50 protein-coding genes and 1 pseudogene (1 of these 51 only partly in view) are annotated in these 57,473 nt (G+C 63.8%); 19 read left to right on the forward strand and 32 right to left on the reverse strand.

From position 1 onward, the window contains the following. Positions 1–19: 19 nt before the first annotated feature. Positions 20–802: a type IV pili methyl-accepting chemotaxis transducer N-terminal domain-containing protein gene (locus R3355_RS06500; protein ID WP_318960544.1), complete on the forward strand. Its 783-nt coding sequence runs from the start codon at positions 20–22 to the stop codon at positions 800–802. A 157-nt stretch (positions 803–959) separates the two neighbouring features. On the opposite strand, the gene glpK is transcribed toward R3355_RS06500, so the two are convergent. Together glpK and ybaK are read right to left on the reverse strand one after the other, a co-directional pair. Next, a complete protein-coding gene (glpK, locus tag R3355_RS06505; protein ID WP_318960545.1) occupies positions 960–2,447 on the reverse strand; it encodes a glycerol kinase GlpK in 1,488 nt (495 codons plus the stop codon). A gap of 46 nt (positions 2,448–2,493) precedes the next feature. After that, a complete protein-coding gene (ybaK, locus tag R3355_RS06510; RefSeq protein WP_318960546.1) occupies positions 2,494–2,964 on the reverse strand; it encodes a Cys-tRNA(Pro) deacylase in 471 nt (156 codons plus the stop codon). A gap of 169 nt (positions 2,965–3,133) precedes the next feature. On the opposite strand from ybaK, the gene R3355_RS06515 reads away from it, so the two are divergent. Together R3355_RS06515 and glpD are read left to right on the forward strand one after the other, a co-directional pair. Beyond that, the gene (locus R3355_RS06515) at positions 3,134–3,892 is read left to right on the forward strand and encodes a DeoR/GlpR family DNA-binding transcription regulator (RefSeq protein WP_318960547.1); all 759 of its coding nucleotides are present in this window, start codon (positions 3,134–3,136) and stop codon (positions 3,890–3,892) included. A gap of 246 nt (positions 3,893–4,138) precedes the next feature. Next, the gene (glpD, locus tag R3355_RS06520) at positions 4,139–5,680 is read left to right on the forward strand and encodes a glycerol-3-phosphate dehydrogenase (protein WP_318960548.1); all 1,542 of its coding nucleotides are present in this window, start codon (positions 4,139–4,141) and stop codon (positions 5,678–5,680) included. Positions 5,681–5,873: 193 nt separating this feature from the next. Here the strand turns inward: glpD and R3355_RS06525 are convergent, their stop codons facing one another. Both R3355_RS06525 and metE read right to left on the reverse strand, forming a co-directional pair. Next, a complete protein-coding gene (locus tag R3355_RS06525; protein WP_318960549.1) occupies positions 5,874–6,863 on the reverse strand; it encodes an alpha/beta hydrolase in 990 nt (329 codons plus the stop codon). Positions 6,864–7,166: 303 nt separating this feature from the next. Next, positions 7,167–9,485, reverse strand: a complete 2,319-nt coding sequence (gene metE, locus R3355_RS06530; RefSeq protein WP_318960550.1) for a 5-methyltetrahydropteroyltriglutamate--homocysteine S-methyltransferase — start codon at positions 9,483–9,485, stop codon at positions 7,167–7,169. Positions 9,486–9,636: 151 nt separating this feature from the next. Between metE and metR the strand changes: the two genes are divergently transcribed. The 5 genes from metR to R3355_RS06555 all read left to right on the forward strand — a co-directional run bounded on the left by metR (position 9,637) and on the right by R3355_RS06555 (position 14,284). Next, positions 9,637–10,554 (forward strand): transcriptional regulator MetR, encoded by a 918-nt coding sequence (metR, locus tag R3355_RS06535; protein WP_318950698.1) that lies wholly within the window; start codon positions 9,637–9,639, stop codon positions 10,552–10,554. 241 nt (positions 10,555–10,795) lie between these two features. Next, on the forward strand, positions 10,796–11,194 hold the full coding sequence (locus R3355_RS06540; RefSeq protein ID WP_318960551.1) for a hypothetical protein: 399 nt from the start codon (positions 10,796–10,798) through the stop codon (positions 11,192–11,194). A 92-nt stretch (positions 11,195–11,286) separates the two neighbouring features. Continuing rightward, complete coding sequence (locus R3355_RS06545) at positions 11,287–11,538, forward strand: DUF2933 domain-containing protein (protein WP_318960552.1); 252 nt, start codon at positions 11,287–11,289, stop codon at positions 11,536–11,538. Continuing rightward, the gene (locus tag R3355_RS06550; RefSeq protein WP_318960553.1) at positions 11,535–13,817 is read left to right on the forward strand and encodes a heavy metal translocating P-type ATPase; all 2,283 of its coding nucleotides are present in this window, start codon (positions 11,535–11,537) and stop codon (positions 13,815–13,817) included. Before R3355_RS06545 ends, R3355_RS06550 begins: the two co-directional genes overlap by 4 nt. Positions 13,818–13,837: 20 nt before the next feature. Beyond that, the gene (locus R3355_RS06555; protein ID WP_318960554.1) at positions 13,838–14,284 is read left to right on the forward strand and encodes a hypothetical protein; all 447 of its coding nucleotides are present in this window, start codon (positions 13,838–13,840) and stop codon (positions 14,282–14,284) included. A gap of 221 nt (positions 14,285–14,505) precedes the next feature. Here the strand turns inward: R3355_RS06555 and R3355_RS06560 are convergent, their stop codons facing one another. The 4 genes from R3355_RS06560 to R3355_RS06575 all read right to left on the reverse strand — a co-directional run bounded on the left by R3355_RS06560 (position 14,506) and on the right by R3355_RS06575 (position 20,862). Next, positions 14,506–17,664, reverse strand: a complete 3,159-nt coding sequence (locus R3355_RS06560; RefSeq protein WP_318960555.1) for an efflux RND transporter permease subunit — start codon at positions 17,662–17,664, stop codon at positions 14,506–14,508. Next, complete coding sequence (locus R3355_RS06565; RefSeq protein ID WP_318960556.1) at positions 17,661–19,193, reverse strand: efflux RND transporter periplasmic adaptor subunit; 1,533 nt, start codon at positions 19,191–19,193, stop codon at positions 17,661–17,663. Before R3355_RS06565 ends, R3355_RS06560 begins: the two co-directional genes overlap by 4 nt. Further along, entirely contained in the window at positions 19,190–20,440 is a 1,251-nt protein-coding gene (locus R3355_RS06570) for a TolC family protein (RefSeq protein WP_318960557.1), read from the reverse strand. Before R3355_RS06570 ends, R3355_RS06565 begins: the two co-directional genes overlap by 4 nt. 92 nt (positions 20,441–20,532) lie before the next feature. After that, a complete protein-coding gene (locus tag R3355_RS06575; protein WP_318960558.1) occupies positions 20,533–20,862 on the reverse strand; it encodes a hypothetical protein in 330 nt (109 codons plus the stop codon). 216 nt (positions 20,863–21,078) lie between these two features. Between R3355_RS06575 and R3355_RS06580 the strand changes: the two genes are divergently transcribed. Further along, on the forward strand, positions 21,079–21,732 hold the full coding sequence (locus tag R3355_RS06580) for a peroxiredoxin (protein WP_318960559.1): 654 nt from the start codon (positions 21,079–21,081) through the stop codon (positions 21,730–21,732). A 120-nt stretch (positions 21,733–21,852) separates the two neighbouring features. Here R3355_RS06580 and R3355_RS06585 read toward each other — a convergent pair whose 3' ends face one another. Next, positions 21,853–22,743: an acyl-CoA dehydrogenase gene (locus R3355_RS06585; protein ID WP_318960560.1), complete on the reverse strand. Its 891-nt coding sequence runs from the start codon at positions 22,741–22,743 to the stop codon at positions 21,853–21,855. Between the two features lie 153 nt (positions 22,744–22,896). On the opposite strand from R3355_RS06585, the gene olsB reads away from it, so the two are divergent. Next, positions 22,897–23,655: an L-ornithine N(alpha)-acyltransferase gene (olsB, locus tag R3355_RS06590; protein ID WP_318960561.1), complete on the forward strand. Its 759-nt coding sequence runs from the start codon at positions 22,897–22,899 to the stop codon at positions 23,653–23,655. A 73-nt stretch (positions 23,656–23,728) separates the two neighbouring features. Next, the gene (locus R3355_RS06595; RefSeq protein WP_318949060.1) at positions 23,729–24,499 is read left to right on the forward strand and encodes a lysophospholipid acyltransferase family protein; all 771 of its coding nucleotides are present in this window, start codon (positions 23,729–23,731) and stop codon (positions 24,497–24,499) included. A gap of 21 nt (positions 24,500–24,520) precedes the next feature. Here the strand turns inward: R3355_RS06595 and R3355_RS06600 are convergent, their stop codons facing one another. Then, positions 24,521–25,369 (reverse strand): universal stress protein, encoded by an 849-nt coding sequence (locus tag R3355_RS06600; protein WP_318960562.1) that lies wholly within the window; start codon positions 25,367–25,369, stop codon positions 24,521–24,523. 132 nt (positions 25,370–25,501) lie between these two features. Here R3355_RS06600 and R3355_RS06605 point away from each other — a divergent pair, with 132 nt between their 5' ends. Continuing rightward, the gene (locus R3355_RS06605; RefSeq protein ID WP_318960563.1) at positions 25,502–28,219 is read left to right on the forward strand and encodes an HAD-IC family P-type ATPase; all 2,718 of its coding nucleotides are present in this window, start codon (positions 25,502–25,504) and stop codon (positions 28,217–28,219) included. A gap of 96 nt (positions 28,220–28,315) precedes the next feature. Here R3355_RS06605 and R3355_RS06610 read toward each other — a convergent pair whose 3' ends face one another. Continuing rightward, the gene (locus R3355_RS06610; protein WP_318960564.1) at positions 28,316–28,888 is read right to left on the reverse strand and encodes an ACP phosphodiesterase; all 573 of its coding nucleotides are present in this window, start codon (positions 28,886–28,888) and stop codon (positions 28,316–28,318) included. A 129-nt stretch (positions 28,889–29,017) separates the two neighbouring features. Between R3355_RS06610 and R3355_RS06615 the strand changes: the two genes are divergently transcribed. Next, positions 29,018–29,320 (forward strand): metalloregulator ArsR/SmtB family transcription factor, encoded by a 303-nt coding sequence (locus tag R3355_RS06615; RefSeq protein WP_318949064.1) that lies wholly within the window; start codon positions 29,018–29,020, stop codon positions 29,318–29,320. Between the two features lie 62 nt (positions 29,321–29,382). Next, on the forward strand, positions 29,383–30,432 hold the full coding sequence (locus R3355_RS06620) for an alkene reductase (protein WP_318960565.1): 1,050 nt from the start codon (positions 29,383–29,385) through the stop codon (positions 30,430–30,432). A gap of 78 nt (positions 30,433–30,510) precedes the next feature. On the opposite strand, the gene R3355_RS06625 is transcribed toward R3355_RS06620, so the two are convergent. From R3355_RS06625 to R3355_RS06640, 4 genes are all read right to left on the reverse strand, one after another. Next, positions 30,511–31,272, reverse strand: coding sequence for an amino acid ABC transporter ATP-binding protein (locus R3355_RS06625; protein WP_305255832.1), 762 nt, complete (start codon positions 31,270–31,272; stop codon positions 30,511–30,513). 11 nt (positions 31,273–31,283) lie between these two features. Continuing rightward, positions 31,284–32,381, reverse strand: coding sequence for an amino acid ABC transporter permease (locus R3355_RS06630; protein WP_318960566.1), 1,098 nt, complete (start codon positions 32,379–32,381; stop codon positions 31,284–31,286). Between the two features lie 10 nt (positions 32,382–32,391). Continuing rightward, a complete protein-coding gene (locus tag R3355_RS06635) occupies positions 32,392–33,576 on the reverse strand; it encodes an amino acid ABC transporter permease (protein WP_318960567.1) in 1,185 nt (394 codons plus the stop codon). Between the two features lie 100 nt (positions 33,577–33,676). Further along, entirely contained in the window at positions 33,677–34,705 is a 1,029-nt protein-coding gene (locus tag R3355_RS06640) for an amino acid ABC transporter substrate-binding protein (RefSeq protein WP_318960568.1), read from the reverse strand. Between the two features lie 482 nt (positions 34,706–35,187). On the opposite strand from R3355_RS06640, the gene R3355_RS06645 reads away from it, so the two are divergent. From R3355_RS06645 to rhlB, 4 genes are all read left to right on the forward strand, one after another. Further along, on the forward strand, positions 35,188–35,874 hold the full coding sequence (locus R3355_RS06645; protein ID WP_318960569.1) for an alpha/beta hydrolase: 687 nt from the start codon (positions 35,188–35,190) through the stop codon (positions 35,872–35,874). Continuing rightward, positions 35,871–37,772, forward strand: coding sequence for an acyl-CoA synthetase (locus R3355_RS06650; RefSeq protein ID WP_318960570.1), 1,902 nt, complete (start codon positions 35,871–35,873; stop codon positions 37,770–37,772). The genes R3355_RS06645 and R3355_RS06650 overlap by 4 nt, the downstream gene beginning before the upstream one ends. A 520-nt stretch (positions 37,773–38,292) precedes the next feature. Next, positions 38,293–39,228, forward strand: a complete 936-nt coding sequence (locus tag R3355_RS06655) for a GGDEF domain-containing protein (protein ID WP_318960571.1) — start codon at positions 38,293–38,295, stop codon at positions 39,226–39,228. A gap of 213 nt (positions 39,229–39,441) precedes the next feature. Then, complete coding sequence (gene rhlB, locus R3355_RS06660) at positions 39,442–40,905, forward strand: ATP-dependent RNA helicase RhlB (protein WP_318960572.1); 1,464 nt, start codon at positions 39,442–39,444, stop codon at positions 40,903–40,905. Positions 40,906–40,992: 87 nt separating this feature from the next. Here rhlB and R3355_RS06665 read toward each other — a convergent pair whose 3' ends face one another. From R3355_RS06665 to R3355_RS06690, 6 genes are all read right to left on the reverse strand, one after another. Next, a complete protein-coding gene (locus tag R3355_RS06665) occupies positions 40,993–41,946 on the reverse strand; it encodes a LysR family transcriptional regulator (RefSeq protein ID WP_318960573.1) in 954 nt (317 codons plus the stop codon). A gap of 165 nt (positions 41,947–42,111) precedes the next feature. After that, positions 42,112–43,563, reverse strand: coding sequence for a diaminopimelate decarboxylase (gene lysA / locus R3355_RS06670; RefSeq protein WP_318960574.1), 1,452 nt, complete (start codon positions 43,561–43,563; stop codon positions 42,112–42,114). Positions 43,564–43,658: 95 nt separating this feature from the next. After that, positions 43,659–44,435, reverse strand: a complete 777-nt coding sequence (locus R3355_RS06675) for an ATP-binding cassette domain-containing protein (RefSeq protein ID WP_318960575.1) — start codon at positions 44,433–44,435, stop codon at positions 43,659–43,661. Continuing rightward, complete coding sequence (locus R3355_RS06680) at positions 44,432–45,175, reverse strand: ABC transporter permease subunit (protein WP_318960576.1); 744 nt, start codon at positions 45,173–45,175, stop codon at positions 44,432–44,434. The genes R3355_RS06675 and R3355_RS06680 overlap by 4 nt, the downstream gene beginning before the upstream one ends. Continuing rightward, a complete protein-coding gene (locus R3355_RS06685) occupies positions 45,172–45,897 on the reverse strand; it encodes an ABC transporter permease subunit (RefSeq protein WP_318960577.1) in 726 nt (241 codons plus the stop codon). The genes R3355_RS06680 and R3355_RS06685 overlap by 4 nt, the downstream gene beginning before the upstream one ends. A gap of 40 nt (positions 45,898–45,937) precedes the next feature. After that, positions 45,938–46,729: an ABC transporter substrate-binding protein gene (locus tag R3355_RS06690; protein WP_318960578.1), complete on the reverse strand. Its 792-nt coding sequence runs from the start codon at positions 46,727–46,729 to the stop codon at positions 45,938–45,940. A 321-nt stretch (positions 46,730–47,050) separates the two neighbouring features. Here R3355_RS06690 and R3355_RS06695 point away from each other — a divergent pair. After that, positions 47,051–47,521, forward strand: a pseudogene (locus tag R3355_RS06695) (helix-turn-helix domain-containing protein); the annotation flags it as partial. Between the two features lie 237 nt (positions 47,522–47,758). On the opposite strand, the gene pdxJ reads toward R3355_RS06695, so the two are convergent. From pdxJ to R3355_RS06750, 11 genes are all read right to left on the reverse strand, one after another. Continuing rightward, complete coding sequence (gene pdxJ, locus R3355_RS06700; RefSeq protein WP_318960579.1) at positions 47,759–48,502, reverse strand: pyridoxine 5'-phosphate synthase; 744 nt, start codon at positions 48,500–48,502, stop codon at positions 47,759–47,761. Beyond that, a complete protein-coding gene (gene recO, locus R3355_RS06705; protein WP_318960580.1) occupies positions 48,495–49,187 on the reverse strand; it encodes a DNA repair protein RecO in 693 nt (230 codons plus the stop codon). Before recO ends, pdxJ begins: the two co-directional genes overlap by 8 nt. Before the next feature lie 232 nt (positions 49,188–49,419). Then, positions 49,420–50,322, reverse strand: a complete 903-nt coding sequence (gene era, locus R3355_RS06710; protein WP_318951384.1) for a GTPase Era — start codon at positions 50,320–50,322, stop codon at positions 49,420–49,422. Further along, positions 50,315–51,004: a ribonuclease III gene (gene rnc, locus R3355_RS06715; protein WP_318951385.1), complete on the reverse strand. Its 690-nt coding sequence runs from the start codon at positions 51,002–51,004 to the stop codon at positions 50,315–50,317. Before rnc ends, era begins: the two co-directional genes overlap by 8 nt. Beyond that, positions 51,001–51,378, reverse strand: a complete 378-nt coding sequence (locus R3355_RS06720) for a DUF4845 domain-containing protein (RefSeq protein WP_318951386.1) — start codon at positions 51,376–51,378, stop codon at positions 51,001–51,003. Before R3355_RS06720 ends, rnc begins: the two co-directional genes overlap by 4 nt. 98 nt (positions 51,379–51,476) lie before the next feature. Next, the gene (gene lepB / locus R3355_RS06725) at positions 51,477–52,331 is read right to left on the reverse strand and encodes a signal peptidase I (RefSeq protein WP_318951387.1); all 855 of its coding nucleotides are present in this window, start codon (positions 52,329–52,331) and stop codon (positions 51,477–51,479) included. Positions 52,332–52,336: 5 nt separating this feature from the next. Continuing rightward, the gene (lepA, locus tag R3355_RS06730) at positions 52,337–54,136 is read right to left on the reverse strand and encodes a translation elongation factor 4 (RefSeq protein ID WP_318960581.1); all 1,800 of its coding nucleotides are present in this window, start codon (positions 54,134–54,136) and stop codon (positions 52,337–52,339) included. Positions 54,137–54,357: 221 nt separating this feature from the next. Then, positions 54,358–55,785 carry a DegQ family serine endoprotease gene (locus R3355_RS06735; protein WP_318960582.1) on the reverse strand — a complete coding sequence of 476 codons (1,428 nt, stop codon included), beginning with the start codon at positions 55,783–55,785 and terminating at the stop codon, positions 54,358–54,360. Positions 55,786–55,821: 36 nt separating this feature from the next. Further along, the gene (locus R3355_RS06740) at positions 55,822–56,277 is read right to left on the reverse strand and encodes a SoxR reducing system RseC family protein (protein WP_318960583.1); all 456 of its coding nucleotides are present in this window, start codon (positions 56,275–56,277) and stop codon (positions 55,822–55,824) included. Then, positions 56,274–57,227 (reverse strand): MucB/RseB C-terminal domain-containing protein, encoded by a 954-nt coding sequence (locus tag R3355_RS06745; RefSeq protein ID WP_318960584.1) that lies wholly within the window; start codon positions 57,225–57,227, stop codon positions 56,274–56,276. The genes R3355_RS06740 and R3355_RS06745 overlap by 4 nt, the downstream gene beginning before the upstream one ends. Positions 57,228–57,235: 8 nt before the next feature. Then, positions 57,236–57,473, reverse strand: partial view of a sigma-E factor negative regulatory protein gene (locus tag R3355_RS06750; protein WP_318946660.1) — the final stretch only. The gene runs 353 nt beyond the window's last position; only the last 238 of its 591 coding nucleotides appear in the window; its start codon lies off the right edge, out of view — the gene reads right to left on this strand; the stop codon is at positions 57,236–57,238.

Below are 57,473 nucleotides of genomic sequence, written 5' to 3' on the forward strand. Positions count from 1 at the left end.
TCCTCTAGGAGACTTGCCCATGCTCAAACCGATTATTGCCGGCCTGCTGTTCGGCCTTGCCCTGCTCAGCCCGCCCAGTTGGGCGGCCATCAATGCCGCCGAAGCGATGAACCTGTCCGGCATGCAGCGCATGCTCAGCCAGCGCATCGCCAAGACCTACCTGATGATCGGCGCCGAGATTCGTCCGGATCAGGCCGAACAGCAGCTCGACCAGAGCATCGCCAAATTCGAGAGCAACTACCTGGCTCTCGGCGAATACGCACCCACCGCACAGATTCGCACCGCCCTGACCGACGTAGGCCAAACCTGGCAACGCTACCGCGAACTGGCACTGTCACGCCCGGACAAACAGCAGGCGCTGGTCATCTTGGAACTCAGCGACCGACTGCTCGCGCAGAGCGAGCAGGTGGTGCAACTGCTCGAACGCCACAGCGGCGGGCAAAGCGCCCGCCTGGTCAACCGCAGCGGCCGCCAGCGCATGCTCAGCCAGCGCATCGCCAAACTCTACCTGGCCATGAGCTGGCGCCTGCCGGTCGCCGGCCTGGAGCAGGCTTTCAATCAGGCGGTGGATGAATTCGACCAGGCCCTGCAGGAACTGCAGCAGGCCCGGCAGAACACCCCGGCCATCGTCAAGGGCCTGCAGCAAGCCGAGGCCCAGTGGCGTTTCACCCGCGCCGGCTTCAACCTCTCCGCCGACTCGCGCTTCGTACCCACGGTGATCGCCACCACCAGCGAGACCCTGCTGTGGCAGATGAATGAGCTGACCAGCCAGTATGAAGGGGTGATGCTGGCGGGTTCCTGAGGCGTACCCGCTCAACCCGGTAGGGTGCGCCATGCGCACCACCTTCGACCAACGGAGCCTACCTATTGCTGCGCGCGGCGCACCCTGCAGTGGCGCCCGGCTCTGACGTTATATCGCTGGTTGGCGGCCGCAGCAGACGAGAGTTTTTTCACCGCATCTAACCCTCGCTGCGCACCCGCTGCACGGCATCCAGCCAGCCGTGGTACAGCTTGCTGCGGTGCTCCGCACTCATCCGCGGATCGAAGCGCTGCTGGCGCTGCCAATGTCCGGCGATCTCGTCGAGGTCGCGATAGACGCCCGCCCTGAGCCCGGCCAGGTAGGCCACGCCGAGGGCGGTGGTTTCGGTGACCTCGGGGCGTTCGACAGGCACGCCGAGAATGTCGGCGAGAAACTGCATGACCCAGTTGTTCTCCACCATGCCGCCATCCACCCGCAGCGCACTGGGCTCGGCGGCGCCGTCCTGGCGCATGGCCTCGAGCAGGTCACGGGTCTGGTAGCAGACCGACTGCAGACCGGCGGTGACGATCTCCTTGATCCCGGTATCGCGGGTCAGGCCAAAGATCGCGCCGCGCGCCTTCGGATCCCAGTAAGGCGCGCCCAGACCGGTAAACGCCGGCACCAGGTAGACCCCGCAGGCATCACCGGTCTGTTCGGCCAGAGCCTCGCTATCGCGCGCATGGCTGATCAGCTTGATGCCGTCGCGCAACCACTGCACCGCCGCACCGGCGACGAAGATGCTGCCCTCCACCGCATAGGTGACCTTGCCGTCCAGGCGGTAACCAACGGTGGTGAGCAAGCGGTTTTTCGAGGCCACCGGAGTGGCACCGGTGTTCTGGATCATGAAGCAGCCGGTACCGTAGGTGCTCTTGACCATGCCCGGCTGGAAACAGGCCTGGCCGATCAGCGCGGCCTGCTGGTCACCGGCCATGCCCAGCACCGGAATCGGCGCGCCGAGCAGCTCGGCCTCGATGACGCCGAAGTCGGCAGCGCAGTCCAGCACCTCGGGCAGCATGCTGGCCGGAATCTCCAGCAACGCCAGCATTTCTGCATCCCACTGCTGGGTATGGATATTGAACAGCAGGGTGCGCGAGGCATTGGTCGCATCGGTCTTGTGCGACTTGCCGCCGGTCAGGCGCCACAGCAGGAAGCTGTCCACGGTGCCGAAACGCAGTTCGCCACGCTCGGCCCGCGCCCGCGCACCGGCCACGTTATCGAGGATCCAGCGCAACTTGGTGCCGGAGAAATAGGGGTCGATCAGCAGGCCGGTATTGGCCGCCACTGTCGCCTCGTGGCCGGCGGCCTTGAGCCCGGCACAGTAGTCGGCGGTCCGCCGGTCCTGCCAGACGATGGCCGGATGAATCGGGATGCCGGTCGCGGCGTCCCACACCAGGGTGGTCTCGCGCTGGTTGGTGATGCCAATGGCAGTGATCTGGCTGGCGTCCAGACCGCCCTGCTTGAGCGCCGCACGGCAGACCTCAAGGGTGCTCTGCCAGATTTCCTCGCCGTCGTGCTCGACCCAGCCGTCCTGCGGGAAGTACTGCTTGAACTCCTGCTGCGCACGCGCCAGCGGCTGGCCCTGGGCATTGAAGACGATGGCGCGGCTGCTGGTGGTGCCTTGGTCGATCGCGAGCAGGTAGTCGGACATGCGGATTTCCTTGTTGTTATGCGTAGGGATCAGACGGTCGGGCGGCTCATTGCCGGCCGATGGCGGCGAAACCGGCCTGGGTGAACTGCGCCAGGGTCGCGGCCGCCAGTTCTACCTCCAGCCCGCGCCGCCCGGCGCTGACGAAGATGCTCGGATACTGCTGCGCCGATGCGTCGATAAAGGTGCGCAGACGCTTCTTCTGCCCCAGCGGGCTGATGCCGCCGAGCAGATAGCCGGTGGCACGTTGCGCCGCAGCCGGGTCGGCCATGTCGACCTTCTTCACCCCGGCGGCCAAGGCCAGGGCCTTCAGGTCGAGGCTGCCAGCCACCGGCACCACCGCCACCAGCAATTCGCCTTTTTCGCTGGCCGCGAGCAGGGTCTTGAACACCCGGGCCGGCTCGAGGTCGAGTTTTTCCGCCGCCTCCAGGCCATAGGAAGCGGCCTTGGGATCATGGCTGTAACTGTGCACCCGATGCGCAGCCTTATGCTTTTTCAGTAGATCGATAGCGGGAGTCATGTTCGAATGTGAAAACAATTGATGAAGTCTGCGTACCTTAGCCGAAAAAACTGCCAGGAGCAGTTTTTAACGTCGCGCAGCGACGGCCCGAGGGTGGCCGCCATGGATGGCAGGCCATAAAATTTCTTCAACGACAGCCTATACTGCCGAACAACACAAGGATCGCCCCATGACCCTGGCGCCGCGCCAACATGACATCCTCAACCTCGCCCGCGAACGCGGCTACGTCAGCATCGACGAACTGGCCCAGGCCTTTGCCGTCACCCCGCAGACCATCCGCCGCGACATCAACCAGCTGGCCGAGCAGGGCCTGCTGCGGCGCACCCATGGCGGTGCGGCGAGCGAAGCCTCGAGCACCCAGAACACCGCCTACGCCATGCGCGCCGGGCAAATGCGCGAGGAGAAGCAGCGCATCGCCGAAGCCATCGCCGCGCACATTCCCGACCACGCCTCGCTGTTCATTAATATCGGCACCACCACCGAAGCGATTGCCCGCGAACTGCTCAAGCGCAAGGGCTTGAAGATCATCACCAACAACCTGCACGTCGCCGCTCAGCTCAGCGCCAAGGCCGATTTCGAGGTGTTGGTGGCCGGCGGCACGGTACGTAGCGACGGTGGCATCGTCGGCCAGTCGACGGTGGATTTCATTCAGCAGTTCAAGGTCGACTTCGCCCTGGTCGGCATCAGCGGCATCGACGAGGACGGCAGCCTGCTCGACTTCGATTACCAGGAAGTACGGGTGTCCCAGGCGATCATCGACAATGCCCGCCAGGTTCTACTCGCCGCCGACTCGAGCAAGTTCGGCCGCAACGCCGTGGTGCGCCTGGGCTCGATCACTCTGGTCGACCGCGTGTTCACCGACGCAGCACCTTCAGCAGCAATCAACCAGCTGCTCGCCGAGCACAAGGTTCACCTGAATCTGGTCTGAGAGCGCTTGTGAGAAAACTCTCGCCTACTGCGACCGCCTCCAGACGCCCGCTGCTGACGCCTGGAGACGGCCTCGCGACAGCGCTCGAGATTTTCACAGCCTCTGGCACCTGCTGCCTCCATTCGCAGACTCAATGACCACTCGGCGCGAACTCGCGTATTTGGACTGGCGAAGCCGGGCATATTCGACTAGCATATTTTCGAAACTGAACATAATTAAGTTCACTTTCGACTTTACGGTGCCGCCATGCCTACTCGCCCCAACCACATTGTCCCTGTCGCCGAAGTCTATGACCTGGCGGTCGTAGGCGGCGGCATCAATGGCGTCGGCATAGCCGCCGATGCGGCCGGCCGCGACCTGTCGGTATTCCTTTGCGAAAAGGACGACCTGGCCGAACACACCTCCTCGGCCAGCAGCAAGCTGATCCACGGCGGCCTGCGCTACCTGGAGCACTACGAATTTCGCCTGGTCCGCGAAGCCCTGGCCGAACGCGAAGTGCTGCTGGCCAAGGCGCCGCATATCGTCAAGCCCATGCGCTTTATCCTGCCGCACCGCCCGCACCTGCGGCCGGCCTGGATGATTCGCGCCGGCCTGTTTCTCTACGATCACCTGGGCAAGCGCGAGAAACTGCCAGGTTCGCGCAGCCTGCGCTTCGGTGCGGGCAGCCCGCTGAAAGCCGAGATCAGCCGCGGCTTCGAATACTCCGATTGCTGGGTCGACGACGCCCGCCTGGTGGTGCTCAACGCCATGGCCGCCCGCGAACAGGGCGCCCATGTGCACACTCGTACCCGTTGCGTCAGCGCACGGCGCAGCAAGGGCTTGTGGCATATCCACCTGGAACGCGCCGATGGCAGCCTGTTCTCGATCCGCGCCCGCGCCCTGGTCAATGCCGCCGGCCCCTGGGTCGCGCGCTTTATCCGCGACGATCTCAAGCAGGTCTCCCCCTATGGCATCCGCCTGATCCAGGGCAGCCACATCATCGTGCCGAAGCTGTTCGACGGTGAGCAGGCCTATATCCTGCAGAACGAAGACCGCCGTATCGTCTTCGCAATCCCCTACCTGGAACGCTTCACCCTGATCGGCACCACCGACCGCGAATACACCGGCGACCCGGCCAAGGTGGCGATCAACGAGGAAGAAATCGACTACCTGCTGAGCGTGGTCAACGCCCACTTCAAGCAGCAGCTGAAGCGCACGGATATCCTGCATACCTACGCCGGCGTGCGCCCGCTGTGCGACGACGAGTCCGACCAGCCCTCCGCCGTCACCCGCGACTACACCCTGGCCCTGTCTGGCCAACCTGGCGAGGCGCCGCTGCTCTCGGTGTTCGGCGGCAAACTGACCACCTACCGCAAGCTGGCGGAAGCGGCGCTGGCGCACTTGGCGCCGCACTTCCCGAAGATGAAACCGCGCTGGACCGCCAGCGCCCTGCTTCCCGGCGCGGAAAATCTGGAAAGCCAGAGCGCCATGGTCGAAGCCCTGTGTGCACGCTGCGGCTGGCTGCCGACCGCCCTCGCCCGGCGCTGGGCCAGCTGCTACGGCAGCCGCAGCTGGGTCCTGCTCGAGGGCGTGCAAGAGCAGAGCGACCTCGGCGTACACCTGGGTGGCGGTTTGTATGCACGGGAAGTTGATTACCTGTGCAAGGAGGAATGGGCCATGGACGCCGCCGATATCCTCTGGCGGCGGACCAAGCTGGGGTTGTTCATGACACCCTCACAGCAGGCGCGGCTGACCCGTTATCTGTGCATCGAATCGCCTAACAGCCCGGAAGATGCCCACGCGGCCTGACTCTCTCTTGCCGCCTGGATTGCAGATCCCTTCGCCCCGCCGATCGCCCGAGACGCGGGGCTTTTTTCAAGACCGATGATTGGCCCGAGCGGACCGGGACGCCCGCAGCGAGCAGTCCGCCTTTTCCGCAGCGTGCAACCCGGAAGCTGGCGTACCGTTTCCGTTTAGCGCCCTAGCTGTGCCCTGAACGGCGCTACAGCTGCGCCCAGCGCCCATCCCGGCGATGGGCCTGCAGATGCGGCAGCACCGCCGCCAGCAACGGCTCCTTGAACGCCTCCTGGAAACGATGGGCCAGGCCGGGGATCAGCTTCAGCGCGCTGCCCTGGATATGCGCGGCGACATGCACGCCGTGCATCGCCGGCAGCAGCGGATCGGCGGTGCCGTGCACCACCAGAGTCGGTACCTGCAAACGGTTGAGCAGCTCGACCCGACTGGTCTCGGCGAGGATCGCCAGCAGCTGGCGCTGCACGCCCTCCGGGTTGAAGGCGCGGTCGTAGGCGGTTTCGGCCTGCTGCAGGAGCGCTTGGCGGTCGTCGCTGACCGTCGGGCTGCCCAGTGCGGCGAGCAGGTCAGCCTGCTGCTCCAACGCCACCTCACGGCTCGGCGCCTCGCGCTTGGTCAGCAACGCCAGCAGCGCCGGGCTAGGCGCCGGCAGGCCCTGGGCGCCGGAGCTGGTCATGATCAGGGTCAGGCTCTGCACCCGTTCGGGGGCCAGGTCGGCCAGGTGCTGGGCGATCATCCCACCCATGCTGGCGCCGAGCACATGGAAACGGAGCACGCCGAGGGCATCCATCAGGCCGAGGGCATCGCCGGCCATGTCGCGCAGCCGGTATGGCGCCGACACTGTCAGCCCCAGGCGATAGCGCAGCGCTTCGTAGGCGAGGTTAGCCGGCGGCGCAGCCTGAACCCAGCTGCTCAGGCCGACATCGCGGTTATCGAAGCGAATAACCCGGAAGCCTTGCTCGCACAGGCGCGCAACCACCTCGTCCGGCCAGTGGATCAGTTGGCCACCGAGGCCCATGACCATCAGCAGCGCCGGATCGCTGACGCGACCGATGCTCTGGTAGGCCAGTTGCACCTCGCCCAGGGCCACCTTGGCGGTCGGAACCCGAACATCGCAGCGCTCGCTGGCAAAAACAGGCAAGCCGCAAAAAAGCGCGGCAAGAAAAATTAACACACGCATAGAAACACCAGAACGCAGAACCCCATTGAGACGCGAGTTTGCTGACATTCGCTCGAGCGCGCTGCCACAGAAGCATGACAATTTGATGAATCCTGTCGAGCGGTCGTGCGCCGAGTGATGCGACAAGGATGCGGAGCGTCCGAGGCGGCGTTCCCACGCGGAGCGTGGAAACGCTCAACCTCAGCAGGCAGGTTGGGTTGAGGAGCCTGCGACGAAGCCCAACAAGGCTGGGAACCGTCGAGCGAAGCCCTGCAGGCTCCCTGTTGGGCTTCGCTACGTTCAGCCCAACCTACGGAACGGCTATCAGGCCAGTTCGCTGCGCAACTGCCGCGCCGCGGCGACCATGTTGACCAGCGCCGCCTCGGTTTCCGGCCAGGCGCGGGTCTTCAGGCCGCAGTCCGGGTTGACCCACAGGCGCTCGGCGGGGATGCGCTGCGCGGCCTTACGCAGCAGCTTGACCATCTCGCTGCTGTCCGGCACCCGTGGCGAGTGGATGTCGTAGAGCCCGGGGCCGATATCGTTGGGGTAATCGAACGCCTCGAAAGCCTCCAGCAGCTGCATGTCCGAGCGCGAAGTTTCGATGGTGATGACATCGGCATCCATGGCGGCGATCGACTCGATCACGTCGTTGAACTCGCTGTAGCACATGTGGGTATGGATCTGAGTTTCGTCACGCACGCCACAGGCAGCAAGGCGGAAGGCCTCGGTGGCCCAGGCCAGGTAGCCCTGCCACTGTGCCTGGCGCAGCGGCAGGCCTTCACGGAACGCGGCTTCGTCGATCTGGATGATCTTGATGCCAGTCGCCTCCAGGTCCAGCACTTCGTCACGAATCGCCAGGGCCAGTTGCCACGCCTGCTGCTCGCGGGAAATATCGTCGCGCGGGAAGGACCACATCAACATGGTCACCGGGCCGGTCAGCATGCCTTTCATCACCTTGCTGGTGAGGGTCTGCGCATAGCGAATCCACTCCACGGTCATCGGCTGCGGTCGGCTCAGGTCACCAAAGATCACCGCCGGTTTGACGCAACGCGAACCGTAGCTCTGCACCCAGCCGAAACGGGTGAAGGTATAGCCGTCGAGCTGCTCGGCGAAGTACTCGACCATGTCGTTGCGCTCGGCTTCGCCGTGCACCAGCACATCCAGACCGAGGTTTTCCTGCACCTGTACCGCGTGGCGAATCTCGCTGTGCATGGCCTCGGTGTAAGCGGCGGGCGACAGCTTGCCGGCCTTGAACGACTGGCGCGCCAGACGGATGGCGGCAGTCTGCGGGAAGGAGCCGATGGTGGTGGTCGGCAATGCCGGCAGTTGCAGGCGTGCGCGCTGCTGGTCGATGCGCTGCACGAACGGCGACTGGCGCCGGCTGTCGGCTGCGCTAATGGCCGCCAGACGGGCCTGCACGGCCGGTTTGTGGATACGTGGCGACTGCGCGCGGCTGACCTGTACGGCGCGGCTCTGCGCCAACGCGGCCTGTACCTTGGCGTTATGCGGGTCATTCAGGGCCGTCGTCAGCAGGGCGACTTCCTCGCATTTCTGCACGGCGAAGGCCAGCCAGCTTTTCAGCTCGCTATCCAGTTTGTCTTCGCGGTTCAGGTCGACCGGGCTGTGCAGCAACGAGCAGCTCGGCGCCACCCACAGGCGTTCACCCAGACGCTCCTGCGCCTGCTGCAGGATGGCCAGGGCCTGCTGCAGATCGGTACGCCAGACGTTGCGACCGTTGACCACGCCGAGCGACAGCACCTTGTACGCCGGCAGGCGGTCGAGAATGCTCGGGAACTGCTCGGGTGCGCGGACCAGATCGATATGCAGACCATCCACCGGCAGGCTGGCGGCCAGGCCGAGGTTATCCTCCAGGCCGGCGAAGTAGGTGGCGATCAGCTTCTTGCCGGGCTCGCGCTGCAGCAGGTTGTAGGCACGCTCGAAGGCGTTCTTCCAGGCTTGCGGCAGGTCGAGTGCCAGGATCGGCTCGTCGATCTGCACCCACTCCACGCCCTGGGCAGCCAGGCGCTGGAGGATTTCACCGTATACCGGCAGCAGGCGTTCGAGCAGCTCGAGTTTGTCGAAGCCTTCTGTCTCAGTGGCAGTGCCCTTGACCTTGCCCAGCCACAGGTAGGTCAGCGGGCCGATCAGCACCGGTTTGACCTTGTGCCCCAACGCATGGGCTTCGCCGACTTCCTCGAACAGCTGTTCCCAGCTCAGCTGGAACTGCTGGTCGGCACTGAATTCCGGGACCAGGTAGTGGTAGTTGGTGTCGAACCACTTGGTCAGCTCCTGTGCGTGGCCGCCACCGCAGCAATCGGCGCTGCTCTTGTTTGCAACGGCACCCCGTGCCATGGCGAACAGGGTTTCCAGGCTTGGCTTGCCGCTGTGCGGACGGAAGCGCTCGGGGATCACGCCGAAGGTCAGCGAGTGGGTGAGTACCTGGTCGTACCAGGCGAAATCGCCGACCGGCAGCAAGTCGATACCGGCGTCCTTCTGCAACTGCCAGTGGGCGGCGCGCAACTGGCGGCCAACCGCCTGCAAGCCGGCCTGATCCAGCTCACCTTTCCAGTGAGCCTCCAGGGCCTTCTTCAGTTCGCGGTCGGCACCGATACGCGGGAAACCCAGGGAATGGGACAGGGCCATGTCAAAACGCTCCATAGATAAACAAGATGGGGCGTATTCTCGGCAACTCGACATCGTGAGACAAACTCAACATACTCGCCTTGATCTATAGTTTCACTCATGTTCAGCTAACCTACACAACGCTGATCTGCGATATGCCCTGGAGCCCCCCATGCTCGAATTGCGCCACCTGAAAACCCTCCACGCCCTGCGCGAAAGCGAGAGCCTGGTCGACGCTGCCGAACGCCTGCACCTGACCCAGTCGGCGCTGTCGCATCAATTCAAGGAACTGGAAGAGCGCTTAGGCATGCAGCTGTTCGTGCGCAAGACCAAGCCGGTGCGCTTTACCAGCGCCGGCCTGCGTTTGCTGCAGCTGACCGATGCCGTGCTGCCGCTGTTGCGCGGCGCCGAACGCGACCTGGCGCGCCTGGCCGGCGGCACCGCCGGCCGCCTGCATATGGCCATCGAATGCCACAGCTGCTTCCAGTGGCTGATGCCGACAATCGACCAGTTCCGCGATGCCTGGCCGGAGGTGGAGCTGGACCTGGCCTCGGGCTTCTCCTTCGCCCCGCTGCCGGCCCTGGCCCGTGGTGACCTGGATCTGGTGGTGACCAGCGACCCGCTGGAACTGGCCGGGATCACCTACGTGCCGCTGTTCACCTATGAGGCCATGCTGGCGGTGGCCAACCAGCACCCGCTGGCCAGCAAACCCTTTATCCAGCCCGAAGACCTGGCGACTGAAACCCTGATCACCTACCCGGTAGAGCGCGACCGCCTGGACATCTTCACCCGCTTCCTCGAACCGGCCGACGTCGAGCCGGCCCAGGTGCGCACCTCGGAACTGACGGTGATGATGATGCAACTGGTGGCCAGCGGCCGCGGCGTCTGCGGCCTGCCCAACTGGGCGCTGCACGAATACAGCTCGCGCGGCTACGTCACGGCCAAACGCCTGGGCGACAAGGGCCTGTTCGCCACCCTGTACGCCGGCATCCGCAGCGACATGCTCGACTCGCCGTTTATGCGCGACTTCCTGCTCACCGCCAAGGACACCTCCTTCGCCAATCTGGAAGGGGTCAGCGTCGCGCGCTGAATGGCCTGTCGTGCGGCAATCCCGGCAACCGCAAAACACGATGGGTGCGCCACGCGCACTACGGCATACCGCCGCGCATTGATCTGAGCCGATAGCCAAGGCTACCCCGGTGCGCATGGCGCACCCTACCTACGCACCAGCGCTGAAAAGCTCGGCACGCGCATGACCTGGATCAATAGCGTCTGGCCGCCCCTGAGCTTTAATCAAAATATCAGCGCTTAACAGACGCGGAAGTTGACTCATGATCCAAGCGATGCGCAGCCGCCATACAGGACTCGCCAGGAATCTGCTGGCGCTGTGGTTCGTGCTGTTTTTCGCCTGTTCCTTCACCCATGTACAGGCCGCTGCCAGCAACATGATGGACGAAGCCGCGGCCAGCCTGGCGAGCCCTCTGCACGGCGACCACGGCCACACTCGGCATGACCAAGGCGCCGCGGACAATTGCAGCGCCTTGCAGAACGTCCCCCTCAACCAGCAGTTGCTGACGCTCCTGGCATTGACCGCCCTGATCGGTCTGACCGGCAGCTTCGGTCTGCCCACGGATCTGCAGCGCCGCTTCAGTGCCTGGCAGTCCGTGCCGCTGTTCGGCCCCGGTTCGCCCACGCCCATTCGCAAGCAGCTGCATCGCTATAACGAATAGCCCCACTCTCCCGCTGAAACCCGCAGCCTTGCAGCGCTGGCGCCAAGCCGCGCATGGAGGTTGATCCCCCCGATTTTCTGGAGAGCGCTGCCATGCCCCATTACCCCCACCATGCCCCTGCAGCCAACAGCCCCAGGCGTTTCTGGTCGGCCCTGTTGCTGTTCGCCGCCATCGCCCTGTTCTTTCTCTGGGAAGAGCATCAGGCCCTCCTGCTCGGCGCCCTGCCCTACCTGATTGTCCTGCTGTGCCCGCTGGCGGCCATGGCCTGGGCAACAAGCGCCCCAGACCCGAAGCGGAAACCAGGCATGGATCATAAAACACCTACCTGCGGCCTCGGACCATGAACCAGGTCGAATCGAGCCGGCAACGACAGAACGCGGTGCTGATCGTCCCCGGCATGGGCAGCGACCACTGCGCCGGCCTGGTCAGCCAGTCGCTCAAGCGCCTGCCCGGCATCGTCGAGCTGAGCACCAGCATCGCCAGCCATAAGGTACGCATCGAGTTCGACGCCGAGCAGAGCGACCTGGCGAGCCTGCAGAAAGCCGTGGAGCAGGCCGGTTATGAAGTGGCCAAGGCCACCCTCGCTGGCACCGGCAGCGAACCGACGGGCGCCGTGGAGGAAGAACATTTCCTGCGCGATGCCTGGCGGCGCATGTGGATAGCCGGCGTGCCCACCAGCCTGATCATGCTGATCATGGCGGTGGAGATGTTCTGGTTCAGACTCCCGGGTTATCTGGCGATGGTTGCGCTGCTGGCCGTGGTGCCGGTGTTTGTCGCCGGCGCCAGCACCCATGTGTCGGCCTGGAAAGCGCTGCGCAATCGCACCGCCAATATGGACGTGCTGATCAGCCTGGGCAGCCTGCCACCCTATTTGATCGGTCTGGTGGGGTTCTTCTTCCCCATGACCTCGTTTATCGAGATGGCCGCCACCATCATGACCTTCCACCTGATCGGCCGTTACCTGGAGGCCCGCGCCAAGGGCCGCGCCTCCCAGGCGATTCGCAAGATGCTGGAACTGGGCGCCAAGAGTGCGGTGCTGCTGCGCGATGGTGTCGAGGTGCAGGTGCCGATCGAGGCCGTGACGGTCGGCGATCTGATGCTGGTGCGCCCCGGCGAAAAAATCCCCAGCGACGGCGAGGTGGTCGAAGGCCTCAGCCATGTCGACGAATCCCTGGCCACTGGCGAATCCTTGCCGAAGGAAAAGGGGCCGGGCGATCCGGTGATAGGCGCCACCTTGAACAAGGAAGGCCTGCTCCAGGTGCGCGCCACCAAGGTCGGCCAGGACACCTTTCTCGCCCAGGTGATCGACCTGGTCGAGCATGCGCAAAGTACCAAGGTGCCGATCCAGGAGTTCGCCGACCGCATGACTGGTCGCTTCGTGCCCGTGGTTATCGTTATCAGCCTGCTGAGCCTGGCCGTCTGGCTGATCGCCGGCGAATCCTTGCGCGGCATCCTGGCGTGGGGCGCGGCCTGGCTGCCCTGGGTCGATGCCGAGCTGTCAGCGCCGCTGGTGGCGCTGCTGTCCAGTGTCGCGGTGCTGGTGATCGCCTGTCCCTGCGCCCTCGGCCTGGCCACCCCGACCGCACTGATGGTGGGTGCCGGCCGCGGCGCCGAGTTGGGCATCCTCTATCGCTCCGGCACCGCCATCCAGATGTTCAAGGACATCAAGGTGATGGTGCTCGACAAGACCGGCACCCTGACCCTGGGCAAACCGGTGGTCACCGATTGCCTGCCCAGCGCCGGGATCGACGAGCAGGAGCTGCTGCGTCTGGCCACCAGCGTCGAATACGGCTCCGAGCACCCGATTGCCCAGGCCATGGTCGAACGCATCAAGGAATTGGGCCTGACCCTGGGTAACCTCGGCGAGTTCCAGGCGTTCAATGGCCTGGGCGTGCAGGGCCAAGTGGACGGCCAATTGATTCGCGTTGGCAACGCCCGCTGGATGCAGGAATGCCAGGTGGACACCGCAACCCTGGCCAGCCAGTTGGAAGCCCTGGAAAACCAGGGCAAGACCGCACTCTATGTCGCCCGCGAGCAGCAATTGATCGGCGTGGTGGCGGTGGCCGACAGCCTCAAACAGGACGCCCAGGCGGCCATTGCCGAACTGCGCGCCATGGGCATCCATACCGTGATGCTGACTGGCGACAACCCGCGCGCCGCCGCCCATATCGCCGCGCAAGTGGGCATCGACAGCGTCCACGCCAATGTCCTGCCCAGCGGCAAGGTCGAGGTCATCCGTCAACTGCAGGCCGAATACGGCCAGTGGGTGGCGATGGTCGGCGATGGCATCAACGACGCCCCGGCACTCAAGCAGGCCAATGTCGGCATCGCCATCGGCAGCGGCGCCGACGTGGCCATGGAGGCCGCCGATGTGATCCTTATCGGCGGACGCCTGGGCGGCCTGGTGGAAGCGGCGCAGCTGTCGCGCCTGACCTTCCGCAAGATCGTCGAGAACCTGATCTGGGCCTCGGCCTACAACGTCGCCGCCATCCCCATCGCCGCAGTCGGCTTGCTGCACCCAATGATCGGCGTGATCGCCATGACCGCCAGCTCGCTGTCGGTGATCGCCAATTCCCTACTGCTCAAGAGAGCCACCTTGAGCGTCATCCGCAAAACTCATTGAAACCAAGCAGGAGAAACACCATGAGCACCTTCACCTACAAGACCCTGACTGCCATCGCCCTCACCGGTGCATTGCTGGCCGCCCCGGCCTTCGCCGAGGACGCGCACCATCCCGAGCAGCTGGCGCAGAACCAGCAAGACATGCCCATGGGCCAGGGCATGGGCATGGGCCAAGGAATGGGGCCAGGCAAGGGCATGATGGACTGGTCGCAGATGCAGGAGATGATGCGGCAGATGCACAACACCACCAACCCCCAGGAGCGCCAGAAGATCCGCAGCGAACACCGCCAGGCCATGCGTTCGCAGATGGGCATGATGAATCAGCGCATGCAGCAGAGCCAATGCCCGATGGCCAAGGATGCGCCCATGCAGCAGCAGTGCCTGAAGGACATGCACCAGAATATGCAGAACATGATGCAGATGATGGAGCAGATGCTGGAAAACCAGTCCGTGCCGAACGGCCAATAAGCCTGGTATTGCACCCAGAGCCGCGATGCTCTCGCGGCCCTGGGCGTTACGCTGTTCGTAGCCCTGGCATATGCAGGCTACGAAACTCCCCGCTGCCACAGCCCCCGTAGGGTGCGCTGCGCGCACCATTTGTTGCCGGAACCGCGGCGATGATTGCGGGTATATCGGTGCGCATGGTGCACCCTACGACAAGCATGTCGGCAATAGGCGCAGGATGTTCTTCAGGCGATTTCTCCCAGAGCAATGCTGGCTTCAGCAGGGATGCGCCGCCTACGCATCAAGCGATAAGCCGCCGGCAATACGAACAACGACAGCAGGGGCGCGCTGAGCATGCCGCCGACCATGGGCGCGGCGATGCGGCTCATCACCTCGCTGCCGGTGCCGCCGCCGAGGAGGATCGGCAGCAGGCCGGCGATGATCACCGCCACGGTCATGGCCTTGGGCCGCACCCGTTGTACTGCTCCTTCGCGAATCGCCTCAATCAGTCCCAGCTCGCTGCTGTCGCCGGCTGCCTCGCGTTCGGCCCAGGCGTTCTTCAGGTAGAGCAGCATGATCACGCCGAATTCCGCCGCGACCCCGGCCAGGGCGATGAAGCCGACCCCGGTGGCCACCGACAGGTGGTAGCCGAGCAGGTAGAGGAACCAGACCCCGCCGGTCAGGGCGAACGGCAGCGTGGCCATGATCAGCAGCGCTTCGCTGAAGCGGGCGAAACACAGGTAGAGCAGCACGAAGATGATCAGCAGGGTGGCCGGCACCACCAGCTTGAGCCGCGCGTTGGCCCGTTCGAGGAACTCGAACTGCCCCGAATAGCTCAGGCTGATGCCCGGTTGCAGGGTGACCTGCTCATCGATGGCGGCGCGCAGATCGGCCACCACCGAGGCCAGGTCGCGGCCGCGCACATCCACATAGACCCAGCCCGAAGGCCGCGCATTCTCGCTCTTGAGCATCGGCGGGCCGTCGCTGACCTTGATCCGCGCCACCGTGCCCAGGGTGATCTGGCTGCCCTGGGGGGTGTAGATTGGCAACTGCTCGAGCTTGCCCAGCGAGTCGCGCCATTCGCGCGGATAACGCACGCTGATGGGGAAGCGCGCCAGCCCTTCGATGGTCTCGCCGACATTCTCGCCGCCAATCGCGCTGGACACGATCGATTGCACATCGGCGATGTTCAGGCCATAACGCGCCGCCGCCACCCGGTCGATATCGACGTCGATATAGCGCCCGCCGGTCAAGCGTTCGGCCAGGGCCGAACTCACTCCGGGCACGTTTTTGGCGACTTTTTCGATGGCCAGGGTGGCCTCGTCGATCTGCGCCAGATCGGTGCCGGCGACCTTGACCCCGATCGGGCTCTTGATCCCGGTGGCGAGCATGTCGATGCGATTGCGGATCGGCGGAATCCAGATATTGGTCAGCCCGGGCACCTGCACCACCCGATCCAGTTCCTCCACCAGCTTGTCCGCGGTCATGCCGGCACGCCACTGCTCGCGCGGTTTGAACTGGATGGTGGTCTCGAACATTTCCAGCGGCGCCGGATCGGTGGCGGTCTCTGCGCGGCCGGCCTTGCCGAACACATGGGCGACTTCCGGTATCGTCTTGATCAGCCGGTCGGTCTGCTGCAACAGCTGCGCGGCTTTTTGCGCGGACAAGCCGGGCAGGGCCGAAGGCATATAGAGCAGATCGCCTTCATCCAGCGGTGGCAGAAACTCGCCGCCCAACTGCGACAGCGGCCACAGGGTGCTGAGAAACACCAGCAGCGCCAGCGCCAGGGTGGTCTTCGGTCGACGCAGCACGGCGTCGAGCGCCGGCTGGTAGACACTGATCAGCCAGCGGTTCAGCGGGTTGCGTGCTTCATCGGGAATCCGCCCGCGAATCCAGTAGCCCATCAACACCGGCACCAGGGTCACCGACAGCCCCGCCGCGGCCGCCATGGCATAGGTCTTGGTGAAGGCCAGCGGGCCGAACAGCCGGCCCTCCTGGGCCTGCAGGGTGAACACCGGAATGAACGACAGGGTGATGATCAGCAGGCAGAAGAACAGCGCCGGGCCGACTTCCACCGCCGCATCGGTAATCACCCGCCAATGCGTTTCGCCCTTGAGTTCCTCGCCTGGATGTTGCTCACGCCAGGCCTCGATCTTCTTGTGCGCGTTTTCGATCATCACCACTGCGGCGTCGACCATGGCGCCGATGGCGATGGCGATGCCACCGAGGGACATGATGTTGGCGTTGATGCCCTGCTGCTGCATCACGGCAAAAGCGATCAGTACCCCGACCGGCAAGGACACGATGGCCACCAGCGAGGAGCGCAGGTGCCAGAGGAAGGCCGCGCAGACCAGCGCGACGACGATGAATTCCTCCACCAGCTTCTCGCCCAGGTTGCGCACCGCGCGGTCGATCAACTGGCTGCGGTCGTAGGTGGTGACGATCTCCACCCCGTCCGGCAGGCTGCTTTTCAGCTCCTCGAGTTTGGCCTTGACCGCGTCGATGGTGCTGCGCGCGTTCTTACCGCTGCGCAGGATCACCACGCCACCGACCACCTCGCCCTCGCCATCGAGCTCGGCGATGCCGCGGCGCATCTCCGGCCCCAGCTGGATATGCGCCACCTCGCCGAGGGTCACCGGCACGCCGCCAGCATCCAGGCGCAGCGGGATGGCGCGAAAGTCGTTGAGGGTTTTCAGATACCCCGAGGCGCGTACCATGAACTCGGTTTCCGCCAGTTCCAGCACCGCGCCACCGGTTTCCTGGTTGGCGCGGCCGATGGCCGCCGTCACCTCGGCCTGGGTGATGCCCAGGCTGGCCAGCTTGATCGGATCGAGTTGCACTTGGTACTGCTTGACCATGCCGCCAATGGTCGCCACCTCGGCGACGTTGGCCAGGGTTTTCAGCTCGAACTTGAGAAACCAGTCCTGCAGCGCCCTCAGCTGCGCCAGGTCATGCTTACCCGTGCGGTCGACCAGGGCGTACTGGTAGATCCAGCCGACCCCGGTGGCATCCGGCCCCAGCGATGGTTTGGCGCTGGCCGGCAGGCGGCTCTGGATCTGGCTGAGGTATTCCAGCACCCGCGAACGCGCCCAATAGAGGTCGGTGTCGTCCTCGAACAGCACATAAACGAAGCTGTCGCCGAAGAACGAGTAGCCGCGCACGGTCTTCGCCCCCGGCACAGAAAGCATGGTGGTGGCGAGTGGATAGGTCACCTGGTTCTCGACGATCTGCGGCGCCTGGCCCGGATAGGGCGTGCGGATGATCACCTGCACGTCGGACAGGTCCGGCAACGCATCGATCGGTGTGTTCTGCACCGACCAGACGCCCCAGGCGGTGGCGAACAGGGTCGCCAGCAGCACCAGGAAACGATTGGCCACCGACCAGCGGATCAGCGCGGCGATCATGGCTGCGCCTCCTGATGGCCATCATGGCCGCTGTTTGCCTGGGGCGTGGGCGCCAGGTGCTCGATGCGCTCGATCTGCATACCCTCGTCGTCGGCGCGCACCCCGACCCGCACCCGGTCGCCGGGTTTCAAACCCTCCAGCAGCGCCGGATCGGCGACCGGAAACAGCATGCTCATGCCCGGCATGCCCAGGGTCTTGAACGGACCGTGGGTCAGCATCACGCCATCGTCTTCGATAGCGTCGATCTGTCCTTCGGCCTCGTGCAGGGCCGGCTGCAGCTTGACCTCTGCTGCCGGCGCGCCCAACTCCTGGGCCAGGATGCCGCGCAGGCTGGCCTCGGAATCGAGCAGGAACTGCCCGGAGGCGACCACCTGCTGGCCCTCCTCCAGCCCCTCGAGGATCTGGGTATTGCCCGCGGCCTCCTGGCCCAGGCGGACCTCCACCGGACGGTAGCGCCCTTCGTCCTCGGCGAGCATCACCAGGGCGCGGCGACCGCTACGAATCACCGCCTCGCTCGGCACCAACAGCGCATCGCGCTCGGCCGGGCGGGCCAGCCGCACCTGGGCGGTCAGCCCTGGACGCAGGCGGCCATCGGGATTATCCAGTTCGACCCGTACGCGCAGGGTGCGGCTGTCCAGGTTGGCCTGGGGCAGAATGGCCTCGATGCTGCCACTGAGCACTTCGCCGGGAAACGCCGGCAGGCGCGCCTCGACTGCCTGGCCTTTATGCAGGCCCAGGGCTTCGGCCTCGGGTACCGCCACGTCCAGCCAGACGCTGCGCAAGCCGTTGATGGTCGCCAGGGTGTCACCCGCCATCAGGTTCATGCCTTCGCGTACCTCGAGTTTCTGCAGCACGCCGGCGATCGGGCTGGTCACCGTCCACAGCGCCTGTACCTTGCCGCTGCGCTCGAACCTGGTGATCAGCGCCGCCGGCATCCCGGCCAAGCGCAGGCGTTGGCGCGCCGCGGCCAGCAGGCCGGGATCGCCGGCATCGCGCAGGGCCAGATAGTCTTCCTGGGCACTGACCCACTCGGGCACCAGCAGGTCGGCCAGGGGCGCGCCGGCCTCGAGCAGGTCCTCGGGGGCGCGGGCGTAGACCCGCTCGACGAAACCGCCAGTACGCGCCTGGACCACGGCGATATCGCGGCTGTTGAAGGTCAGATTACCGACCACTTCCAGGCTGTTGGCCAGCGCCCCGCGGGTTACCGGAGCCAGGCGCATGCCGAGATTCTGGGTGATGCTCGCATCGATGCTGATGGCGGCGCTGTCGCCACCCTCATCGGCATAGCGCGGCACCAGCTGCATGTCCATAAAGGGCGACTTGCCCGGCTGGTCGAATTTTTGCTGCGGCACCATGGGGTCGTACCAATACAGCACCTTGCGCTCTTCTGCGGCGCTGGACTCCTCCGCGGCCATGGCCATCTCAGGTCCGGGGTTTATCGATTGCTGGGCGAACCAGTAGCCGCCCGCCGCGCCTATACCCAGCACCAGCGTGGCCAACAGCGTATTTTTTACTAGTCGAGCACTCATTGGCTCACCTCTTCATAAGCGAAATGCAGGCGGGCGCTGGTCAGCGCGCGCTGTTGGGCGAAGTCGATGTGTTTCAGGCGCGTCTCGATCAGCTCGCGCCGGGCGGCGATCACGCTGGCCAGCTCGCCGTTGCCTGCGCGGTAGCCGGCCAGGGTCAGCGCGACCTTTTCCTCGGCCAGCGGTACCAGGCTGTCCTGGCTGCGGCGCAGTGCGCGGTCGAGGCGCTGGTACTCGGCCAGGTCATCGGCCAACTGCTGCGCATGCTCGCGCTCGGCGGCTTCGCGCTGGGCGTGCAACTGGCTGAGCGTGGCCTGTTTGGCGGCGATTCTGGGGTTCTGCCGCGAGCCCGGGAACAGCGGCAGATCGAAGCTGAACTGCACGCTCATCATGTCGCCGAAGGCGTCATCACGCTTCTGGTAGGCCAGCTGCCAGCTCCAGTCGGATTGCTTGTCCGCTTCGGCTTGGCGCACCTCGGCTTGCGCTTCATCGGTCATGGGATCGAACAGCACCAGTTCGGGATGGCGTTGCAGACTGTGCCGATAATGCTCGGCATCCACCGGCCAGTTCGGCAGACGACCGGTCAGGGGTTCATCGGCGCGCGGGCCGACCCAGCGGCGCAGGGCCGCGCGTTGTTGCGCCCGGCTTTGCTGCAGCTGGTCTTCCTGTTCGGCCAGCAGCGCCGCCTCCTGCTTGGGGCCAACGCTGTCGGCCGCCTGCCCGCGGCCACCGGCGAGGCGCGCGCGCACCGCTTTGACCAGCAGATCGTTCTCAGCATAGAGGGTCTGGAACAGCGCCAGTTTCTCCTCGACGGCGAGCGCCGAGATCCAGGCCAAGGCGGTTTGCCGGCGGACCTTGAGCCGTTCGACCCGCTGTTCCAGCGTCGCCCGCTCGACCCCGGCCCGAGCCACCTCGACCCGGGCGCGGCGCTTGGCGCGATTGGGCACCTCCTGCATGACCCCGACCATCTGCATGGTCATCGGCTCGCGGTCGAAACGACCGCGGTTATCGCCCTCGATCGGCACATTCTGTAAGCCCAGCAACAGCTTGGGATCGGGCAGCGCGCCGGCGGGGATGGCCGAATTGCGCAGGGAGTCGACTTGCGCGGCTTGCGCGGCCAGCGAGGGGGCCTCGCGTTCGGCCTGGCGCAGGGCTTCATCGAGGGTCAGGGCCGCGACCGGCAGGCTGAACAAGACAGCGGCCAGCGCCCCGGTCGCCAAACGGCCGGGGAAGGAAAAAGAACGGAACATGCAGGTGATTCCTGTCGATATCGCGCGCTATGGGCGCGCAACGGCCATCGAGCCGCCTGGGCTACACGATGGGGTTCGAAACGGGACGGGAATCAGGCGCGGGGGGGGCGCCAGGGGGCAAGCGAGGGTTGGGACAGGGGTTCGACTTGGCTATACAACGGGGCGTTAGCGGCGGCCGGCAGCAGCTTGAGCTTCAGCGGGTAACCGTCGACCAAGGGCAAGCCGGCGCTGGGGCATTTGCTCATGTCCGGGCACAACTGGCCACCGCCTTGCATCGCCGCCTCGTCACAGCAGTCGCTCGCCTGCGGCGTGTCCTCGCTCATCGGGCAGGGTTCGCCGACCAGCAGCGCGCCCGCCAGGCTCTGCAAGGGCAGGACCACGGCCAGGAGCAAGACCAGACAGAGGCGACGGAAGGCGTTCATGCCGGGCAGTCTAGCCCCGCAACTGGTCGAGGACAATTGATAAGGATCAATTGTCCTCGCCTGTTGCGCCGGACGGGGTGGCGTCGCCCTGGCGAACCGCCGATGGCCGGAGCCTGGTCAGATAGCGCAGCGGGCCTATACTTTTTGTTCCCGCAACCCCGGACTGACGAGCTGCAGTGTTGCAAGTCGGCCCCGCAACTGTAAGAGGAGCTGATCATGACCATCCGCATTGGCGACGAAGCCCCCGACTTCACCGCCGAAACCACCGAAGGCCCCCTGCACTTCCATGAGTGGATAGGCGACAGCTGGGCCATCCTGTTCTCCCACCCCAAGGACTTCACCCCGGTGTGCACCACCGAACTCGGCTACATGGCCAGGCTCAAGCCCGAATTCGACAAGCGCAACACCAAGATCGTCGGCCTCAGCATCGACCCGGTCAGCGACCACCGGGCCTGGCTCGGCGACATCGAGGAAACCCAGGGTCATGCGGTCAACTACCCGATGATCGGCGACCCCGACCTCAAGGTGGCCAAGCTCTACGACATGATCCACCCCAATGCCAGCGGCGGCCCGCGCACCGCGGTGGACAACGCCACGGTGCGCTCGGTGTTCATCGTCGGCCCGGACAAGAAGGTCAAAGCCATGCTGGTCTACCCCATGAGTGCCGGGCGCAACTTCGACGAGGTTCTGCGCCTGCTCGATGCGCTGCAACTCAACGCTAAACACACGGTGGCCACCCCGGTGAACTGGAAACCCGGCGACGACGTGATCATTCCCACCTCGGTGTCCGACGAAGAGGCCAAACGCAAGTACCCGCAGGGCTTCAAGACCCTCAAACCCTACCTGCGCGTGGTGGCGCAACCCAAGTAACAACGGTTGGTAGAACGCGTAGGGGCGACTGTAGGAGCCAGTAACCGTTGATACCGTCTTGATCCTTGAGCCTCCAGTTTGCTGCGCGACAGCGCGGCGTCGTAGACGCGGCGGGCTCTGCTACGGCTGCAGACCCAGGGCGGCCTGGGCTTTGGCCAGGCGTTTGCCGCGTGCGGAGGTGGCAATCGACAGCAGGCCGCGGTCGCGTTGCCACAAGGCGGCCCAGTCCGCTGGCCCTGCGGCAAAGGCCGCGTGCAACTCGGCCTCGAGTGCGGCGAACTGGGCGAACAGCCCGGCCAGCAGCAGGTGCGTAGCGGCTTGCGTCGGGCCTTGCCGGGCCACCTCGGCGCAACCGGCGAGCAGGCCGAGCAGGCGCAACTGCAATGCCTGCGGCCAGCTCGAGTCTCGCCCCACGCCATACAGCCAGGCGCCCACGGCGGTGAGGACGAGGAGATCCTCGATGCTGCGAAACGGCTTCACGTAGTCATCCCAGCCATCGCCGGCCAGACGCTCGCAATGGGCGCCATCCAGATGCAGGCGGGCGTGGCCGACATCGGGCATCAGGGGCAAGCTCGGCAGCACCTCGACGCGCACCCCGGAATTGCCATTGCGCACCACGCCCAGGGCCAACCGCACCGGTTGCGCCGGCTGCTCTTCGCGGGCCGCGACCAGCAGCCAGTCGGCGGCGTCGCCTGCCGTGACGAAATCCTTGCGCCCGTGCAGCAGCAAGTCGCTCAGGCGGGTCTGCATATCTGCCGGGCGCACGCTTTTGTTCTCGGTGACACAGAGCGCTCCCAGCGACCAGGGCGCGCAAGGCCAGAGCACCCGCAGCGCGCCTTGATAACCGGCGAGGAAGGCCAGCCCCGGGGTAGCCGCCAAACGCCCACCGAGCAAGGCCAGTTCGAATGGCGACGGCGTGCCCAGCCGCGCCAGCAGTGCGACATACCACGCCTCCAGGTTGCCGGCGGCAGGCAGGCGTTGATGGGTGTGCAACAGGATTTTCCAGGGCATATGCAGTTCCTCGACCAAGATGGAGTCGCAAGCGGCTGTCACACAAGCATCACCCAAACGTCACAGGGGTGACACCGCTGCTGCCTAGCCTGAGATTGCCCAACAAGATCGACCGGCTGCAAGGCAAAAAAGCCGGCCAACGGAGATGACGGCATGACCCAGATGGCAATCACCCGCGACCGCACCACCCCAGCACGTCGCCTGCAAGCCGAGCGACTCGTCGGCCCCGCCGCCCTGCGTGAAGCCCAGGCCCTGCGCTTTCGCGTGTTCAGCGCCGAATTCGATGCCAAGCTCAAGGGTGCCGAGTTGGGCCTGGACATGGATGACTACGACATTCACTGCCAGCACATCGGCGTGCGTGACCTGAATAGCGGCCTGCTGGTGGCCACCACCCGCCTGCTCGATCATCAGGCCGCCGCCAGCCTCGGACGGTTCTACAGCGAAGAGGAGTTCAGCCTGCACGGCCTGCCACATCTCGAAGGTCCGGTGCTGGAAATCGGCCGCACCTGCGTCGACAGCGCCTACCGCAACGGCGCCACCATCGCCGTGCTCTGGGGCGAACTGGCCGAGGTCCTCAACCAGGGCGATTACCGCTACCTGATGGGCTGCGCCAGCATCTCCATGCAGGACGGCGGCATCCAGGCCCAGGCGATCATGCAGCGCCTGCGCGAACGCTACCTGTGCACCGAACATCTGAGGGCCGAGCCGAAGACTCCGCTGCCGACCCTGGAGGTGCCGAGCAACGTCATCGCCGAGTTGCCACCGCTGCTCAAGGCTTACATGCGCCTGGGCGCGAAAATCTGCGGCGAGCCCTGCTGGGATCCGGACTTTCAGGTGGCCGATGTGTTCATCCTGCTCAAGCGCGACGAACTCTGCCCGCGCTACGCCCGCCACTTCAAGGCGGCGGTCTGAACCAACATGACTTGCAGGATCGCCCGGCGCTGTGTAGACAGTGCCGGGCCATGTCGTCTGTTTGGAGTACCCGATGAAGAAGCTGCGCCTGTACCTGCGAATGCTGCGCCTGCTCGCCATCATCGGCCTGGTTACCCTGCTGGCCGGGGTGGTGAATCTGCTGGAGCGTTTGCTGCGACGTGACCTGATGAACCTGCGTCAGCGCATGAGCCGCTGGTTCTTTGCGCGCATGAGCAATGCCCTGCCGTTCCGCCTGAGCGTGCACGGCGAACTGCCACAGGAGCCGATGTTGTGGGTCAGCAACCACATCTCCTGGACCGATATTCCGCTGCTCGGCATGCTCGCTCCGCTGTCGTTCCTGTCCAAGGCCGAGGTGCGTTCCTGGCCGCTGGCCGGCTGGCTGGCGCACCAGGCCGGCACCCTGTTTATCCGCCGCGGCGCGGGCGACAGCAGCCTGCTCAACCAGCAACTCGGCCACCATCTGGGACAGGGCCGGCCGCTGCTGATCTTCCCGGAGGGCACCACCACCGACGGCCAGGTCCTGCGCACCTTCCACGGTCGCCTGCTGAGCAGTGCCATCGATACCGGGGTGGCGCTGCAACCGGTCGCCATCCGCTACCTGCGCGACGGTCAGCCCTGCATGATCACGCCCTTTATCGGTGACGACGACATGCTCTCGCACCTGTTGCGCCTGCTCGCCAGTGACCCTATCGACGTGCAGATCCGCCTGCTCCAGCCGATCGCCAGCACCACGCTGAATCGCAACCAGCTGGCACGCCGCGCCCACGCCGCCGTGGCCAGCGCCCTGGACGTGGACAGCGGGACCCAAGCCAGGGCCGCGTGATCAGCGTTTTTTCACGGCCTCTCAGCCCTGTGGCGGCACGCAGAGAATGTCACACGGCAACTCGGCCAGCAGCGCCGCGGCGACACTGCCGAGCAGCAACCGCGGCAGCCCCTTGCGCCCATGCGTGGCGATCACCAGCAGGTCGGCTTGTACCTCCTGCAACTCCTGGGCAACCACCTGCCGGGGTTCGCCTTCGCGCACTCGCACGCAGCCATCGGGCAGGGTCATACCGGCATCGTGCAGGTTGCCAAGTAGCGTCAGCAAAGCCTCCTCGGCCTGGGTCTCGAGCAAGCGATGATCGATCGCCGCCTCCGTCAGCATGCCCATGGGAAAGGGCTCCAGGGCATGCAGCACCGTGCACTGCTGCAGATCGAGCAGGCCCAGCCGCTCTGCACTGATCATGGCCTGCACGGCGCCGGGCGACAGGTCCAGCGCCGCCAAGGCATGTCGGTAATCGGCAGCGACCGGTTGCGCGACGCGCAGTACCGGCAGATGACTGCCACGGATCAGGCGCTCCACACTGGTGCCCTGAAAGAAGTCGCGCAACGGCGTCTTGCGGTGGCAGCCGACCACCAGCAGGTCGGCGCCCATACCCAGGCAGGCCTCGAAGATGATCGGTTCGACCTCGCCGCTGTTCACCACCACCCGCGGCAGGCTGCCGGTCTGTGCGGCCAGTTGCTGCGCCTGCTCGTCGAGCAAGCGCTTGACCCGTTGCACATGCTCGGCGACGAAGTCCTTCGGCGCATCGTCATCGACCACATGAACCAGGGTCCAGTCACCGCCACCCTGCTTTTCGATCAACCGGGCTGCACGCTCCACGGCATGCGCCGAACGCGGGGAAAGGTCAGTCGCCACCAGTAGCTTGATCATCTCGTTCACCGTGTCAGGCTGTGCGTGTCTGAACATTCGACCGCAAAACATGCCCGGGGGTTTTGATGCAGATCAGCGCAGGCCCCGCGAATAGGGCTACTGTGCCAACAGTGCAATTATGGAGATGGCTGAATGGAGACCCAACAACCCGTTCACGCCGCAACAGACTGGCACGCCCTCGATACACAACAGGCGCTCGACAAGCTGCACAGCAACTCGACGGGCCTCGCCGAGGGCGAGATCGCCAGCCGCCTGCAACGCTATGGGGCCAATCGTCTGCCACCGCCCAGGCGCCGCGGCCCGCTGTTGCGCCTGCTGCTGCAATTTCACAACCTGCTGCTGTACATGATGATCGCCGCGGCGGCGGTCACCGCCCTGCTCGGACACTGGGTGGATACAGGGGTGATTGTCGTCGTGGTGCTGATCAATGCGCTGATCGGCTTCATTCAGGAGGGCAAGGCCGAGCACGCCCTGGATGCCATTCGCGACATGCTGTCGCTGCATGCCATGGTCCTGCGCGACGGCGAACGCCGGGAAGTCCCCGCCGAACAGCTGGTGCCCGGCGATATCGTCGCCCTGGTTTCCGGGGACAAGGTGCCCGCCGACCTGCGCCTGCTCAGGGTGAAGAATTTCGTCGTCGAGGAAGCGGCGCTGACCGGCGAGTCGGTGCCAGTGGAGAAGTCCATCGCACGCTCGGCCGCCGACGCCGTGCTCGGCGACCGTCGCTGCATGGCCTACTCCGGCACCCTGGTCAGCAGCGGCCAGGCCCTCGGCCTGGTGGTGGCCACAGGCCCGGCCACCGAACTGGGACGTATCGGCAGCATGCTGCAGCAGGTGCAGTCGATTTCCACGCCGCTGCTGCGGCAGATCGACGGCTTCAGCCGCTGGCTGAGCGTGGCCCTGCTGGTCCTGGCGATCGTCACCTTCGCCCTCGGCACCCTGTGGCGCGAGCAGGATCCGGCGCAGATGTTCATGATGGTGGTGGCGCTGACCGTCGCGGCGATCCCCGAGGGATTGCCGGCGATCATGACGGTGATTCTGGCCCTCGGCGTGCAGCGCATGGCCCGGCAAAACGCCATTGTGCGGCGCCTGCCGGCGGTGGAAACCCTCGGCTCGGTCACCGTGATCTGCACGGACAAGACCGGCACCCTGACCCGCAACGAGATGACCGTGCAACGGCTGGTCAGCGCCGATCGCGTCATCGACGTCAGCGGAGTCGGTTACGCCCCCGCCGGAGGCTTTCATCTCGCCGGCGCGCCCCTGGCGATCGATCGGGCCCTGCTCGAGATCGGCCGCGCGGCGCTGTTGTGCAACGATGCCCGGCTGGAGGAGGACGCCGCCGGCAACTGGCTGCTGCACGGCGACCCGACCGAAGGCGCACTCGCCACCCTGGCCCTGAAAACCGGCCTCGCCGCACTGGAGACGCAGGCCGAGCTGCCGCGCAGCGACGCCATTCCCTTCGAGTCGGAACACCGCTTCATGGCCACCCTGCACCATGACCATAGCGGTCATGGGCTGATCTACCTCAAGGGCGCCCCCGAGCGACTGCTGGAGATGTGCAGCCAGCAACGCGCGGCCGACGGCGACCAGCCGCTCGATGCGGACTACTGGCGGCGCCAGGCCACTGACCTGGCCGCCCACGGCTTGCGCCTGCTGGCCATTGCCAGCCGCCCGGCCGATGCCGAGCAACGCAGCCTGAGTTTTGCCGATGTGGAACAGGGTTTCACCCTGCTCGCCCTGTTCGGCATCATCGACCCGCCACGCGCAGAGGCCATCGCCGCGGTGGCCGAATGCCGCAGCGCCGGCATCGCGGTGAAGATGATCACCGGCGATCATGTCGAAACCGCCCGCGCCATCGGCGCGCAACTGGGCATCGGGGTTGGCCGGCCGGCCCTGACCGGTGCCGAAATCGAACTGCTCGACGAACGTAGCCTGCGCGAGTTGCTACCCGGCATCGAGGTGTTCGCCCGCGCCAGCCCGGAACACAAACTGCGCCTGGTGCAGGCCATGCAGGCCAACGGCGAAGTGGTGGCGATGACCGGGGACGGGGTCAACGATGCGCCGGCACTGAAGCGCGCGGATGTCGGCGTGGCGATGGGCCACAAGGGCACCGAGGCGGCCAAGGAAGCGGCGGAAATGGTCCTCACCGACGACAACTTCGCCACCATCGCCGGGGCCGTGCGCGAAGGCCGGGCGATCTACGACAACCTGAAGAAATTCATCCTGTTCGTCCTGCCCACCAACGGCGGCGAAGCCCTGATCGTGATCGCCGCCATCCTGTTCCAGCTGAATCTGCCGCTGACCCCGGCCCAGGTGCTGTGGATCAACATGGTCACCTCCATCACCCTGGCCCTGGCCCTGGCTTTCGAACCGTCCGAGCAAGGCCTGATGATTCGTCCGCCACGCCCGCCGGCCGAGCCGCTGCTCACCGGCTTCTTCGTCTGGCGCGTGCTGATGGTCTCGCTGCTGATGATGGGCGGCGCCCTCGGCCTGTTTCTCTGGGAAATGCGGCACGGCAACAGCCTGGAGAGCGCGCGCACCATGGCCGTCAACACCGTGGTGATGTGCGAGATGTTCTACCTGGTGAACAGCCGGCATATCTTCGCCTCGGTACTCAGTCGCGAAGGCTTGCTCGGCAACCCCAAGGTGCTGCTGGCCATCGCCGTATGCCTGGCGCTGCAACTGTTGTTCACCTACGCACCGCCCATGCAGCAGGTATTCGGCTCCACCGCACTGGGCGGCGCCGAATGGCTGCGCGTGGTGCTGGCCGGTTTGCTGCTGTTCAGCGTCGCCGAACTGGAGAAGGCAGTGATCCGCCGCTTTCACCTGCATCCTCATGCAGTGGGCTGAACACGCGGCACACCCTACCCGACGTGGCGCCCGGGCGTAGGGTGCGCGGGGCCGCCTAGGCCGTGCGCACCAGCTGTGCCCCGGATTGCATGCGAGCTACAGCTCGCCGCGGGCGAAGGCCATCAACTCGGGGTAGAACTGGTGGAAGTCCTCGCTCAGCGGCAGATACAGGCGCTCCAGTTCGCCCAGGCTGCCGTCCAGCACGCCGGGCCGTGACAGGCGTCGGCCCATGCCGGCAATCACCTGCTCCAGCACGGCGAAATCGCGGTAGCTGCCCAGCCAGTCCTGGGCCGCCATGCGCGGCGCAATCAGGGCCAGACGCCCGGGCAGAACCGGCTCATCGGCCAAGACCCGATACACCCGCCCGGTGAACTGCGTCAGCGGCTCGGCGGCGTAGTCCGACCAATTGCGCGCCAGGCAGTGGTCGAAGAACAGGTCCAGGAGGATCCCGGCATAGCGCCGCCGCTCGGCGGGGAAGCGCGCACGGGCCTGGGCCAGCAGCGCATGGCTGTCGGTAAAGGCATCGATGCGCCGATGCAGGATGATCGCCGCCTCGATATCCGCCGGCCACTGCCCGGCCAGCCGGCCTTTGACGAAATCGCCATACAGGCTGCCGAGCAGTTGTGCCGGCGCGTCGCCACCGAGGTGCAGATGAGCGAGGTAGTTCATAGGCCAGAGCTTACACATCAGCGCGGGCAATGAGCACTATCGGCGCAAACGATCTGTGTATCGCCTGGGACCGATATACAGTTCACCCCATCGCGATATGGCGCGACAGCAACCCTGGAAACGACACCAATGCCCATCGATATCGATGAAGTGATCAAAGCCCTGGCCCACCCGGTGCGCCGCGACATCCTGCACTGGCTGAAAACCCCCGAGGCCTATTTCGCCGACCAGGATCACCCGCTGGAGATCGGCGTATGTGCCGGCAAGATCGACCAGCGTACCGGGCTGTCGCAATCGACGGTCTCGGCCCACCTGGCGACCCTGCAACGGGCCGGTCTGGTGACCAGCAAGAAGGTCGGCCAGTGGCACTTCTTCAAACGCAACGAGGACGCCATCCGGGACTTTCTGCGCCACATCAGTCACGAACTTTAACCAACCCTACCCCTGCGCCTGAACGCACGCTCAGGGCAGGCCAGCCGATGGAGAATCACCCCATGCCGACACTTTTCGACCCGATCAAGATCGGTGACCTGGAACTGAACAACCGCATCATCATGGCGCCGCTGACCCGCACCCGCGCCGACAAGGGTCGTGTACCCAACGCGCTGATGGCCGAGTACTACGTGCAACGTGCCTCCGCCGGACTGATCATCAGCGAGGCCACCGCGGTCACGCCCATGGGCGTCGGCTACCCTGACACTCCTGGCATCTGGTCCGACGCCCAGGTGCGCGGCTGGAGCAATATCACCAAGGCGGTGCATGCCAATGGCGGCAAGATCGTCCTGCAACTGTGGCACGTCGGGCGGATATCCCACCCCAGTTATCTGAACGGCGCCGCGCCGGTTGCGCCCAGCGCCATCGCGCCGGCCGGGCATGTCAGCCTGGTGCGCCCGATCACTGAATATGTCACCCCGCGCGCCCTGGAAACCGAGGAAATCGCCGATATCGTCGAGGCCTATCGCCAGGGTGCGGAAAATGCCAAGGCCGCCGGTTTCGACGGTGTGGAGATCCACGGCGCCAACGGCTACCTGCTCGACCAGTTCCTTCAGGACAGCACCAACCAGCGCAGCGACCGCTACGGCGGCTCCCTGGAAAACCGCGCAAGGCTAATGCTGGAAGTCACCGATGCGGTGATTTCGGTATGGGGTGCCGGCCGGGTCGGCATGCACCTGGCGCCGCGCGCAGACAGCCACGACATGGGCGACAGCAACCGCGCCGAGACCTTCACCTACATTGCCCGCGAACTGGGCAAACGCGGCATCGCCTTTATCTGTGCCCGCGAGAAGGAAGCCGATGACAGCCTGGCACCGGGCCTCAAGCAAGCCTTCGGCGGCGTATTCATCGCCAACGAGCGCTTCACCAAGGCGCAGGCCAACGCCTGGCTGGCAAGCGGCAAGGCCGATGCCGTGGCCTTCGGCATCCCCTTTATCGCCAACCCGGACCTGCCCGCCCGCCTCGCCGAGGACGCCCCTCTGAATGAGCCGCAGCCGCAAACCTTCTACGGCGCAGGCCCGGTCGGCTATATCGACTACCCACGGCTGTAACGCTGCAGAGCACCGCATACCTGAGGCAATGAAATGAAAAAAGGAGCCCGAAGGCTCCTTTTTCATGACAGTGATTTATCAGTGCAGGATCTGGCTGAGGAACAGCTTGGTGCGCTCGTTCTGTGGGGTGTTGAAGAAGGTTTCGGGATCGGCCTGTTCGACGATCTCGCCCTTGTCGAGGAAGATCACCCGGTTTGCCACGGTGCGGGCAAAGCCCATCTCGTGGGTCACACAGAGCATGGTCATGCCGTCTTCGGCCAGCCCGATCATGGTGTCCAGCACTTCCTTGACCATCTCCGGATCGAGCGCAGAGGTCGGTTCGTCGAACAACATGATCTTCGGCTTCATGCACAGCGCCCGGGCAATCGCCACGCGCTGTTGCTGGCCGCCGGACAACTGCCCCGGGTACTTGAGGGCCTGCTCGGGGATGCGCACGCGCTCGAGGAAGTGCATGGCGACTTCTTCGGCCTGACGCTTGGGCATCTTGCGTACCCACATCGGCGCCAGGGTGCAGTTCTGCAGCACGGTCAGGTGCGGAAACAGGTTGAAGTGCTGGAACACCATGCCCACTTCGCGGCGTACCGCTTCGATGTGCTTGAGGTCATGGGTCAATTCGGTGCCATCGACCACGATGCGCCCCTGCTGGTGTTCTTCCAGACGGTTGATGCAGCGGATGGCGGTGGACTTGCCGGAACCGGACGGACCGCAGAGGACGATACGCTCGCCCTGCTTGACGTTCAGGTTGATGTCCTTGAGCACGTGGAACTCGCCGTACCACTTGTGCACGCCCTCCATCAGGATCATCGGCTCAGCGCTGGTTTGTTTGTTTGCTACAGACATTGAAATAACTCCTAACGCTTGTGGCCAGTGTTCAGCTTACGTTCCAAATGCATGGAATAGCGGGACATGCCGAAACAGAAAATCCAGAAAACCAGGGCGGCAAATACATAGCCTTCAGTGGCCATGCCCAGCCAAGCCGGATCGGTGGTGGCTTGCTTGATGCTGTTGAGCAGGTCGAACAGGCCGATGATGATCACCAGACTGGTGTCCTTGAACAGAGCGATAAAGGTGTTGACGATACCGGGGATCACCAGCTTCATGGCTTGCGGCAGAATCACCAGGCCCATCATCCGCCAGTAGCCCAGGCCCATGGCCGCAGCGGCTTCGTACTGGCCCTTGGGAATGGCCTGCAGGCCACCGCGCACCACCTCGGCGATATAGGCCGACTGGAACAGGATCACGCCGATCAATGCGCGCATCAGCTTGTCGAAGCTCATGCCTTCGGGCAGGAACAACGGCAGCATCACCGACGACATGAACAGCACCGTGATCAAGGGCACGCCGCGCCAGAACTCGATGAAGGTCACGCAGATCACCCGGATCGCCGGCATGTCCGAGCGTCGTCCGAGCGCCAGCACGATGCCCAGCGGCAAGGCGCCGGCGATCCCCACGGCAGCGATCACCAGGGTCAGCATCAAACCGCCCCATTGGCTGGTGGCCACTTCGCGCAGACCGAAGAAGCCGCCATTCAGCAGCCAGTAGGCCAGCAGTGGATAGACCACCAGAAAACCGAGGCCATACATGGCCTTGCGCGGCATGGCCGAGATGAACAACGGTGCGGCACCGATGATCGCCAACCACAGGGTCAGGTCGACGCGCCAACGCAGCTCGGTCGGGTAGAAACCGTACATGAACTGGCCGAAACGCTGCTGAATAAAGACCCAGCAAGCCCCGCCCGAGGTGCAGTCGGCACGGGTCGTACCCACCCAGTCGGCATCGATCAAGGCCCACTGGATCAACGGCGGTACGATCAACCAGATCAGGTAGGCGGCGAACAGGGTCAGCAGGCTGTTGAACCAGCTGGAGAACAGGTTGGCGCGCAGCCAACCGAGTACGCCGACGCTCAGCAGCGGTGGCGGTAGATCGGGTTTGAAAGTATGAGTGCTCATGGCTTGTCCTCTAGCGTTCGATCAGCGCCATGCGCTTGTTGTACCAATTCATCAACATGGAGATGCTGATGCTGATGGCCAGGTACACACTCATGGTGATGGCAATCACCTCGATGGCTTGCCCCGTCTGGTTGAGCACCGTACCGGCGAACAGCGAGACCATATCCGGATAACCGATACCGGCCGCCAGCGAGGAGTTCTTCGCCAGGTTGAGGTACTGACTGGTCAGCGGTGGAATGATCACCCGCATGGCCTGGGGAATGATCACCAGGCGCAGGGTCTTGCCGGCCGGCAGGCCCAGCGAACGGGCCGCCTCGGTCTGTCCATGACTGACCGCCATGATCCCGGAGCGCACGTTCTCGGCGATGAAGGCCGCCGTATAGATGGACAAGGCCAGGGTCAAGGCCATCAACTCGGGAATCAGTACCCAGCCGCCACGGAAGTTGAAACCGCTCAGCTCGGGCGTGCTCCACTGCAGCGGATTGCCGGTCAGCAGCACGGCCAGGCCAGGCAGCACCAGCAACAGCGGTATTGCCCCCAGGGATACCGGAAAGTACCTGCCGGTGGCCTCGAACCGCGCCCTCGACCAGCGTGTCAACAAGACGATGCCGATGATCGCCACCACAACAGCGCCGAAAAAGCTGACAAAGCTGTCCGAGGGGCTTGGCGCCGGCATATACAAGCCGCGGCTGTTGAGAAAGAAGGTCTGACCTATCTCCAGGCTGGCGCGCGGGCCGGGTAGCGAGAGCATGACTGCGAAGTACCAGAAGAAGATCTGCAGCAGCGGCGGGATATTACGGAAAGTCTCGATGTAGACGGTAGCGACCTTGCCGATCAGCCAGTTGGGCGACAGCCGCGCCACACCGAGGATGAACCCCAGAATGGTCGCCAGGACGATGCCGATCACCGACACCAGCAGGGTGTTGAGCAAACCGACGAAGAAGACCCGCCCATAGGTGTGGCTTTCGTTGTAATCGATCAGGCTTTGCGCAATGCCGAACCCGGCACTGTTGTTGAGAAAGGAGAATCCGGAGGTGATCCCGCGCTTCTCTAGGTTGGTCTGGGTGTTGTCGAACAGAAACCAGCCGATTGCCACAATGGCAATAACGGCAATGATCTGGAATAGCCATGCGCGCACCTTGGGGTCGGTCCAGACCGATCCACTTGGGCGCGAGACATTTGCAGGAGTTTGCATAGGAGCCCTCTTGGAACCGCCATGCCCGCATTGGCGGGCATGGCGGGTTCACGTCATCTAGAACATGCCGGCGCCCGGAACGGGGCGCCGGCAAAGACGGTCAGCGCACTGGCGGTGCGTATTGCAGACCACCCTTGTTCCACAGGGCGTTGAGGCCGCGCTCGATCTTCAGCTCGCTACCGGCACCGACGTTACGGTCGAAGCTTTCGCCATAGTTGCCTACTTGCTTGACGATCTGCACGGCCCAGTCTTTCGGCAATTTCAGATCCTTGCCGAACTCACCTTCGGCACCCAGCAGTCGTGCGACATCCGGGTTCTTGGTGGTTTTGGCCATATCTTCGACGTTGGCCGAGGTGAGACCCAGTTCTTCGGCGTTGACCATGGCGAACAGCGACCAGCGCACGATGTTGAACCACTCGTCATCGCCCTGACGCACGACCGGACCCAATGGCTCTTTCGAGATCACCTCCGGCAGTACCACATACTCCTCAGGCGCGGCCAGCTTGATACGCTGAGCGTAGAGCTGCGACTGGTCGGAAGTCAGCACGTCGCAACGGCCGGCTTCGACCGACTTGGCGCTCTCGTCGGAGGTGTCATAGGTAATCGGGGTGTACTTCATGCCATTGGCGCGGAAGTAGTCGGAAAGGTTCAGCTCGGTGGTGGTGCCGGCCTGGATGCACACGGTGGCGCCGTCGAGTTCCTTGGCGCTGGAAACGCCGAGTTTCTTGTTAACCAGGAAGCCCTGACCGTCGTAGTAGTTCACGCCGGCGAAGTTCAGACCCAGGCCGGAGTCGCGCGAACTGGTCCAGGTGGTGTTGCGCGAAAGGATGTCGACTTCGCCGGATTGCAGCGCGGTGAAGCGCTCCTTGGCAGTCAACGGGCTGTACTTGACCTTGGTCGCATCGCCAAACAGGGCAGCGGCCACTGCGCGGCATACATCGACGTCGAGGCCGAAATAATTGCCTTTTTCATCGGCGTAGGAGAAGCCAGGCAGACCATCGCTGATACCGCACTGAACGAAACCTTTCTTCTGTACCGCGTCCAGGGTCGCGCCAGCATGCACGAAGCCGCTGATACCTAGAACGGTTGCGGTAGTCAGAATAGCCAGGGTGGATTTCACCATCTTCATTAAAACCTCCAGTTGCTTTTGTTGTGTTTGGAGTCTCGGCCTCACCTCCGTACCCTTATGGGGCACGTCGATCGTGTCGGCAGCAACGCGATCAACCGGGGATCAGACCTCAGCGAGAGTCTAGTAGCCGTTTGTTTCATCGGCCATTAAAACGCTCGCTCGCCCATTGGTCGAATGAGCTAGAGACGGATAGCGATTCGCTTATCGGCAAACATGCAGCGTTTGCCGAGTCTTGTGGAAACCCCCAACAAATGGCTTCCCGTCTGTTCCATACCCGGTTTGGTAGCAGTGTTACCGTCCCGGGCTACAGCTTCAGTCCCGGTTGGTTATAGCAAAGCCCGTACCAAAGCTTCGCCTTTGCCACCATACGGACAGGTCAAGCGCAAAACTTGTAACCTTGCGACATCTTCTTCACAGATTAGCCTCTCACTGAAATTTCAGGTGCCCTAAAGATGCACACCTGCACCACACCGGAGCTACCCATGAGCGACCCGTTGATCCTTCAGCCCACACTCGCTGCCGACGCCTGCGTCATTTGGTTGCACGGCCTGGGGGCCGACCGCTATGACTTTCTCCCCGTGGCCGAAGCGCTACAGGAGCGGCTGCACAGCACCCGCTTCGTCCTGCCCCAGGCGCCGACCCAGGCGGTGACCATCAATGGTGGCTGGGCCATGCCCAGCTGGTACGACATCCTGGCCATGAGTCCGGCACGAGCGATCAACCGCGAACAACTGGAGGCATCGGCCCAGCAGCTGATCAGCCTGATCGAAGCGCAGCGCGACAGTGGCATCGACCCTGCCCGGATATTTCTCGCCGGGTTCTCCCAGGGCGGCGCCGTGGTGCTGCACACCGCCTTCCTGCGCTGGCAGGGGCCGCTCGGCGGAGTCATCGCGCTGTCCACCTACGCGCCAACCTTCAGTGACGAAATGCAACTGGCGGATACAAAAAAACAACTGTCGGTACTCTGCTTGCATGGCAGATTCGACGATGTTGTGCAGCCCGCCATGGGCCGCACGGCCCACGACCAACTGACCGCCTGCGGCGTCGCCGTGCAGTGGCGCGATTATCCGATGGCCCATGAGGTGCTGCCGGAAGAGATCCGCGACATCGCCGATTGGCTGGCGCAGCGGCTGAGCACGCCAATGCCACGAGCCGAGAACAACACATGACCAACCAGCCCATCATTCGCGGTTTAGCCGATATCGAGCTGATCGAAGCCACGCCACTGGCCGAACGCAACCTGCCGGTCAGCACCTACGAGCTGATCCGCCGCACGGCCGCGGCGCAGCCGCAGGCACCGGCGCTGTCCTTTATCCTCCAGGGTAGCGGCGACAACCCCGTCTATCGGCTCAACTACCAGGAACTGCTGGACAAGATCACCCAGACCGCCAACGCCTTTCACCGTCTTGGCCTGCGCCCGGGCAAGGCCGTGTCGTTCCTGCTGCCCAACCTGCCGCAGACCCACTTCAGCATCTGGGGCGGCGAAGCGGCCGGTATCGTCAACGCGATCAATCCGCTGCTGGAACCCGAGCATATTGCCGAGCTGATCCAGGCCTCCGACTCCGAGTTGCTGGTGACCCTGGCGCCCTTCCCCGGCACCGACCTGTGGGCCAAGGTCGAGTCGCTGCGCGGCCAGCTCCCAGGCCTCAAGGCGGTGATCTGCGTGGACATGGCCAACCTGCTGCCCGAACCGCAGCGCAGCGCGCTCAAGACGCAACGCGGGCCGCTACCGGAAGGTGTGCTGGACTTCGACGAGCTGATCGCCGCCTGCCCGGCCGACCAGCTGGAAAGCGGCCGCCAATTCCGCCCGGACGATATCGCCAGTTACTTCCACACCGGCGGCACCACCGGCACCCCCAAGCTGGCCCCGCACAGCCACGGCAACGAAGTGGCGATGGCCTACAGCATGAATCTGGTGACCCGTTTCGCGCCAGGCGACGTGACCCTCTGCGGCCTGCCGCTGTTCCACGTCAACGGCGTCATCGTTACCGGCCTGACGGCTTTCGGCGGCGGCGCCGAAGTCCTCCTGGCCACCCCACAGGGCTATCGCAACAGCGCACTGATCGAGAATTTCTGGCGCATCATCGAGCGCCACAAGGTCAGCTTCTTCAGCGGCGTGCCGACCATCTATGCCGGCCTGCTGCAGGTGCCCAGCGAAGGCTACGACCTGAGCTCGCTGAAGTACGCCCTGTGCGGCGCCGCGCCGATGCCGGTGGAGCTGATCCGTCAGTTCGAGGCCAAGACCGGGCTGACCCTGATCGAAGGCTACGGCCTCACCGAAGGCACCTGCGGCACCTGCGCCAATCCGCCCGCCGGCGAGCGCCGTCCCGGCTCGATCGGACTGCGCATGCCCTACTGCGAAGTCAGCATCAAGCTGCTCGACGAACAGGGCCGCTACCTGCGCGATGCCGCACAAGATGAAATCGGCAACCTGTGCATCCGCGGCGCCACTGTGTTCAAGGGCTACCTGCAAGCCGGCAAGAATGCCGGCATCTGGGTCGACGGCGACTGGTTCAACAGCGGCGACCTGGGGCGCATCGACGCCGACGGCTACATCTGGCTGACCGGGCGCAGCAAGGACCTGATCATCCGCGGCGGGCACAACATCGACCCGCAGATGATCGAGGAAGCCCTGCACAGCCACCCCGCCGTGGCCCTGGCCGCTGCAGTCGGCAAGCCCGACGAGAAGGCCGGCGAACTGCCGGTGGTCTACGTCCAGCTCAAGCCGGGCAGCCAGGCCAGCGAAGCGGATCTGCTGGGCCATGCCGCCGCGCACATCTCCGAACGTGCCGCCGTGCCCAAGGACGCCTGGATCATCGACGCCATCCCAGTCACGGCGGTGGGCAAGACTTTCAAACCCACCCTGCGCCTAGATGCCATTCGGCGGGTCTATCAAGCGGCAGTGGCCGAACTGGATAGCGCCATCCGTGTCGAGGTGCTCAGCGACGAGCGCCTCGGCCAGCTCGCCCACATCCATCTGCCGCGCCGCGAAAGCCAGCTGGAGCAGGCCGTGAGCAAGTGCCTGGCAGGGTTCGCGGTACCCATCCAGTTGCACGGCAGCGACTGACCAGCCTGGCTGAGCGCCAGCGTAATCCGGGGCGAGTCTCCCGGATTACGCCCAGAGGTTGTGCAAATATCGAGCGCCATCGCAAGGCTGCCTCCAGGCGGTCACCTGGCGCAACGCTGCAGCGGGTGTTTGGAGGCGTTCGCAGAGGCGTTCGCAGAGACTGGCCGCCGCAGGCGAGCGTTTTTTCACAAGCGCCCACGGCATGACAGGAGGATCGCCCCGGCTCGCGCTTTCTATACAGGTATACAGGCGCTTACTGCACCTGAGCGCACCGCCACAATCGCGGAGCTTGCCACCTGACCAGGCACGTGCCTGCCAACTGCTGAGACCTGCGGGACGCTGGGATGCGCCCAACTGTGACTCACCCCGCAACTATTCGGCGTGGGTCAGCCACACTTTTTACGAGGATTGTCAGCCCCACGCCACAGGCATATTCTGCGCGTTGGTATTCGTCCATACGACAGGGAGTGTTCGTGATGTCCGCCATGTTTTCCAGGCTGTTGCGCAGCCGCCCCGCGCCATGAAAACCTCACGGCAGCAGGCCGATCTGCAGCAAGTCCGACAGCTGAAACTGTTCAAGAATGTCGCAACTGTCAGCGTCAACCGAGTGCTCCGGGAGTTCCGCGCCTGCGACCTGGGGCCTGGCGAAATCCTCCTCTCGCCGTTCAACCGCAACCAGCACCTCTACCTTCTGCTCGAAGGCCAGCTCAAGGTCTACCTCGGCTCGCTGGACAACCCGCCGATAAGCACCCTGCAAGCCGGCGACTGCGCCGGGGAAATCAGCTTTATCGACAACCACCATCCTTCTGCCTATGTGGTGGCGACCGAGCCGAGCAGTGTGTTGCGCCTGCACCGCGAGTCACTGACCAAGCTGTTCCAGCAATCGCCACAGCTGATGCACAACCTGCTGGAACTGCTCTGCACCCGCCTGCGCCAGGGCAACCTGCTGATTCTCAACAGTGAGCAGAACGCCAATATCGACACCCTGACCGGCGCGTTCAACCGCCGCTGGCTCGAACATGTCTACGCACGCGAAAGTACCCGCTGCGCCTTCAACGAACAGCCATTGAGCCTGCTGATGCTGGATGTCGATCACTTCAAGGCGTTCAACGACCAGCATGGTCACCTGGCTGGCGACTATGCCCTGTGCCTGGTAGCCCACACGCTGCGCAATCAGCTGCGCCCCAAGGACAGCCTGATACGCTTCGGTGGCGAAGAGTTTGTCATTCTCCTGCCGGAAATTACCGACGCGGAAGCCCGTAGCATCGGCGAACGGCTGCGCCAGAGCCTCGCTAACGTCACGTCCTTCTATTCGCCAGTCGGTATGTTGCCCGGTGTCACTGTGTCCATAGGCCTGGCACAAATGGCCCCGAAAGACAGCCTGCAGAACCTTATTGCCCGGGCCGATAGCGCGCTCTACAAAGCCAAGCAGCAGGGGCGCAACTGCCTCTGTTAGCGCCCGCCGATAACCCTGCCGGGCAAACTTTGCTTGCCCGGCCAGCCGCAGCCCGCACTTCAGCCAGCCAGCGCCCCCGTGCGCAGGGCCTCGGCCCATCTATCCGGCACGGCAACATAGCCGATAACGAGCGCCAGCCATGGTACTTCGCCGCGCCGGCTTCTTGCTTTACACTGGCAGCCGTTCACTCCTTAACCAATTGACGAGATGACCGTGCTCAAAGCACTCAAGAAAATGTTCGGCAAAGCCGAGGGCGAGCAGCCCAGCCCAACCAGCACGTCTGCTTCGCCAACCACGCCCCGTAGCGGCGACAGCACACACGAGCAACGCAGCCGCACGGCCAAGACGCATAACCCGGTCAGCCCTAGCGGTAGCACAGCCGCTGCGGCGGCAGTCAGCCAAGAAAAACCCGCAGCCAAGGCCGACAAGCCCCGGCGCCAGCGCACAGCCAAGCCGGTGGACACCTGGAAGCTGGAAGACTTCGCGGTCGAACCAGCCGAAGGCAAGACCCGCTTCCATGACTTCAAGCTCTCCCCCGAGCTGATGCATGCGATCCACGACCTGGGCTTCCCCTACTGCACACCGATCCAGGCGCAGGTGCTGGGCTTCACCCTCAAGGGCCAGGACGCCATCGGCCGCGCCCAGACCGGCACCGGCAAGACCGCCGCCTTCCTGATCTCGATCATCACCCAGTTGCTGCAGACCCCGCCGCCGAAAGAGCGCTACATGGGTGAGCCGCGCGCGCTGATCATCGCGCCGACCCGCGAGCTGGTGGTGCAGATTGCCAAGGACGCCGCGGACCTGACCAAATACACCGGGCTCAACGTGATGAGCTTCGTCGGCGGCATGGACTTCGACAAACAGCTCAAGCTGCTCGAGTCGCGCTATTGCGACATCCTGGTGGCCACTCCGGGCCGCTTGCTCGACTTCAACCAGCGCGGCGAAGTGCACTTGGACATGGTCGAGGTGATGGTGCTCGATGAAGCCGATCGCATGCTCGACATGGGCTTTATCCCCCAGGTGCGGCAGATCATCCGCCAGACCCCACCGAAGAACGAGCGCCAGACCCTGCTGTTCTCCGCCACCTTCACCGAAGACGTGATGAACCTGGCCAAGCAGTGGACGACCGAGCCGGCCATCGTCGAGATCGAGTCGGAGAACGTGGCCAGCGACACCGTCGAGCAGCATGTCTACATGGTCGCCTCCAGCGACAAGTACAAGCTGCTGTACAACCTTATTGCACAGAATGACTGGATCCGGGTGATGGTGTTTGCCAACCGCAAGGACGAAGTGCGACGCATCGAAGAGCGCCTGACCCGCGACGGCATCAGCGCCGCCCAGATGTCCGGCGACGTGCCCCAGCACAAGCGGATCAAGACCCTGGAAGGCTTCCGCGAAGGCAAGATCCGCGTGATGGTCGCCACCGATGTGGCCGGCCGCGGGATTCACGTCGACGCCATCAGCCACGTGATCAACTACACCCTGCCGGAAGTACCGGACGACTACGTGCACCGCATCGGTCGTACCGGTCGCGCGGGCGCCAGTGGCACCTCGATCAGCTTCGCCAGCGAAAACGATGCCTACGCCCTGCCACCCATCGAGCAACTTCTGGGGCGCAAGATCAATTGCGAAATGCCGCCAGAAGTGTTGCTCACGCCGGTGCCGCGCAAACACTAACCTCGCGGTAGACAAACCAAAGGCGAAGCTCAAGGGCTTCGCCTTTTTCATTGCCCCCATCTCTCCCGGCTGAACACACCGCGCACCCTACTGCCTGAAATACCGCGCCCTCACCGCCGCTACCGTCGCCTCGCGCAGCAGGCCGATAAACAGCTGTTCCACATCGCTCAGCAGCTGGTTTTCCGGGGTGACCAGGTACACCTCGTTGACCGGCAATTCGTCGTAGGGCGGCAGCTGGAACAGCAGCTTCTGCGCCACGAAGGGCTTGGCCCCCTCCACCGTCAGGGCACCGAAGCCGAGGCCGGCGAGGATCAGTCGGCGCACTTCCTCCTCGTTGGGCGACACCGCCACCAGGCGGCCCCAGAACTGCTGCTCGGTACGCACCGAGCTGACCGCGCTAAGGCCCTCGCCGGGCTGGTCGCTCTCGAAGGAGACGTAGGCCAGGCCGCGCAGGTCCGCCGCGGTCAGGTTGTCGCGGCCGAATAGCGGGTGGCGCGGGCCGCAGTAGAAAGCCATCTGCTCGTAGCCAATCAGGTCGAAGTGCAGGCCGGTCTGGGCGGTCTTCTTGTTGCTGATGCCGATATGCAGGCTACCCCGGGCCACCGCGTCGACGATGTCGGCGCTGGGCTGGGAGCTGAGGCTGATCAGCACATTGGGATAGAGGCGGTGGAACTGCGTCAGGCTGTCGTCGAAGGGTTGGCAGCTGACATGGCTGGCGACCTGGATATGCAGCTCGCCGAGCACCGCGCCGGCCTCGCCGGCGTACTGCTCGGCCATCTTGTCGATGATGCTGCCGGCCGAGGAAATGTACTCGTAGACCCGCAGGCCCTGCTCGGTGAGGGAGAACATGCCCTTCTTGCGCTGGATCAGGCGCATGCCCAGGTGTTCTTCCAGGCGCTTCAAGGCATTGCTGACGCTGGGCTGGCTAAGCGACAGCTTGCGCGCCGCGCCGGTGATGCTGCTTTCCTCGACTATCACCAGAAAGGTGTACAGCAGGTTCCAGTCCAGGTTGCGCAGCAAGCGCTCGCGGGGCGACAGCATGATCGGTGGTTCTCCCAGGCAGGCCGTCATATCGGCCAGTCGGGCAACAGTGCACCGCCCGCGGCCCCTAGCGCAAGGCTATAAGGCCATAGGGCTGCGTAGGGTGCGCCGTGCGCACCGGCAATCCGCAACCGGCTGGTGCGCACGGCGAACCCTAGCTGCCGCTCAATCCAGATCATGGGCCAGCAGATCGCGGTACTCGCCACGGCGACGGATCAGCCGGCTGCCCTGCTGCAGGTCCACCAGCACCACAGCAGCGGATTGCCGACCGCAATACTGGCTCATCATCTCCAGGGCGTAGGCCCCCACGTCCAGCAGGGCAACTACATCGCCCATGGCGGTGGCCGCCGGCAGCTCGCGCAGGTTGGGCTGGTGCACCAGCACCTGCTCCAGCACGGCGCGATACTGAGCCAACGCCGGCTCCTCGACTATCAGGTCCGCCACCGCGCCCTCGCCTTCTATGTCGTAGTAGGTGTCGCTGCTGTCGCACAGCGGCCCGGCCATGCGGCAGTGGTGGGTGTCCCGATCATCGGCGCGGGAGGCATTGAGCATATGGAAGTACCAGCCGTTATACAGGTCGAACAGCACACTGTAGCCGGCGTCCAGATAGAACACCGGGCGACCCTGGCGCTGCTTGTGGGCCTCGATACGGGTCAACAGGATGGCGGTATCGCTGACCATGCTGCGCCCCGGCTCGACGATCAGCTCGATCTGCTCACCCAAAGCCAGGGCCATGGGTTTGATCAGGTGCTCGGCGAGCTGGGCGAAGTCGATCTCGGTGCGGTAGTTGGCGCAGTAGTGCGGGGCCACCGAGTCGAAATTCTCCTCGGCGCTGCTGTAGTTCTTGGGGAAGCCGCCGCCCAGGTTCACATGCTCCAGTGGGTAAGGCAGGCGCTCGCTGACCTGACGCACATAGTCGATCAGAAACTGGGCCTCGGCCTGGTACACCGCAATATCGGTGATCTGGGTGCCGATATGAGCATGCACCCCCACCAGCTTGAGCGCGGCGGGATGGGCCAGGATCAGCTCGATGGCATCATTCTGCTCGGCGGCGGTCATGCCGAACTTGGAGGTCGAGGTGCCGGTTTGCCAGCCGGCGGCGGCACCGCCCTGGATCTCCGGGATGATGCGCAGACTGACCCGGGCCTGCTGGTTCAGCTCCCCTGCCAGTGCGAGAATGCGCGAAAGCTCCGACAGCGAATCGACGTTGATCGCCTTGATCCCGGCGGCAATCACCTCGCGCAGCTCGCCCACCTGCTTGGCCACGCCGTTGAACACCATCTGCGCCGGGGCGAAGCCGGCGATCTGCGCCTTGTAGAACTCGCCGCCGGAGTTGACCTCCAGATCCAGACCGCAGTCCTTGAACACCTTGAGCACCGCCAGGTTGGCGCAGGCCTTGCTGGCAAAGCAGACCCGGGTCTTGGCGTGTACCCGGCGGAAGTTGTCCAGAATATCCCGGGCATTATCGCGCAGCTTGCTTTCCGAATAGACGAACAGCGGCGAGCCATAACGCTCGACCAGTTCGATGGCGTTGATCCCGTCGATCAGCAGCCGATTGTGGGCACTATTAAGGTGCTGCTGTCTTTTCCAGGGGTGCAGGGAGACGACTTGGCTCATGGGTATTGCTCACTCAAAAGGTAGGGTGCGCCATGCGCACCATCTCGTTATTGGGTTATTAGGGCGTCATTGCCCGGCGGTGCGCACAGCGCACCCTACGTCGCCAGCAGGCGGCGCAGGTTGTCCGATTGCGGGGCGTTGAACAGCTGTTCGGGGCTGCCCTGCTCCTCGATCCGGCCCTGGTGCAGGTACACCACCTTGGATGACACCTCGCGGGCGAAGCGCATCTCGTGGGTGACCATGATCATGGTGCGGCCTTCCTCGGCCAGCTCGCGGATCACCAGCAGCACCTCGCCCACCAGCTCCGGGTCCAGGGCCGAGGTGGGTTCGTCGAACAGCATCACCTCGGGGTCCATGGCCAGGGCGCGGGCGATGGCCACCCGCTGCTTCTGCCCACCGGACAGGCAGTCGGGGTACATCTGGCACTTCTCCAGCATGCCGACCCGGGCCAGCAGCTGCTTCGCCTGGTCCTCCACCTCATCGCGCGGGCGGCGGTGCACCAGACAGGGGCCGAGCATCACGTTCTCCAGCACCGTCATGTGCGACCACAGGTTGAACGACTGGAAGACCATGGCCAGGCGCGCGCGCACCCGTTCGATCTGCCGCTGGAAACGCCGCGAGCGCACGCCACGGCGGTTGGTGCCCAGTTCCAGCTCCTCGCCGTGCACGCGCAGGCAGCCACTGTCGGGGAACTCCAGCAGGTTCATGCAGCGCAACAGGGTGCTCTTGCCCGAGCCACTGGAGCCGATGATGCTGATCACATCGTGCTTCTCGGCGGTCAGCGAGACGCCCTTGAGCACCTCGATCCCAGCGAAGGATTTGTACAGGTTCTCCACCTGCAGGGCGGCGGTCTGGGGGATGCTTGCAGTCATGGCGACACTCCGGCGGAAACCCGCTTCGAGGGGGGCGCGGTGGCGGTGGATGGGGCCTGGCGTACCCGTTGGTGACGAGTCAGGCACAGCTCAAGACGGTGCCAGAGCCAGACGAAGGCGCTGGTCATCAGCAGGTAGAGCAGCGCCGCCCAGAGGTACACGGACAGGTCGAAGGTTTGCGAAAAGATGCGCCGGGTCTGCCCCATCACATCGAACAGGGTGATCACGCTGACCACCGCGCTGCCCTTGAGCAGCAGGATGATTTCGTTGCCCAGGGCTGGAAAGGCGATGCGGTAGGCATTGGGCAGGATGATCTTGCGGTAGCGGTTGAAGCTCGACAAACCCATGGCGACGCCCGCCTCGATCTGCCCGTAGGGCACGGCGCGCAGACCACCACGCAGGATCTCGATCTGATAGGCCGTGGAGTTGAGAACGAAGGTCAGCAGCGCGCAGTAGTAGGGGTCGCGGAAGAACCACCAGAGCCCCAGCTGGCTCAGCTCGGCGCGGAACTGACCCGAGCCGTAATACACCAGAAACAGCTGGGCCAGCAGCGGCGTGCCACGAAGGAACGAGACGAACAGGCGAATCGGCCAGCGCAGCAAACCGCGCTCGCTGCAGCGGACGATGGCCAGGGGCAGCGCCAGGGCGCAGGCCAGCAGAGCGCCGATAACGGTGAGCTGCAGGGTCAGGCCGGCACCGGCCAGCAACTGGCCGGAGAAGCGCGTGAGGAGTTCCATCATGCTGCCTGCCCTCCCGTGCGGTAACCGCGGTTGGCGCGGCGTTCCATGCGGGCCAGTAGGCACTCGCAGAGCAGGCACACCAGCCAGTAGGCCAGGCACACCACGAGGAAGAACAGAAAGGGCTTCTTGGTGGTGCCCACGGCGATATTGGCCATGCGCATCAGGTCGCTCAAGGCGATCACCGAGACCAGGGCGGTGTCCTTGAGCAGGTTGATCCACAGGTTGCCCAGCCCCGGCAGGGCCAGGCGCAGCAACTGCGGCAACTCGATCACCCGGAAGATGGTCAGCCGACGCAGGCCCATGGCCTGTCCCGCTTCGCGCTGGCCTCCGTCCAGGGCCTGCCAGGCACCGCGCCAGACTTCGCTGGAATAGGCGGCGAAGACCAGGCCCAGGGCCAACACCCCTGCGATAAAGGGGCTCAGCTCGAGATAGCCGGCGTCGGGGCTGTACCAACGCAACAGGGCGTTCAGGCCCATGCCCACGCCGTGGTAGATGATAAACAGGGTGAGCAGCTCGGGCAGGCCGCGCAATGTGGTGCTGAACGCCAGGGCCAGGGCCCGCGCCGGGCGCGCGCCGAACAGTGCCAGCGCCGCCACCAGCAGGCCCAGCAGCAGGCCGACCGGCAGGGTGGTCAGTGCCAGGGCCAGGGTGACCCCGAGGCCCTGCAGCAACTCGTCGCCCCAGCCGGCGTCACCGAAGCTCAGGTAGGTGAGCCAGTCCATAACAGATCCTCTTCTCGTTGAGCAGATGGGCCTTATTGGCTCACTGCTCCAGGGTCAGCAGATTGACCGAGAAGAACTTGTCGTTGATGGCCTGGTAGGTGCCATCGGCGATGATCGAGGCCAGGGCCTGGTTAAGCTGCTGACGCAGCGCTTCGTCCTCCTTGCGCAGCGCCATGCCGACGCCCTCGCCGACATATTTCGGGTCGCTGATCGGCGCGCCGGCCATACGGCAGCAACTGCCATCCTCGGACTTCAGGGTCCATTCGAGCATCGGGATCATGTCGCCGACCTGGGCATCCAGGCGTCCGGACACCAGGTCCAGGTTCACCGCATCCTGGGTCGGATACAGGCGCACATCGGAGTCGGGGAACATCGCCATCAGGTAATCCGCCTGGGTGGTCGCACCCTGGGCACCGATGGTCTTGCCGGCCATGGCCGCCGGGCTGAAATCCTTGAGTTCGGAATCCTTGGGCACCACGAAGGTCATCGCCGATTTCTGGTAGGGATCGCTGAAGGCGACCTTCTGCCGGCGCTCCTCGGTGATAAACATGGAGGCGATGATCACATCGTACTTACGCCCCAGCAGCGCGGGAATTATGCCGTCCCAGTCCTGGGCCACCAGGCTGCACTTGGCCTGCATGCGCTCGCACAGGGCCTTGCCGATCTCGATATCGAAGCCGGCCAGTTGGCCGTCGGCGGTGTAGTAGTTGAACGGCGGGTAGGCACCTTCGGTGGCGAGACGCAGGGTCGGGCCTTCGGCGGCCTGGGCAGCAGCGAACGGCAGGACACCGATGCTGGCGCAAAGCAACAGGGAGCGGAGAGTCTTATTCATCTTGTTTTCCTCTGGAATCGTGGTTCGCTGTGAAGCCGGCCATCACCCGCAAGCCCACTTCAAATCGCACTGGATGACCAATCGGCCACCGCCGCGAAGCAAGAATCCGCCCGCACCTCACATTTATCAAATGTATATTTATTATGTTATGCATAGCACTCAGCTATGTGTTTATCCGCAACATCCTTGCGCTCGACACCCTGCATTCAAGGTGACACCGGGCTGTCTAACCGTGCTTGATGCGCCTTGCGCAGTCCCCCGCAGGCCCATGGCAAATACACCCCATGCAGCCTTTACCGTGGAGCTTTGCCCCAGAGGTCCAGTAACAACATCTCCACGCGCGAGATCGGTGACGATGCGCCCCTGGCAGACCTGTTCGGCGGCGAGGTCGACGAACGGAACATCGGCCCCTGCGAAGAACTCAACTGGGACGGGCAGAAGATTCGCTCGGTCGGCAGCGAGCTACGCGACGCCCAGGGCGTGCCGATTGCAGTGCTGTGCATCAACCTGAATATCTCGCTGTTCGAAAGCGCCACGGCTGTCCTGGCTCTGTTTCGCTCCCCGGCAAGCTGGTCCCCCTGCCGGACACACTGTTGCGCGAGGACTGGCGGAGCGCATCAACAGCTTCCTGCACAGCGGACCAACCGGCTGACCCGCGAGCACAAGCGCGAACGGGTCGAGACAGCGCACGCCGAAGGTGCATTCAAGGGCAAGAGTGCCGCCAACTACGTGGCCAACCTGCTGAACATGGGCCGCGCGACTGTGTACAAGCACTTGAAAGAGATCAAGAAAGAAACGGCGACAGGCTCGGAGTGGCGTTCCAGCTCACGCACCAGGGCGTCCGGGTCCAGGCTGGCCGGATGCTCTAGCAGCCTGTCGAACTTAACGCTGTCCTACTGCGGAAAAGCCGGCTTTGCCCAGTTTTGCTGCTCTTTCTCGTTAAATAGCCAGCTATTTGCCTCGAAAGAGCAGCAAAACTGAATCAATCCGGACTTCCCCTCGCTACGGACGGTCAAGTCCGACAGGCTCCTAGCGATTGGCCGCCGCGACTATCAGTTGCTTCATCTCCACTACCGCCTGCTTGAAGCCGACGAACAGGGCATGGGCGACCAGGGCGTGGCCGATGTTCAGTTCGTTGATCCCGGGGATCGCCGCCACCGCCTCGACGTTGTGATAATGCAGGCCGTGCCCGGCATTGACGATCAGGCCATGGGCCAGGCCGCAGGCCACACCGTCGCGAATTCGCGCCAGCTCCCTGGCCGTTTCGACCGGCGTACTGGCATCGGCATAGCGCCCGGTATGCAGCTCGATAGCAGGCGCACCGACGCGCTTGGAGGCTTCGATCTGTTGCGGGTCCGGGTCGATGAACAGCGAGACTTCGCAACCGATCCGGCTCAGGCGCTCGACCGCGGCGCGAATCCGCGGTTCTTGCCCAGCCACGTCCAGGCCGCCTTCGGTGGTCAGCTCCTGGCGGGTTTCCGGCACCAGGCAGACGTGCTCGGGACGAATGCTTTCGGCGAAGGCGAGCATCTCTTCGGTGACGCCCATCTCGAAGTTCATGCGTGTCTGCATGACCTCCCTGAGCACCCGCACGTCACGCTCCTGGATATGCCGACGGTCTTCGCGCAGGTGCACGGTGATGCCATCGGCACCCGCCTCCTCGGCGTCCAGCGCGGCCTTGACCGGATCCGGGTAACGCGTACCGCGGGCCTGGCGCAGGGTCGCCACATGGTCGATGTTCACACCCAGCAAAATACGATTGGCGTCAGTCACGTGATGGCTCCTTGAGCGTCATGAACAGTTCGCGGCTGACCAGCGGTCGACCGCCTAAATGGGGCGCCAGGGCCTGGCGCATCAGGCGTTTGGCCGCGGCCAGGGCGCCTGGAACGCTCCAGTCGACCTCGGCCATGGCGAGCAATTCGCTGCCGTGGAACACCCCCGGCTGCAACTGCCCGACCGCCTCCAGGCCGGCATCGGCTTGCAGGCGATAGAGGCCCGCAGCGACGATCGGCTGGCCGAGCCGATCCATATCAAGGGCGAAACCATAGCCCAGCTCATCGAGCAAACGCCATTCAAAAGAACGCAGCAAGGGCTCCAGCGCACGGCCCTGGGCCAGCGCCAGCACGGTCATGGCGTAGTGGTCGAACGTCGCCGGGTGGGGGTCCTGCTCAGGCAGCAGGCGGATCAGCAGCTCGTTCAGATAGAGACCACTGAACAGGGCCTCGCCGCGCAACAGGTTGGGGATACCGGCGGCTTCGAGACGGCTGACGTTTTTCAGCTCGCCGCGCCCGCGAAACTCCACTTCAAGCGGTACGAATGGACGCGCCAGAGTACCGGCCTTGCCCCGCGCGCCGCGCATAACTGCGCGCAGGCGACCTTGCGGGGTGAGAAAATCCACCAGTGCACTGCTCTCGCGGTAGGCACGGCTGTGCAGAACATAGGCGGGCTGAGAGGTCATGGATTGTTGACTGCCACGTTCCGTAGGATGGGTTAGCCGCCAGCACTACACTCGAATCAAGGCAGCGTTTCTGCGTGCGGCGTAACCCATCATTGCGTTGTGCCTGCCAATGCCTTGTTGGGTTACGCGGCGTCTTAGCCGTTGTGTGATAAGTGAGTGCACCGCTAACCCAACCTACGAACTGAAGCGGATCGCCGCCCGGCCCACCCTACGCAACGACAGCGAGCGCGGTTTAAATATTGTCGTAGCCCAGGGAGCGCAAAGCGCGTTCGTCGTCCGACCAACCGCCTTTGACCTTGACCCAGAGGTTGAGCATGACCTTGGAGTCGAACATCACTTCCATGTCCTTGCGCGCCTCCTGGCCGATGCGTTTGATCCGCTCACCCTTGTCGCCAATGATGATTTTCTTCTGGCCGTCGCGCTCGACCAGAATCAGCGCATGGATATGCAGGATACGGCCGTCGCGCTTGAACTCTTCGATTTCCACGGTGATCTGGTACGGCAACTCGGCGCCGAGCTGGCGCATGATCTTCTCACGCACCAGCTCGGCGGCGAAGAAACGGCTGGAGCGGTCGGTGACCTGGTCTTCCGGGAAGAAGTGCTCGCCCTCGGGCAGGCGCTCGCCCACCAGTTTTTCCAGGGTATCGAGGTTATGCCCGTGCTGGGCGGAGACCGGCACGATCTCGGCGTTGGGCAACTGGGTCGCCAGCCACTCCAGATGCGGCATCAGATCGGCCTTGTCTTCGAGGCGGTCGGTCTTGTTGATCGCCAGGATCACCGGGCCCTGCACGTACTGGATGCGCTCGAGAACCAGCTGGTCCTCGTCGGTCCAGCGGGTGCGGTCGACCACGAAGATCACCACGTCGACGTCTTTCAGCGCCGACGAGGCGTTCTTGTTCATGTAGCGGTTGAGGGCTTTCTCGTTGTTCTTGTGCAGGCCGGGGGTGTCCACATAGATCGCCTGCACGGCGCCCTCGGTCTTGATCCCGAGCATGTTGTGCCGGGTGGTCTGCGGCTTGCGCGAGGTGATCGCCAGCTTCTGCCCGAGGATGTGGTTGAGCAGGGTCGACTTACCCACGTTGGGCCGGCCAACGATGGCGACATAGCCACAGCGTGTAACGGGTGTATCAGTCATGCCCATTCTCCACCCCGAGGGCAATCAAGGCAGCGGCTGCAGCGACCTGTTCGGCGATGCGACGGCTGGCACCCTGGCCCAGGGTCTTGTCATTCAGTAAGGAAATCTGGCATTCGACGACGAATGTCCGGCAATGCGGATCGCCCTGGATATCCACCACGTCATAGCGCGGCAGCTCGCAGGCACGCGATTGCAGAAATTCCTGCAAGCGGGTTTTCGGGTCCTTGTTGGTATCGACCAGGGTCAGACTTTCCAGTTCATTGGTCAGCCAGGCGACCACGCGCTCGCGCGCCGCGTCCATCCCGGCATCCAGGTAGATGGCGCCGATCAGCGCTTCGAGGGCATCGGCGAGAATCGATTCACGGCGGAAGCCGCCGCTCTTCAACTCGCCCGAGCCGAGCCGCAGGTAGTCACCCAGATCGAAGCCGCGGGCCAGGATGGCCAGGGTTTCGCCCTTGACCAGACGCGCGCGCAAACGTGACAACTGACCTTCGCGCGCCAGCGGGAAACGTTCGAACAGCGCCTCGCCGGCGACGAAGTTGAGAATGGCGTCACCGAGAAATTCCAGGCGCTCATTGTTGCGCCCGGCAAAACTGCGGTGGGTCAGCGCCAGCACCATCAGGTCCTGATCTTTGAAGGTATAGCCGAGCTGGCGCTCGAGGCGAGCTAACGAAGCACTCACGGCATGCGCACGCGATATTCTTTGTCGAACCGGACCACCAGATCGAGGTTTTCGATCAGCGGCTCGCGCTTTTCATACTTCAGATGAGCACGGAACTCGTTGTTTTCTATTTTCACTTTCAATGCTTCTTTCAGATTCAGGTCGCGAATGCTGTTGACCTCCATGCCCTTGCCGACATGGCCATAGAATGCACCGACCGTGCGGATATCCATGGTCTGGTCAGTTTCCACCGAGGTAATGATTTTTTCCATCGACATATAGTCGAGGTAGTGCGGCAGCATCTTGAATGCCGTGCTGGCGAAAAATGCCACGACCGCCAGTACCATCAACCAGCTCAGTATCGACAAGCCTTTCTGCGAACGCGCAAATGTCATGTTTGCCCCCAAGTTCGACCAATGTGAGTGCCCAGCGGGCTAAGACTATATATAGCCTGCGACGCCGTATTGAACAGCGCCGCAAAATAGGCGAAAGGTCAGTGAATCAAACCGACGCGAGAGAAATTCGGCAGATTGCGCAATTTTGGATCAGGCCAGCTCATCCAGACGGCGAAGGCTTTGCCAACGATATTCTGGTCCGGCACCATGCCCAACAAAGGCTTGGGAATGGCCGGATCGTTCCAGTAACGGCTGTCGTTGGAGTTGTCGCGGTTGTCGCCCATCATGAAGTAATGCCCTTGCGGCACTACCCACTCGCGCCCAGGCTCAGCCCGATAACGATTCATTTCCTTGCGGATCAGGTGTTCGGCCGCGCCCAGGCGCTCCTCATAGAGGGCCGCGCTACCGAGGCTGCCCGGCTCTTCGCCGAGCAACTGCTGGGCGACCGGCTGTCCATTGACGAACAGGCGCTTGTCACTGCTGTAGCGAATCTTGTCGCCCGCCAGGCCCACCACACGCTTGATGTAGTTGATGTTCGGGTCGCTCGGATAACGGAACACCATGACATCGCCACGCTGTGGGTCGTCCACCTCGATGATCTTGGTGTCCAGCACCGGCAGGCGAATGCCGTAGGCAAACTTGTTGACCAGGATGAAATCGCCCACTTCCAGGGTCGGCTTCATCGAGCCGGACGGAATCTGGAACGGCTCGACCAGAAAGGAGCGCAGCACCAGCACGATCGCCAGCACCGGGAAGAACGATTTACCGTACTCCACCAGCAATGGCTCTTTGTTCAGGCGCTCGACCACCGTCTCGTCGGGCTGGTTGACCTGCCCCTGGTAGTTGGCAATGGCCGTGCGCCGGCGCGGGGCCAGAAAGAGCAGATCGAACAACGCCAGCGCACCACAAACGGCGACGGCGATTACCAGCAACAGCGGGAAATTTAGCGACATAGGATCTAACTATCCAACCTGAGCACAGCAAGGAAGGCTTCTTGTGGAATTTCCACGTTGCCGACCTGCTTCATCCTTTTCTTACCGGCCTTCTGCTTTTCCAACAGCTTGCGCTTACGGCTCACATCGCCACCGTAACACTTGGCCAGCACGTTCTTTCTGAGCGCCTTGACAGTGGTCCGCGCGACAATCTGCCCACCAATGGCGGCCTGGATTGCCACATCGAACATCTGCCGCGGAATCAGTTCCTTCATCTTCTCGGTCAACGCACGCCCTTTGTAGTTGGCGTTGTCACGGTGCACGATCAGCGCCAGGGCGTCGACTTTCTCACCGTTGATCAATACGTCCAGCTTGACCAGATTGGCCGACTGATAACGATCGAAGTGATAGTCCAGCGAAGCATAACCACGGCTGGTCGATTTCAGGCGATCGAAAAAGTCCAGGACCACTTCGTTCATCGGCAGGTCATAGGTCACTTGCACCTGCGAGCCGAGGAACAGCATATCGTGCTGAACGCCACGCTTCTCGATGCACAGGGTGATGACGTTGCCCAGGTGCTCCTGGGGCACCAGAATATTGGCCCGCACGATCGGCTCGCGCGTATCTTCGATGGTCGACAGGTCGGGCAGTTTGGACGGGTTATCGACGTAAACCGTTTCACCGGTCTTGAGCAGCAACTCGAAAATAACCGTCGGCGCGGTGGTGATCAGATCCAGGTCGTACTCGCGCTCCAGGCGCTCCTGGATGATCTCCATGTGCAGCATGCCGAGGAAGCCGCAACGGAAACCGAAGCCCAGGGCATCGGAGCTTTCGGGGGTGTACTGCAAGGATGAGTCGTTCAGCGTGAGCTTTTGCAGGGCTTCGCGGAAATCCTCGAAGTCGTCGGAACTGACCGGAAACAGGCCGGCATAGACCTGTGGCTGGATGCGCTTGAAGCCTGGCAGCATGTCGACGTCGGGGGTCGAGCTCAGGGTCAGGGTATCGCCCACCGGCGCACCGTGAATGTCCTTGATGCCGGCAATGATGAAGCCCACTTCGCCGGCCTTGAGGTCGACCGTGGCGGAGTGCTTGGGATTGAAGACACCGACGCTGTCGACCAGGTGAATCTTGCCGGTGGATTTCACCAGCACCTTGTCACCCTTCTTGATCCGCCCGTGGCGCACGCGCACCAGGGAAACCACCCCCAGGTAGTTGTCGAACCAGGAGTCGATGATCAACGCCTGCAAGGGCGCCTCGATATCGCCGGTCGGCGCGGGAATGGTGTGCACCAGGCGCTCGAGCACTTCGTCGACACCCAGGCCGGTCTTGGCGCTGCAGGTCACGGCATCGGTGGCATCGATGCCGATGATTTTCTCGATTTCTTCCTTGACCCGATCCGGGTCGGCCTGCGGCAGGTCGATCTTGTTCAGCACCGGCATGACCTCGAGGCCTTGCTCGATGGCGGTGTAGCAGTTGGCGACCGATTGCGCCTCGACGCCCTGACCGGCATCGACCACCAGCAGCGCGCCTTCACAGGCCGCCAGGGAACGGCTGACTTCATAGGTGAAATCGACGTGACCGGGGGTGTCGATGAAGTTCAACTGGTAAGTCTTGCCGTCGCGCGCCTTGTAATACAGGGTCACGCTATGCGCCTTGATGGTGATCCCGCGCTCACGCTCAAGGTCCATGGAATCCAGAACCTGGGCTTCCATTTCACGATCGGCCAGGCCACCACACATCTGGATAAAACGATCGGCCAGGGTGGACTTGCCGTGATCGATGTGGGCGATGATGGAGAAATTGCGGATATGACTCAGGTCACTCACAGGACAACACTCGAAAAGGTCGCAGGCGACAGCCCGCCGAAAATAGCCGTGAAGTGTACCCGATTGGCGCCGCAGCCGTCACGCCCAGGCGCCAATCGGCGGATATGAAGAAGGGCGACCGAAATCGCCCTTCTTCAGCCTTGCCCGTCGCGTTCCAGTTCTTGATCTGGCCGGCGACGCCGTATCTGCGACAGGCAGTCAGCCGGCAACCCGTGCCGACATCACTCCGCCAACTTGAAGGTGATGAAACTGGCGCGCCCCTGACGCAGTACGCGCATGGAGACAGAGCGGTTCTTCGGTAATTCCTCGGCCACCTGGGTAAAGGTTTTCGCCGAGTCGATGGCCTGATTATTCAAATGAGTAATCACATCGCCCGGACGCAAGCCGATCAGTGCCGCAGGACCGTCGAGCACTTCGGTGATGACCACCCCGCCTTTCAGGTCGAGACTTTTCTTCTGCTCGACCGTCAATTCGACCACCTTGACCCCAAGGCGATTGCTGCTGCGCTCCACCCCCGGCCCAGCCGCGCCGGCCAAGCTTTCACCGTCTTCCGGCAAGGCACCTATGGTCAACTTGAGCGTCTTGCGCGAACCATCACGCACCACATCCAGCTCGGCCTTGCTGCCCGGTTTCAGGCGACCAACCAGGTGCGGCAGGTCTCCCGACATGACGATAGGCGCGCCATTGATGTTGAGAATCACATCGCCAACCAGCAAGCCACCCTTGGCCGCCGGCCCACCCTCCAGAACCTGAGCGACCAGCGCACCCGCCGGCTTATCCAGCCCGAATGACTCGGCCAGATCCTTGTTGACTTCCTGAATCACCACGCCCAACCAGCCGCGACTGACCTTGCCGTCGGCCTTCAACTGATCGGCCACATCCAGGGCGACGCTCATCGGAATAGCGAAGGACAAACCCATGAAACCACCGGAGCGGGTGAATATCTGCGAGTTGATACCTACCACCTCACCCGCCAGGTTGAACAGCGGGCCGCCGGAGTTACCCGGATTGATCGCCACATCGGTCTGAATGAACGGCACATAGCTTTCGTTCGGCAGACTGCGCCCCTTGGCGCTGACGATACCGGCGGTCACCGAATGGTCGAAACCGAAGGGCGAGCCGATGGCCAATACCCACTCGCCGACTTTCAGATCCTCGGACTTGCCCAGCTTGACCATCGGCAGATTCTCGCCTTCGACCTTGAGCAGGGCCACGTCGCTACGCGGATCGGCACCAATCAGCTTGGCCTCCAGCTCACTGCGATCGGCCAGGCGCACGATGATCTCATCGGCACCGGCGACCACGTGATTGTTGGTCAGCACATAACCATCGGCAGAAATGATGAAGCCGGAGCCCAGCGATTGCGCCTCACGCTGTCGGCCGCCGTTTGGTGCACGCGGCACTTGCGGAATATTGCGTTCGAAGAATTCGCGAAAGATCGGTGGCAGGCCTTCAAGATCGGGAATGGCCAATTCGCCAGCCCCCGCCGCACGCGCCGGTATCTTCTGCCGGGTACTGATGTTGACCACCGCTGGCGCGGCCTCTTCGACCAACTCGGTAAAGTCCGGCAACTGTGCCTGGGCAACCACCGCCTGCCCCAATAGCAGCAAAGCGACCAAGGAATAGAAAGACGATTTCAGGCTAGGCATCGATATGAAACTCCCCATCGAAAACGAGCAAAACGCTCAAAACACTGAGGCAGAGCCGGCGAGCAAGGCGCGCATGACCACCGGTTGCAAGGTCGGATCATCGGCCGTGCGACTGCTGTGCCAGCGCACCGCCGCCCAGGCCACGAACAAGCCGACAAAGGCAGACAGGATCACCCAGGGCTCACTCAAGGCCAGTTGCTCGGCCAGTAATGCGGCGCTGAACAACCCGATCAGAGGCAGCAGGTAGACCAGTAACGAACCGCGCACCAGCAATTCCTCGCGCACACCAATCACCACAGTATCACCCACACTCAACTGCAGATCACAGAGTGCCCGGACATAGCCCCGACGACCACTGGCACCCAACTTGTCGAGCACGCCATGACCGCAACCTGCACTCACCGTGCAGCTGGAACAGGTGCTTTTACGCAAGGTCTCGACCCAGACGGCGCCCGATTCAATGGCCACGACCCGCCCCTGCTCTTCGATCATTGTATGGCCTGCCCCTCTAGGGCACGCATCGACAAGGCGATGCGCTCTGCCGTACCCAGCGGAATTTCACCGACCACAGTCACCATCACATCGCCGTCATCGGTCACCAGACGCCGCGAAACCGCGGCAGTCGGGCCAAGCTGACTCCGCGCATCCTCGACCATGACGCCACGCAAGGGCTCAAGGAACACCGAAAAACGGGCCAAGCCATCGTCGTAAACCAGGCACGCCACTTGCTCATTGGATGCCGGACTGCGACGTTCGACGACCCGACTCAAGGTAAAGCCTGGCGGCAGCCAGTCAGAACGCCAGGCTTCGACAACCTCGGCTTGCGCCTTGCTGGCGGTTACCGGCCGACAACCGTCTCCAGACTGCAATTGCTCGTCAGTAGGAACTGCACCCACATCGAGCCGGGTAAATTGAAAGCGTTCGAGCAACTGCCCCTTGTCATTCAGCAGCAGGGACTTCAACGGCAGAGCGCTTTCCTGATCCAGATGCAACTCAACGCCGTAACGATGCTGATCGCGCGGCGACAGCGCCAGCACCACAGCCGCCCGCCCCGCCACACGCGACTTGCCGATAACACGCAGGTCATACGATTCAAGCAACCGCTGGGCATTCAGGTCTCGTGCCGACCACGCCTCAAGATCGCCAATCTGGTCAGCCAAGTTACCGCTGACGCATTTTGTCCGGCCATCGACTCGCAGCACTTCCTGCTCCGGCCCATCCAACTGCAATAGCCGCTCACGCACCCCACCCGCTTCATCCACCCGATGCCAGATACGGTGGGTAGAAAAGCTGCCGTTGCGCTCATAGACGAATGTGCCTTGAAAGCTTTGACTTTGCCCAGCATCGGCCAAACGTTCAAGCCAGTCTTGCGCCTCGGCAGCGACAGCAGGCAATGCGAGCCAACTACCGAACAACAGAGAGATGACGGAAATAAAGCGCATGCGCCTCCTTAGCGGCTTTCCAGACTTGCAGCACGCGCATAAGGCAGCGCGCTTTCATTGGCATTCATGGCCGCTTGCTGAGCATGCTGGCGCAGATAAGCTGGCAGACGCTGATCATGCCAGCCGGATGTAGTCTCACCAGCAGCTCCAGCCGCAGCTGGCTGCTCACCTGCAGTACTGAAGCCTGCCAGCATGGCGGGGCCCTGCACTTGCGGAGCGATCGATGCGGGCTGAGTGGCTTGCTGC

Source organism: Pseudomonas sp. (assembly GCF_033723075.1).
In the GTDB taxonomy this organism is placed as follows: Bacteria; Pseudomonadota; Gammaproteobacteria; order Pseudomonadales; family Pseudomonadaceae; genus Aquipseudomonas.

Excerpts from the sequence above, each read along its gene's own strand:
- R3355_RS06605 (WP_318960563.1), top strand. The coding sequence starts at position 25,502 with ATGGAGACCCAACAACCCGTTCACGCCGCAACAGACTGGCACGCCCTC.
- R3355_RS06745 (WP_318960584.1), bottom strand. The coding sequence starts at position 57,227 with ATGCGCTTTATTTCCGTCATCTCTCTGTTGTTCGGTAGTTGGCTCGCA.
- era (WP_318951384.1), bottom strand. The coding sequence starts at position 50,322 with ATGACTGATACACCCGTTACACGCTGTGGCTATGTCGCCATCGTTGGC.
- R3355_RS06740 (WP_318960583.1), bottom strand. The coding sequence starts at position 56,277 with ATGATCGAAGAGCAGGGGCGGGTCGTGGCCATTGAATCGGGCGCCGTC.
- R3355_RS06500 (WP_318960544.1), top strand. The coding sequence starts at position 20 with ATGCTCAAACCGATTATTGCCGGCCTGCTGTTCGGCCTTGCCCTGCTC.
- olsB (WP_318960561.1), top strand. The coding sequence starts at position 22,897 with ATGACCCAGATGGCAATCACCCGCGACCGCACCACCCCAGCACGTCGC.
- R3355_RS06560 (WP_318960555.1), bottom strand. The coding sequence starts at position 17,664 with ATGATCGCCGCGCTGATCCGCTGGTCGGTGGCCAATCGTTTCCTGGTG.
- R3355_RS06600 (WP_318960562.1), bottom strand. The coding sequence starts at position 25,369 with ATGATCAAGCTACTGGTGGCGACTGACCTTTCCCCGCGTTCGGCGCAT.
- lepB (WP_318951387.1), bottom strand. The coding sequence starts at position 52,331 with ATGTCGCTAAATTTCCCGCTGTTGCTGGTAATCGCCGTCGCCGTTTGT.
- R3355_RS06540 (WP_318960551.1), top strand. The coding sequence starts at position 10,796 with ATGATCCAAGCGATGCGCAGCCGCCATACAGGACTCGCCAGGAATCTG.
- R3355_RS06620 (WP_318960565.1), top strand. The coding sequence starts at position 29,383 with ATGCCGACACTTTTCGACCCGATCAAGATCGGTGACCTGGAACTGAAC.
- R3355_RS06515 (WP_318960547.1), top strand. The coding sequence starts at position 3,134 with ATGACCCTGGCGCCGCGCCAACATGACATCCTCAACCTCGCCCGCGAA.
- metR (WP_318950698.1), top strand. The coding sequence starts at position 9,637 with ATGCTCGAATTGCGCCACCTGAAAACCCTCCACGCCCTGCGCGAAAGC.
- metE (WP_318960550.1), bottom strand. The coding sequence starts at position 9,485 with ATGGCCCTGTCCCATTCCCTGGGTTTCCCGCGTATCGGTGCCGACCGC.
- glpK (WP_318960545.1), bottom strand. The coding sequence starts at position 2,447 with ATGTCCGACTACCTGCTCGCGATCGACCAAGGCACCACCAGCAGCCGC.
- R3355_RS06525 (WP_318960549.1), bottom strand. The coding sequence starts at position 6,863 with ATGCGTGTGTTAATTTTTCTTGCCGCGCTTTTTTGCGGCTTGCCTGTT.
- R3355_RS06720 (WP_318951386.1), bottom strand. The coding sequence starts at position 51,378 with ATGACATTTGCGCGTTCGCAGAAAGGCTTGTCGATACTGAGCTGGTTG.
- R3355_RS06640 (WP_318960568.1), bottom strand. The coding sequence starts at position 34,705 with ATGAAGATGGTGAAATCCACCCTGGCTATTCTGACTACCGCAACCGTT.
- R3355_RS06645 (WP_318960569.1), top strand. The coding sequence starts at position 35,188 with ATGAGCGACCCGTTGATCCTTCAGCCCACACTCGCTGCCGACGCCTGC.
- R3355_RS06655 (WP_318960571.1), top strand. The coding sequence starts at position 38,293 with ATGAAAACCTCACGGCAGCAGGCCGATCTGCAGCAAGTCCGACAGCTG.
- R3355_RS06585 (WP_318960560.1), bottom strand. The coding sequence starts at position 22,743 with ATGCCCTGGAAAATCCTGTTGCACACCCATCAACGCCTGCCTGCCGCC.
- R3355_RS06545 (WP_318960552.1), top strand. The coding sequence starts at position 11,287 with ATGCCCCATTACCCCCACCATGCCCCTGCAGCCAACAGCCCCAGGCGT.
- R3355_RS06680 (WP_318960576.1), bottom strand. The coding sequence starts at position 45,175 with ATGATGGAACTCCTCACGCGCTTCTCCGGCCAGTTGCTGGCCGGTGCC.
- recO (WP_318960580.1), bottom strand. The coding sequence starts at position 49,187 with ATGACCTCTCAGCCCGCCTATGTTCTGCACAGCCGTGCCTACCGCGAG.
- R3355_RS06735 (WP_318960582.1), bottom strand. The coding sequence starts at position 55,785 with ATGCCTAGCCTGAAATCGTCTTTCTATTCCTTGGTCGCTTTGCTGCTA.
- ybaK (WP_318960546.1), bottom strand. The coding sequence starts at position 2,964 with ATGACTCCCGCTATCGATCTACTGAAAAAGCATAAGGCTGCGCATCGG.
- R3355_RS06565 (WP_318960556.1), bottom strand. The coding sequence starts at position 19,193 with ATGAGTGCTCGACTAGTAAAAAATACGCTGTTGGCCACGCTGGTGCTG.
- R3355_RS06575 (WP_318960558.1), bottom strand. The coding sequence starts at position 20,862 with ATGAACGCCTTCCGTCGCCTCTGTCTGGTCTTGCTCCTGGCCGTGGTC.
- R3355_RS06690 (WP_318960578.1), bottom strand. The coding sequence starts at position 46,729 with ATGAATAAGACTCTCCGCTCCCTGTTGCTTTGCGCCAGCATCGGTGTC.
- R3355_RS06630 (WP_318960566.1), bottom strand. The coding sequence starts at position 32,381 with ATGAGCACTCATACTTTCAAACCCGATCTACCGCCACCGCTGCTGAGC.
- glpD (WP_318960548.1), top strand. The coding sequence starts at position 4,139 with ATGCCTACTCGCCCCAACCACATTGTCCCTGTCGCCGAAGTCTATGAC.
- R3355_RS06685 (WP_318960577.1), bottom strand. The coding sequence starts at position 45,897 with ATGGACTGGCTCACCTACCTGAGCTTCGGTGACGCCGGCTGGGGCGAC.
- R3355_RS06595 (WP_318949060.1), top strand. The coding sequence starts at position 23,729 with ATGAAGAAGCTGCGCCTGTACCTGCGAATGCTGCGCCTGCTCGCCATC.
- R3355_RS06635 (WP_318960567.1), bottom strand. The coding sequence starts at position 33,576 with ATGCAAACTCCTGCAAATGTCTCGCGCCCAAGTGGATCGGTCTGGACC.
- R3355_RS06675 (WP_318960575.1), bottom strand. The coding sequence starts at position 44,435 with ATGACTGCAAGCATCCCCCAGACCGCCGCCCTGCAGGTGGAGAACCTG.
- R3355_RS06615 (WP_318949064.1), top strand. The coding sequence starts at position 29,018 with ATGCCCATCGATATCGATGAAGTGATCAAAGCCCTGGCCCACCCGGTG.
- R3355_RS06550 (WP_318960553.1), top strand. The coding sequence starts at position 11,535 with ATGAACCAGGTCGAATCGAGCCGGCAACGACAGAACGCGGTGCTGATC.
- R3355_RS06625 (WP_305255832.1), bottom strand. The coding sequence starts at position 31,272 with ATGTCTGTAGCAAACAAACAAACCAGCGCTGAGCCGATGATCCTGATG.
- R3355_RS06665 (WP_318960573.1), bottom strand. The coding sequence starts at position 41,946 with ATGCTGTCGCCCCGCGAGCGCTTGCTGCGCAACCTGGACTGGAACCTG.
- R3355_RS06650 (WP_318960570.1), top strand. The coding sequence starts at position 35,871 with ATGACCAACCAGCCCATCATTCGCGGTTTAGCCGATATCGAGCTGATC.
- lysA (WP_318960574.1), bottom strand. The coding sequence starts at position 43,563 with ATGAGCCAAGTCGTCTCCCTGCACCCCTGGAAAAGACAGCAGCACCTT.
- R3355_RS06610 (WP_318960564.1), bottom strand. The coding sequence starts at position 28,888 with ATGAACTACCTCGCTCATCTGCACCTCGGTGGCGACGCGCCGGCACAA.
- R3355_RS06570 (WP_318960557.1), bottom strand. The coding sequence starts at position 20,440 with ATGTTCCGTTCTTTTTCCTTCCCCGGCCGTTTGGCGACCGGGGCGCTG.
- R3355_RS06555 (WP_318960554.1), top strand. The coding sequence starts at position 13,838 with ATGAGCACCTTCACCTACAAGACCCTGACTGCCATCGCCCTCACCGGT.
- R3355_RS06580 (WP_318960559.1), top strand. The coding sequence starts at position 21,079 with ATGACCATCCGCATTGGCGACGAAGCCCCCGACTTCACCGCCGAAACC.